This is a genomic window from Burkholderia sp. AU30198, assembly GCF_020419825.1.
In the GTDB taxonomy this organism is placed as follows: Bacteria; Pseudomonadota; Gammaproteobacteria; order Burkholderiales; family Burkholderiaceae; genus Burkholderia.
Genome location: NZ_JAIZSA010000002.1, coordinates 1 through 55,525 on the forward strand (window position 1 = coordinate 1; position 55,525 = coordinate 55,525).

A 55,525-nucleotide genomic window follows, 5' to 3' on the forward strand; every position below is an offset into this window, starting at 1 on the left:
TTCGGCTTCGGCTTCGGCTTCGGCTTCGGCTTCGGCTTCGGCTTCGGCTTCGGCTTCGGCTTCGGCTTCGGCTTCGGCTTCGGCTTCGGCTTCGGCTTCGGCTTCGGCTTCGGCTTCGGCTTCGGCTACCGGCTACCGGCTACCGGCTACCGGCTTCCGGCTTCCGGCCAGCGTCGCGTTACACAGCCATCCACCCCGGCACCCGCCCGCCAACCCGGTCGGCCGCCTGCTCGTAACCGCGCGCAAGCTGCAGCACGGCGAGATCGGCGCGCGGACGCCCGATCAATTGCATCCCCATCGGCAGCCCCGCGTCGTTGAAGCCGACCGGCACGTTGATCACCGGGCAGCCGGCCAGCGTCCACGGCACGACCGTTTCCATCCAGCGGTGGTAGGTATCCATCGCGCGGCCCGCGATCTCCTTCGGCCAGCGCTGGTCGACGTCGAACGGGAACACCTGCGCGGTCGGCGCCGCGATGAAGTCGTAGCGGTCGAAGAAGCTCAGCACGGCCTGATGCCACGCAGTGCGCTCGACGCTCGCGTCGAACACGGCCGCGCCCGGCATCGCGAGCAGCCCTTCGACCTCGTAGATCGCCTCGGGCTTCAGCAGCGCACGGCGCGCCGGGTCGCGATAGTGCGCCAGCAGCCCGCCGCCGGACAGCAGGTGCCGGTGCGTGAGCCACAGGCGCCAGATCCGTTCGGGCGCGAACGCCGGCAGCGCGGCATCGACGTCGCAGCCGATCTCGCGCAGCGTCGCCAGCCCCTGTTCGCACAGCGCGAGCACGCCGGCCTCGGTCGCGAGATAGCCGTTCCAGTCACCGACCCATGCGATGCGCTTGCCGCGCAGGTCGGTGTCGAGCGGCTGGGCGAACACGGCCGGATCCTCCGCGAGCGACAGCGGATCGTTGCGGTCGTAGCCGGCCTGGATCGAGAGCAGTTGCGCGACGTCGCCGACCGTGCGGCCCATCGGCCCTTCGATGCCGAGCTGCTGCACGAATACGTCGACGCCCGGCCAGCGCGGCACGCGGCCCTGCGACGGCCGGAAGCCGTAGATGTTGCAGAACGCGGCCGGATTGCGCAGCGAACCGCCGAAATCGCTGCCGTCCGCCACCGGCAGCATCCGCGACGCGAGCGCCGCCGCCGTGCCGCCGCTGCTGCCGCCCGCGCTCTTCGTCAGGTCGTACGGGTTGCGCGTCGCACCGTAGACCTCGTTGAACGTGTGCGAGCCGAGCCCGAACTCGGGCGTGTTGGTCTTGCCGATGAAGATCGCGCCGGCCGCGCGCATCCGCGCGACGCCCACGGAATCGGCCTGCGGCACGTTCTCGCGGAAGATCGGCGAGCCGTAGGTCGTCCGCAGCCCCTTCGTCATCGCCAGATCCTTCGGCGCCTGCGGCATCCCGTGCATCCAGCCGTGGTACTCGCCGCGCGCCAGCGCGGCATCCTTCTCCGCGGCTTCGGCGAGCAGCGCGTCGCGCTCGCGCAGCGCAACGATCGCGTTGACCGCACCGTTCACGCGCTCGACGTGATCGAGATACGCGCGCATCGTCTCGACGCACGACACGGCCTTGCTGCGGATCGCCGACGCAAGCTCGCCCGCCGACAGGCGCACGATCGGATCGACGGGAATGGAAGCGGGAGCGAGAAGCTGCGGGGCGCCGTGCGGCATGCGGAGTCTCCTGGAATCGGAATGGAATGGCGGGCCGCGTGGCGGCGCTCGCTCCCGAACCGGCCGGGATGGGCCGCGCCGCGGCCGATGCACTACTCTACGCGACGCCGGATCGGCGACCTCCGATATTTTCCGCCGCGATTCATTGCGGTTCCGACTAAATCGGGGCGGCGGGCCATGCATCGCGCACACCGCCCCGGCCGATGAAATCGTTTATGCGCATAAACTTAAATTTCTTATATTTCTATCAGGCGCGGCACGACGCGGCACGCGTAAACGACATTTTTACGCGGTCGCCCGTTCTCTTTAGATCGTCCGGCCCGGCGGCGCGCTACGCTGGAATCATCTCGTTCCCTGGACAACGTTCATGCTCAAGCTGCTGGTTCCGGTCGGCCACTCTCCCCGTTCGCTTCAGGCGGTTCGCCACGCGACGTTCCTGTATCGCGAACGATGCGCGTCGGAAATCGTGCTGATCAACGTCCAGGCACCGCTCGAATCGACGCGGCTCGAGGCCTACCACCCGCTGTCGCGGCTGCGTTCGATCGAGGAAAAGTTCGCGTCCGACGATCTGGCCATGGCCGAGCGGATCCTGCAGGAAGCCGGCGTCAAGTACAGCGTCGTGAAGAAGGTGGGCCCGGTGGCCGATACGATCGCGGCCGTGGCGGCGGAGACGGGTTGCGACGAGATCGTGGTCGTCGCGCCACGGCACGACCCGTTGCATACGCTGATGTCGGTGTTCCGCCGCAGCGTGATGAGCCGGCTGGTACGGATTTCGAATGTGCCGGTAACAGCCGTGCAATGACGGAGATAACGCGCGGCAGCGCGTCGACGGCCGTTCGCCGATGGGCCGCAGGTCAGCACCCGCGACGGACGGACGAACGAGCGGTGCGACACGTGTGCGCGTTACCGCCCACACGCGCACCGGCCGTCACGCAGCGCTTAATCGATGACCTTGCGCCAGAACACGAAATAGGCAGCTGCCGAAGACGCAACGAGCAGGATGGCCCACATCGGGGCGAGGCTGATCAGGACGGAAGAGACGTTAAGCATTTGGATTCCTCACTATTTCGATAGCGATATTCAACACGCACCTGCTTGCCGGAACCGATGCATTCCTCCGCGATCGCGTTCCGTCAAATCATGCATTCATGCTATCGCTTTGAATGGCCGCGCGACCGCCCCGTCCCGCCCGTACCCTGACATTCGTCAAACTCGCGCGAATCGCCTGCCTGTCGCGCTGAAAACCGTCGCGCACATGCCGCGCCGCCCGTCCGGTTTCGCCTGCCAGCCGCGTTGAAGCCGCGCCCTCCTTCCGCACGCAGAACACGAAAAACGGGACGGGATCACCGCCCTTCACCTGTTTCAGCAGACGTTTACCGGGGGAACCCCCAAGTGCTTCGTCAAACGGGTCCGCGTTACGCTTGAGCGACGAGGAGACGAACCATGAGACGAGCCGTACATATCGCTGTTTTCGCGCTGCTGGCGTATCTCATTGGCGATCGCGCGATCCTGCACGCGCAGGGCCGCGACACCAGTCCGCTTGCGTGCGAACAGGGCGCCGCGCAGGTGAAGGTCGACGCGCTCGGCCGCGGCTTTGGCGAAGCGGCCGCCAGCAGCCAGGGCGAAGCATTCATGTCGGGTTGCCTGGTGACGGGACGCGGCAACCAGGACGTCGCGCTGGCGAACCGCTGACGCCCGCCAGTTGACGCGCCGGACGCGCCCGGGGCACGGCGGCTGAACCGGAGCCACGTGCGCCCGCATCCATTCCCGCCTGTTTGACCGAAGTCGCGACGCATGTCACGGCCCGGACGGCGGTGCCGCCGAACGTCTGAACGTGACCGGCGGCATTGTCGCGGGGAAAACGTGTCGACGTCGGCTCGATCGGGGGATCCTTGCCGTCCGGCATGCCCCCATCGATCGACCGGCGGAATGTCCGGCCACCGCGTCGCGGCGCTGCTTCATCTACGACAACACCCCATCCAGAGATGAGCCACCCACACACCGAGCTGATCCAGCGCTTCTACACGGCGTTCCAGCAGCGCGACATCGACGCCATGCTCGCCTGCTACGCCGATGACGTCGTCTTCAGCGACCCCGCATTCGGCGAGTTGCGCGGCGACCTCGCACGCGACATGTGGCGCATGCTGGTCGCGCGGGCGCAGGACTTTTCATTGACGTTCGGCGACGTCGACGCGGACCAACAGGCCGGGCGCGCCAAATGGATCGCCCAATACCGGTTCACCGCGACCGGCCGGATGGTGGTCAACCGGATCGACGCGCGGTTCCGGTTTCGCGACGGACTCATCGTCGAGCATCGCGACAGCTTCGACCTGTGGCGCTGGGCGCGTCAGGCGCTGGGACTGAAAGGCGCGCTGCTCGGCTGGACGCCTTTCGTGCAACGCGCGATCCGCACGCAGGCGCGGAAAAATCTCGACGCGTATCGCGCCAAACGGAAATAGCACACACCGTCATGGCTTCATCGTCGCATTGATCAGGTCGTAAGCCATGTCCGGCAGCACGCCGTCCGGATTCTTGAGGCCATACTCGCGATACCAGCTCTCGTCCGCCTCCGGATGCGGGCCGACGAGCCCGACGCGCCCTTTGCCGTAGCGATAGGTCGCGGCCGCGATATCGCGGTTCGGATAGGTCGCCAGCACGACCGCGCCGGGGGCGGCCGGGAGCATCGCGCCGTCCTGGAAGTAGATCCAGCGCTTTTTCCCGCGCCATACCACCGGCGTCACCGTGTCCGCGATACCGTGGAGCGTCGAGCGTGGCCGGTCGACTTCGGTGTCGATCTCGCCGTCGACCAGCCCGAAACCCGGGTCGCCCGCCAGGTAGGCGCCCATGCAGATGCCCAGATAGCGCCCGCCGTTCGACACGTATTGGCGCACGGCCTGGATCGAATGCTTCCCGATGCTGGCCGCCGCGCCCGGGATGTCCTGTCCGCCGCCGGGCTGGACATACAGCGCGGCGCCCGCCAGGGCAGCGGGCGTGATCTTGAGCTTTTCCGCCGGCCCGACGTAGATCACGCGGAACTTGTGGTCCGATTCCCGCAGGCGCCTCGCAATCGTCTCGGGGCAACCATCGCATGCGGCCGGGCCGCGATAGACCAGTGCGACGGGACGGCTGGCGAAGCCGCGCGTTTCGTCGCCGGCCGCGGCCGCCGGCACGACCGACGACGCGACGAGCAACATCGCCATGAAAATCGATTCTCTGGATCGCATGTTCTTGATCGACGGGATTGAGGGGCTCTCGGCCGTTCAGGACGGGGCGATCGGCACGCACCGCTGCTCGCCCCGCCTTTTTGAAACCTGATTGAAAGTCGCACGAAGTAGAGCGTAGGCGCGCGAAAGCGGCATGTGTGTACCGTTTCATGCGTGCTTGTGCAGATGTGTGCGCCACCGCCCCGGCAACCGGGCTCCCCGGACTTCGTTACCGGTCGCGCCCCGCGCCGGTCGCGGCCTCAAACGGCCGCGCCTGTTCCGCATGACGGCAACCGGACCCGACGGGGGCGGCCTGACGCGAACGGACGATCCCGGATCGCAGCTGGACACCCGGCCACCCGCCGCGCATCCCGACGACGGCCGGCGCCACCCGGAACCCCTCATCCGCCCGCACGCCCAGGCAAGCCTCCGGAACACGTCCGAAAACCCTAACTCCCCCGCGCCACCGCGCTTTCCCGTGCTCCGAGCCTCAACTCTTATATAAGACATAAGACATTTGACGTTAAAGAGCATTGAGATTAGAATCCCGCTCAAAGCAGTGCCTGGAACAGCCCCGGAGTGCCGGCAAGGCCTTCCCCTCAAACGCAATATCAGCAGGTCTCCCCATGCTTGAAAACTTTCGTGCTCACGTGGCCGCCCGCGCCGCGCTCGGTATTCCTCCCCTGCCGCTGACGGCTCAGCAGACCGCCGAACTGGTGGAACTGCTGACGAACCCGCCCGCCGGCGAAGAGCAGACGCTGCTCGACCTGATCACCCATCGCGTGCCTGCCGGCGTCGACGAAGCCGCCCGCGTGAAGGCCGGCTTCCTGGCCGCCGTGGCCAAGGGCGAGACCGCCTGCCCGCTGATCTCCCGCGAACGCGCGACCGAACTGCTCGGCACGATGCTGGGCGGCTACAACATCCAGCCGCTGATCGAGCTGCTGTCCGATGAAGCCGTGGCTGCCGTCGCCGCCGACGCACTGAAGAAAACCCTGCTGATGTTCGACCAGTTCCATGACGTCAAGGAACTCGCCGACAAGGGCAACGCGCACGCGAAGGCCGTGCTGCAGAGCTGGGCCGACGCCGAATGGTTCACGAGCCGTCCGGAAGTGCCGCAAAGCCTGACCATCACCGTCTTCAAGGTGACGGGCGAAACCAACACCGACGATCTGTCGCCGGCCCCGGACGCCACCACCCGCCCGGACATCCCGATGCACGCGCTGGCGATGCTGAAGAACGCACGCCCTGGCATCACGCCGGAAGAAGACGGCAAGCGCGGCCCGGTCAAGTTCATCGAATCGCTGAAGGAAAAGGGTCACCTGGTCGCCTACGTGGGCGACGTGGTCGGCACCGGCTCCTCGCGCAAGTCGGCCACCAACTCGGTGCTGTGGTTCACGGGCGAAGACATCCCGTTCGTGCCGAACAAGCGCTTCGGCGGCGTGTGCCTCGGCAGCAAGATCGCCCCGATCTTCTACAACACGATGGAAGACGCCGGCGCACTGCCGATCGAGCTCGACGTATCGCAGATGGAAATGGGCGACGTGGTCGAACTGCGCCCGTACGAAGGCAAGGCGCTGAAGGACGGCAACGTGATCGCCGAATTCCAGGTCAAGTCCGACGTGCTGTTCGACGAAGTGCGCGCCGGCGGCCGCATTCCGCTGATCATCGGCCGCGGCCTGACCGCGAAGGCACGTGAAGCGCTGGGCCTCGCGCCGTCGACGCTGTTCCGCCTGCCGCACCAGCCGGCCGACAGCGGCAAGGGCTTCTCGCTCGCGCAGAAGATGGTCGGCCGTGCATGCGGTCTGCCGGAAGGCCAGGGCGTGCGCCCGGGCACGTACTGCGAACCGAAGATGACCTCGGTCGGCTCGCAGGACACCACGGGCCCGATGACCCGCGACGAACTGAAGGATCTGGCCTGCCTCGGCTTCTCGGCCGATCTCGTGATGCAGTCGTTCTGCCACACGGCCGCTTATCCGAAGCCGGTCGACGTGAAGACGCACCAGACGCTGCCGAACTTCATCAGCACGCGCGGCGGTATCGCGCTGCGCCCGGGCGACGGCGTGATCCACTCGTGGCTGAACCGCATGCTGCTGCCCGACACCGTCGGCACCGGCGGCGATTCGCACACCCGCTTCCCGATCGGCATCAGCTTCCCGGCAGGTTCGGGCCTGGTCGCGTTCGCAGCCGCCACCGGCACGATGCCGCTGGACATGCCGGAATCGGTGCTGGTCCGCTTCAAGGGCAAGATGCAGCCGGGCGTCACGCTGCGTGACCTCGTCAACGCGATTCCGCTGTACGCGATCAAGCAAGGCATGCTGACGGTCGCCAAGCAAGGCAAGAAGAACATCTTCTCGGGCCGTATCCTCGAAATCGAAGGCCTGCCCGACCTGAAGGTCGAGCAAGCGTTCGAACTGTCGGATGCGTCGGCCGAGCGTTCAGCAGCCGGTTGCTCGGTGCACCTGAACAAGGAACCGATCATCGAGTACCTGAACAGCAACATCACGCTGCTGAAGTGGATGATCGCGCAGGGCTACCAGGATCCGCGCAGCCTGCAGCGCCGTATCGAGGCGATGGAGCAGTGGCTGGCCGACCCGCAACTGCTGTCGCCGGATGCCGACGCCGAGTACGCGGCCGTCATCGAGATCGACCTCGCCGACATCCACGAGCCGATCGTCGCGTGCCCGAACGACCCGGACGACGTGAAGACGCTGTCGGACGTCGCAGGTGCGAAGATCGACGAAGTGTTCATCGGCTCGTGCATGACCAACATCGGTCACTTCCGTGCCGCGTCGAAGCTGCTCGAAGGCAAGCGCGACATCCCGGTCAAGCTGTGGGTCGCGCCGCCGACCAAGATGGACCAGAAGCAGCTGACCGAAGAAGGCCACTACGGCGTGTTCGGCACGGCTGGTGCGCGTACCGAAATGCCGGGCTGCTCGCTGTGCATGGGTAACCAGGCACAGGTGCGCGAAGGCGCGACGGTCATGTCGACGTCGACCCGCAACTTCCCGAACCGCCTGGGCAAGAACACGAACGTGTACCTCGGCTCGGCGGAACTGGCGGCGATCTGCTCGCGTCTGGGCAAGATCCCGACCAAGGAAGAGTACATGGCCGACATGGGCGTGCTCAGCGCGAACGGCGACCAGATCTACAAGTACATGAACTTCGACCAGATCGAAGACTTCAAGGAAGTGGCCGACACCGTGCAGCTGTAAGCACGCGGAGCGGGCTGCGGCGGGCGGTAGACGTCGCAGCACACCACGCAATGGCGTCGCAGGCTGAATGCCCGCGGCGCCATTTTTTTATCCGGCGCCGGATGGCCGTGCCGGCACGGTCAGTCGTAAAGCGCGAAAATCCGCTCGGCCACCTCGAACGGCAAGCCTTCGTCGTACCCTTCCTCGTCGAGATCGACATACTCGCGGCCGTCGGTCGGCTTCAGCATCAGCGCCGGCACCGGCCGCGCGACCGGTACATCGGGATAGTCGTTCGGGCCCGCGCCGTCGAAGTCATGCGGATCGAACCAGATCCCGTGATCGGCGTAATAGCCGTCGGCATAACGCTGCTCGACTTCGCGCACCAGCCGGAACGTGTCCAGTTGATACGACGCGTCGCCCAGGTCGCTTTCGTTCGCGTACTGCACGAACCACGCGGCGCCGAGATTCCAGTAGATCAGCAGCGCGGTGGCGCGATCGATGTTGCGGTTGTCGAGCAGCCAGCGCAGCGCGCGGCCGTTGCCGTCGTAATTGGAGCGCGCGGCGAAGCGGTGCCATTGCTCGGGCGTCGCGCCCTCGAGCCAGGTGCGCACGATATCCCACGCCTTTTGTTCGATTTCGGAATCATCCATGGATGGCGGCCTCGCGGAACGGTGAATGGCGGAACAGCGTCGAATGACCGACGATTCTAACGCCGCTTCGCGACCGTCACGCGCCCTCGCCGCCCGGCTCGCGGCGGATCACCAGTTCGTTGAAGCCGGTGTGCGGATCGGGTTCGCGCGCAAAGCGATGCGCGGGCAGCACGGCCAGCAGGATCTCGGCGGTCGTGCGCACCACGCAGCCGCTGGCCACATGGCCGCCCGACACGCGGCCGACCACATCGGAAACGGACATGTGCAGGTGCGCGCCGTCCGGCGATACCGAACCGGCCAGTGTCAGGATTTCGAGGTCGCCGCGCAGTTCGGTCGGCACGTCGGCCCCGGCAAAGCGCAACTGCGCGACGCTCAGGCTGCCGATGCCCTGGATCACGAATGCCGCATGCGCGTCGTGCTGACGCAATGCGTGCTCGATCGACGCGCGCAGGTCGTCGCCGGGGGAAAGACGCAGAGGGTGGGCTTGCATGGTCGTGATCCTGTTCGGGGCCGGGATGTCGACCAAGGGTAAGTTCGTGACGGCAATCCGGCAAGCCCGCCAGTCGCCTGCCCGGTCAGAGATCGAGCCGCAGGCACTCGAATTCGACCGCGCCGTCGCATGGCAACTCGCCCACGTCGAGCGTGAAGCCGACCACGTCGATCAACCCCTGCTCCCGATCGATGACCCACCCGCATCCGCGGTAGCCGTACGGGCTCCCGGTTTTCCCGATCCATTGCCGGCTGGCCGCACGTCTTGCGTCGTCGGCCCAATCGTCGAGACAGGCCGCCCGGACCTCGCAGTCGACTGCCGACACCGGCGTTCGCACGATGTCGTCGACGCGCGCGTCGCCTCCGAACGAGAACACCGTGATCTCGTGTTCGCCGCACCGTAACGTCACCGCCGCGCACTCGCTGTCGGTTGAATATGGCGCGACGCGCGTCACCACCACCTGCTCCATGTCGTGACTCCATGCCCCGATGCCGCCGCCGTGTCGTCGGCTGCGCGGATTGCGCTCCGTCGTCCGTCACCGACGCCGGTCCCGGGCGCAAGCATACCGCCAGCGACGCGCGCGCCCTCCGGACGAATGCGCGGCGACGCCGTGCGACAGCTTCGCGGCAACGGACCAGCGGGCCGCGCTGGCACGTTGCACAACGGGCGAGGCAGCCTTCCGCTGGCGCCGCAATACCCGCAGCGCACCATCGGGCCGGATGCAAGCATCACACGGTGAAACGCTCGCTCGCGAACTGCGCATCGGGCACGCCGGCCGTCATCGCCACGTCCCGTACCGCCTGCACGAGCGGGGGCGGTCCGCACACGTAGATGTCCGGTGGCGCGCCGCCCTGCGCGAGCGCCGCGCGCAACGCATCGACCGGCGTGCCACTCGACCCGGCCCACTCCCCGCCCGGCCGCCAGACGCACAGTTCGACGCGCAACTGCGGCAGGTCGGCTTGCAATCGCGCGAGTTCATCCAGCATGAACAGTTCGCTTTCCTGATTGACGCCGAAGAACAGCCGCGCGTCGACCATCTCCTGAAATTCAGCCATGCGCCGCAGCATCGACAGGATCGGCGCGAGCCCGGTGCCGCCCGCGACGAACCAGCGCGGCCGCAGGCTGTCCGCGAACAGCCCGAAGCCACCCATCGGCACGCGCACGGTCAGCGGATCGCCCGGCCGCGCACGCTCGCGCAGGTATGTCGACAACCAGCCGCCCGGCCGCAGCCGGATCAGGAACTCGAGACGGCCGTCCCAGTTGCTCGTGTTCGCGAGCGAATACGGGCGGCGCACACCGCTGCCCGGCACCTCGAGTTCCGCGAACTGGCCTGGCTCGAACTCCGCGGCCGAGCCGAATGCGTCGTCGGGCTCGACCTGCAGCTCGACGCGCATCGTGTCGGCCGCGATCGTCTCGAGCGCCGCGATCCGCGCGGTGCGCACCGGCACCGGATGCAGCAGCACCTTGGTGCGGTCGTACGGTGCGGCGACCCGCAGATCGCCGCGCGGCCGGGTCCGGCACAGCAGGACCGCGCCGCGCTGGCCGGCCGGCAGCACGCCGGCACTGTCGGGCGACGTCTCGTACGCACCGTCGACGACGGTCGCCTGGCATGCGCCGCAGCTTCCGCGCCGGCATTGCGACGGCAGCGTGATATCGGCCTCGGCTGCGGCCGACAGCAGATCCTGCTCGCCGTCGCAGCCGAAGCCGAAGCGCTCGCCGTCGCGTGTCGTGATCTCGATGCGATAAGTCATCGAACGATCCCGCTCAAGCGGCCTGGCGCGCCAGCGACGCGGCAAGGTCGGTACCGGCGTCGCCGATCGGCTGGATGCCGAACTGCTCGACCAGCACCGCCAGCACGCCCGGCGTCACGAAGGCCGGCAGCGTCGGCCCGAGGCGGATGTTGCGCAGACCGAGCGCGAGCAGCGTCAGCAGCACGGCCGCCGCCTTTTGCTCGAACCACGAGATCACGAGCGACAGCGGCAGGTCGTTCACGCCGCATTCGAATGCATCGGCGAGCGCCGTCGCGATCCGGATCGCCGAGTAGCTGTCGTTGCACTGCCCGACGTCGAGCAGGCGCGGAATGCCGCCGATATCGCCGAACGCGTGCCGGTTGAACCGGTACTTGTTGCAGCCGAGCGTCATCACGACCGTATCGTCGGGCGCCTGCTCCGCGAACTCGGTGTAGTAGTTGCGGCCCGGCGCCGCGCCGTCGCAGCCGCCGATCAGGAAGAAATGGCGGATCTGTCCTGCCTTGACCGCGTCGATGACCTTGTCCGCCACGCCAAGCACCGCATGCCGGCCGAAGCCTACCGTGATCGTCTCTTCCGGCGCCGTGGCCGGGAAACCGGGCAGCGCCTGCGCGGCGCGGATCAGCGTCGAGAAATCGTGATGTTCGAGATGGCGCACGCCCGGCCAGCCGACCGGCCCCGTCGTGAAGATCCGCTGCCGGTATTGCGGCATCGGCTCGATGATGCAGTTGGACGTCATCAGGATCGGCCCGGGGAAATGCGCGAAGTCGCTCTGCTGATCCTGCCATGCGCCACCGTAGTTGCCGACCAGGTGCGGAAACGCCTTCAGCACCGGATACGCATGGGCCGGCAGCATCTCGCCGTGCGTGTACACGTGGATGCCCGTGCCGGCCGTCTGCTCGAGCAGCGCGTGCAGATCGCCGAGATCGTGGCCCGACACGAGGATCGCCTTGCCCGCCACCGGCGACACGCGCACGGCCGTCGGTTGCTGCGCGCCGAAACGGCCGGTGTTCGCGCTGTCGAGCAGTTCCATCACCGTCAGGTTCAGCCGGCCGAGGTCGAGCGCCTGCGCGAGCAGCGTGTTGACGTCGTCGGGGTCGCGCGCGAGAAACGCGAGTGCCGCCTCGATCCCCTCGTAGATGTCGTCGCGCTCGTAGCCAAGCACCCGCGCATGATGCGCATACGCACACACGCCCTTCAGCCCGTACAGCACCAGCGCGCGCAGGCCGACGATGTCCGCGCCCACCTTGTCGAGCCCGTTGTCCACGCCGACGCTCGCGGCCTGTTCCAGCAGCCCGGCCAGATCGTCCGCCGGCTGCCACATCGCCGGCCCGTGCTGCGCCGGAACGACCGTGCCCGCCGCCCGCGCGCTCGCCTCACATACGGCCTTCACGCGGTCGCGCATCTGCGCCGCTTCGCGCAACAGCGCGACGAAACGGGCCGCATGGAAGTTCACGTTGGTCAGCGTCGTGAACATCGCATACAGCACGAACCGGTCGGCGTCGCGATCCGGTGTACCCATCGCACGCGCGATCGCGCCGTATTGCGCAATGCCCTTCACCGCATGGACCAGCAGATCCTGCAGGTCCGCCGTCGTTGCATCCTTGCCGCAGTTGCCTTTCGCCGATGCACAGCCGGGCCGCATGCCGGTCCGGTCGGTCTGTTCGCATTGATAGCAAAACACGGTGCTCTCCTTTCTCGATCATGGGGGCGCGGGTCGGCGCGAACGGCAGCGGAACGCAGGTTCCTGGCTGCCGGGCATCCCGCCCGCTTCAAGATGCGTGTCTTATGCATCTTTTTCATGATGTTTCGGCACGCGTTTCGCAACCGTGATGCAGATCAAGAAACCGGATGCACGCAGGTGAGGCAACTTGTCGCTACGACTGCCCGCCGGCTTCGGTCGCGGCTTCATGTGCGTTGTCGGCATCCGCGCCTTCGATGCCCCAGTCGCCGTATCGATACCAGTCGTCACCGAGCAGCTCGCTCGGGTGCTGCGTACGGCTGGAGCCGTTGCCGCAACGCATCGCGTGTGTCGGGCAGTAGTTGTCGCATCCCCAGCAGATCCGCTCCGGATGCACGGGATGCAGCGGAAATTTCTTGGCCATGATCTTGTCTTCCCGGTGTCGTTTCATCCGCTACCGTTCGACTCTAGTTCACCGCTGCACACGGGCCATGCGGCATTCGTTCGCACCGGCGACACTGCATCGGCTAGGCACGCGCACACGATTGGTCTAGTCTGCACGGTATTCCGCGGCGCGAGCCGCCAACCCGATTCCTGCCCGATGACTGTCATTCCGAACCAACGATCCCGCCTGCGCGGCGGCCTGCTTGGCCTGCTGATCGGCGACGCGCTGGGCGTGCCGTACGAATTCCACGACGCCGCGTCGATTCCGCCGCCCGCCGCAATCGACATGACGCCGCCGCCCGGCTTTGCGCGTGCCCACGACGGCGTACCGCCCGGCACCTGGAGCGACGACGGCGCGCAGGCGCTTGCGCTGCTCGACGCGCTGTCGAACGACCGCGACCTGAATCTCGACACGTTTGCCCGCAACCTGCAGGACTGGTTTCACCGCGGCGCCTTCACGCCGGACGGCCGCGTGTTCGACGTCGGCCTGCAGACGCAGCGCGCGCTCCACGCGCTGGCGGCCGGCGCGGCGCCCGCCGTTGCCGGCCCCGACGGCGAGCGTGACAACGGCAACGGCTCGCTGATGCGCTGCTTTCCGGTGGTCATGGTCGCCACATCGCGCGACGAAGCGATCCGGCTCGCGTGCAAGCAGAGCGTCGTTACGCACGGCCACGTGCGCTCGCAGCTGTGCTGTGCGCTCTATAGCCTGACGGCAATGGGCATCGTTGAAGGCCAGCCGGCGCCCGATGCGGTGCGCACGGCCGAAGACGAGTTGCTGGCGCGCTACGCGGGAACGGCCGACGAGATCGAACTGAAGATCGTGCTCGATGGCCGCTTCGATGTGCCGCAAGGATCCGGTTACGTGGTCGACAGCCTCTGGTCGTCGATCCACTGCCTGCTGTCGACGGGCAGCTACGAGGACTGCGTGAAGCGCGCGATCGCGCTCGGCAACGACACGGATACGACGGCGGCCATCGCCGGCAGCCTCGCCGGCGCGCTGTACGGCGAGTACGCGTTGCCCGATCGGTGGGTCGCGGCGCTGCGCGGGAAAGAACAGGTCGAGGGCTGGCTCGCGAAACCGTGAGCGCTCGAAGCGAATACGCGGCAAACAGCGGAAGGAGATCGGATGGGGCACTACGCGGACGCAGACTGGTACAGACAAAGCGTGGCCGACTACACCGCGCAATACGGTGCGGTTCCGCCGCCGTGGGTGATCGCAGCCGATTCGCATCCGTACAGCATGCGGTGGCGCATGGGCGGCGGGGAAACGTTCATGATGGTGTTTCAGGAATGGTGGGAACAGCACGCGTGGCAGGAGCGCGAGCGCGTGACCTACTTCCTGAAGTGGCCGCCTCCGCCGCGCTGGATTCCGTGGATGGCCGACGTGATCTGGGATCTCGAACCGTGGGAAGCGGACGGCGAATTCGACTACACGCGCTACTACGTGCAGCTCCAGCAGTTGGGATTCGGCGGGACCGCCGACGTCGACGCCGACATGGAAGACAGCCGCTGGGATTGATACAACCGGGCCATCACCGGCCCGGCCGCATCACGCGTCACGCATCACGCACGCCGGTCGCTCGCCAGCAACCCGTACAGCGCGCTGTCCGACACTTCGTCACCGACGATCCAGCGTTCGCGCAACAACCCTTCCCGCGCAAATCCGAGCCGTTCGAGCAGCCGCGCCGAGGCGGTGTTACGCGGATCGATATCGGCTTCGAGCCGGTTCAGCCGCAGCGTGCCGAACGCGTGATCGATCACGGCCGATGCCGCTTCGCGCATGTAACCGCCGCTCCAGAACTCGCGCCGCAGGCTGAAGCCGATCTCGGCGCGCCGGCATTGCTCGTTTGCATGGAACAACACGCATTCGCCGAGCGCCTCGCCGGTTTCCCGCAGCTCAAGTACGCAGATCAGGTCCTGCCCGCTCGCAGACGTCTTCACGTTGCGCGCGACGCGCTCGATCGCCTGTTCGATGTGCGTCATCGGCGAGAACGAGAAATAGCGCATCGCCTCCGCATCCGACCAGATCTCGAAGAAGGTGTGCGCATCGGCTTCGCGTAGCGGCCGCAGGACAAGGCGGGAGGTATCCAGCGTGACGGGTTCGAACAGAGGCATGGCGACAGTCGGTCGAAAACGGGATCGTGAATTAGAACACGCAAGCCGCACGCCGGCCATGTCGTGCATGCGCACGCCCCGCCCTTCAACCCGATCATGCCAAACAAAAAGGCCCGGACATCGCCCGGGCCTCGTCACTCCATCCGTTACCGCCAGCCGCGCTTACGCTTCAAGCGCTTCGAGCACCTTCCCCTTCGTCTCGATCCCGACGAAGTGCACGGTCACGGCTGCGATCAGCGGCACGATGCCGATCAGGTAGAACGCCGGTGCGAGGTTGCCGCCGATGATCGCGTGCGGCACCACCATCGGCGCGACGAACGACGCGATCTTCAACCATGCGCTGCCGAGCCCGCAGCCCGACGCGCGGATGCTCGTCGGATACTGCTCCGGCGTATAGACGTACGCGGTGATGAACCCCGACGCCATCAGCCCTAGCGACAGCGAGCAGAAGATCGAGACGACATACACCGACGACGCGTGATAGACGCCCGCGAATGCCAGCGACAGCGCGCACAGCACGAACGACCACACGATCACCGGCTTGCGGCCGAGCTTGTCGACGAGCAGCGCCGACGCCAGCGACCCGAGCACGCCCATCACCGAGCCGATCACTGCGAGGTTCAGCGCAAGCTGCAGCGGCGCGTGATAGAAGTTCTTGTAGATCGTCGGCAGCCACGTCGACAGCCCGTACTGGATGAACCCGCAGGTCGCCCACAACGTCGCCACCGCGAGCGTGCGCTTGCGATAGGCGGCGCTGAACAGGTCGCTCATCTTGCGCTTCGGATGCTGCCGCACCATCTCGTCGAACGCGGCCACCTGCGTGACCGCCGGCAGCTCGCCGCGCACCGACGCTTCAAACGCGCCGACCGCCCGCCCTGCTTCGGCCAGGCGCCCGCGCGACGCGAGCCAGCGCGGCGACTCCGGCACGATGCGCGTGAGCACGAGCGACAGGATCAGCGGCAGCCCGCCGACGAAGTACATGATTTCCCAGCCGAAACGCGGCACGAGCCACGCGCCGAGCGCCATCGACACGAGCAGGCCGATCGGGAACACGATCTCGTACAGCAGCACGAAGCGGCCGCGGCCATGCGCGCGCGTGATCTCGTTGATGTAGGTCGCGGCGACCGGCAGCTCGCCGCCCAGGCCCAGGCCTTGCAGGATCCGCAGCAGCACGAAGATCTCGAAGGTCGGCGCGAAGCCGCACGCGATGCTCGTGATGCCGATCACGGCCGAGCTCCACGCGATCGCCTTCACGCGGCCGTGCTTCTCCGCCAGCGCAGGAAACAGGAACGCGCCGATCAGCTGGCCGATCGCACCGGACGCGATCAGCAGGCCGATCTGCGTCGGCGACAGCCCCCATTTGTGAATCAGCAACGGCAGCGTCGCCGCGATCGTGATCACGTCGAAGCCGTCGAAGAACGTCGCGGTGCCGATCAGCACGCGCGCGCGGATCTGCATCGCGTTGGCCGGAAGCCGCTCGAGCCGCGCGATGATCGCGCCGGGCGTGGAGGCGGCAGCTTCCATCGTGGCGCGACCGGCCACGACGTTGTCGAAAGTGCTCATGCGGGGTGTCTCCTGTGTCTCGTCGCCCGGTCAGGCCAGTGTCTTGCTCGTGTCTGCCAGGGCTTCCGTATCCACTGCCCGGCCCTGGTTCATCCACTTGCGCGCGAGCTTCAGCTCACGTGCGTTGTTCACGGCGATGACACCTCTCACATGTCCTTCGCCCACGAAAAACAGCGTCGCGCGTCGCGCGGCAAGCTCGCCGCGCACGACGAGCTGCGCATCGGCCGGCAGGTCGCCGAGGATCTGCAGGTTCACGTCGTACTGATCGGACCAGAACCACGGAATCTCCGCGTATGGTGCACGCACGCCGAGCACGGCTTTCGCGGCCGCGATCGCCTGGTTCTGCGCGTTGGCCCACGATTCGAGCCGCACGCGCCGCTTCAGCCAGCCGTTGTGATGGTTCGCGACGTCGCCGCACGCGAAGATCGCCGGGTCGCTGGTCGCGCCGAATTCGTCGACGACGATGCCGTCGTCGATCGCCAGCCCCGCATCGCTCGCGAGCGACGCGTTCAGCGCGAGGCCGATGCCGGCCACCGCGAAATCGGCGTCGATCGTCGTGCCGTCGGCGAGCGTCGCGCGCACCTTCGATGCGTCGTCGGGCTGCGCGTCGAGCGACGCGAGCGCCGCACCGAGCCGCACGTCGACGCCGTTCGAGCGATGCAGGTCGAGCAGGAAATCCGACACGATCTGCGGCACCGAGCGGCCGCACAGCCGCGGCGCGCCTTCGACCACGACCGCTTCGACGCCGAGCTTGCGCGCGGTCGCAGCAACTTCGAGACCGATCCAGCCGCCGCCGATCACGAGCACGCGCCGGCTCGCGCGCAGCTTCTCGCCGAGCGCGGCCGCTTCGTCGAGCGTGCGCAGGTAATGCAGGTTCGGGGTCTTCACGAGCGCATCCGGCAGGCGGCGCGACGTGCCGCCAGTCGCGATCACGAGCCGGTCGTATTCGATCTCGCGGCCGCTTTCGGTTGTCACGACACGGCGTGCACGGTCGATCGATGCGGCGCGTTCCGGCTGCCATGCTTCGACGTTCAGCGCGTCGAATTCGTCGGGACGCACGACGCGCACGGTTTCGATGTCGGCGTCGCCGGCCAGCACGGCCTTCGACAGCGGCGGGCGCTCATACGGCAGATGCGGTTCGTCGGCGATCATCACGAGACGGCCCGCAAAGCCTTCCGCGCGCAGCGTCTTCAGCACCCAGCCGGCGGCCTGGCCGCCGCCGATCACGACGACCGTGCCGGGCGCTGCCTGCGCCTGTTCGTTCCCTTCGCTCATGATTTCCGCTCCGTCATGAACTTGCCTTCCGGCGCCTTCGCGTTCTTCTGGCGGCGCGTGTTGCCGTCGAGGCCGCCGTCGACGGCCCATTCGGCGAACACGGTCGGGCCCGGCTCGAATTCACGCGGTTGCCACTCGGGCGTCAGCACGTCTTCGTCCGCGTAATACTCGATCAGGCCGCCGGCCGGGTTCTGGAAGTACCAGAAGTACGCGGACGACACCGGGTGACGACCCGGGCCGAGTTGCGTTTCCCAGCCGCAGCGGTCGATGTGCATGCCGCCGCCGAACACCTCGTGGATGTCGCGCACGGTGAACGCGACGTGGTTCAGGCCGCGCTTTCCGTTCGGCAGCGCGAGCAGGAACAGGTCGTGGTGGCCGCCGTGCGGCGCGCAGCGCATGAACGCGCCGCGGCCCGGGTAACGGTCGGACGTCTCGAAACCCAGCAGCTCGTGATAGAACTTTTCCTGCGCGTCGAGGCAGTTCGTGAAGAACACCACGTGCCCGACCTCGACCGGCTCCGCACGTGCATAGATCGGGCTCGGCTGGTCGACGCGCAGCGTCTGGCCCCACACGTTCGACGGCGAGCCCGTGATGTCGAGTTCGCGCTTGCGCGTGACTTCGATGCGGATCGCCATCCCGTTCGGGTCGATGCAGCCGACTGCATCGTCCTGCGCGTAGTAACCCGGCTGGCCGGCGAGCTTCGTGCGCAGCGCGTCGAGTTCCTGTTGCGTCGCGACGCCCCACGTGACTTCACGCAGCGTCGGGCCCGCTTCGAACGCGGGCGGCAGCGCCGGATCGTCGGCCTTGACGGCCAGCACGGTGCAGCCGTTCAGCGTCTCGAAGCGTGCACGCGTGTCGTCGTGCGAGACTTCCTTCATCCCCCAGTCGGCGAAAAAGCGCCGGCAGGTCGCGAGGTCGTCGACGCCGTACGTGATCTGCTCGATTCCCAAAATGCTCATTGCGTCATTCCCCTTCGCTCAGTTCGCCCACGGCAGCGGCGCGTCGTTCAAGCCCCAGTAGAGGCTCTTCTGCTGCATGTATTCGCGGATGCCGAGACGCCCCTTCTCGCGCCCCATCCCGCTCTCCTTCCAGCCCGAGAACGGCGTGGAGATCGAGAACAGCTTGTACGTGTTGATCCACACGGTGCCCGTTTCGAGCGCGCGTGCAATACGCCATGCACGCTTGTAGTCGCGCGTCCAGATGCCGGCGGCCAGGCCGAACACGCTGTCGTTCGCCTGCGCGATCAGCGACGCTTCGTCGTCGAACGGCATCGCGACGAGCACGGGCCCGAAGATTTCTTCCTGGCAGATGCGCGCACTGTTCGGCAAGCCTTCGAGAATCGTCGGCTGATAGAAGAAGCCGTTCTCGCGCCCGTCGCCCGACGGCCGTTCGCCGCCACACAGCAGGCGGCCGCCCTCCTCGAGGCCGAGCGCCACGTAGCGCTCCACCGATTCGCGATGCTTCGCGGTGATCAGCGGCCCCATCTGCGTGTCGGGCCGCGTCGGGTCGCCCACGCGCAGCTTGCGTGCGCCCGCGACCAGGCGCTTCATGAATTCGTCGTACACCGAACGCTGAACGAACAGCCGCGAGCCCGCGATGCACGCTTCGCCCGACGAGCTGAAGATGCCGTACAGCACGCCGTTGACCGCGTGATCGAGATCGGCGTCGTCGCACACGATGGTCGGCGACTTGCCGCCGAGTTCGAGCGACACGGGCATCAGCTTCTCGGCCGCGATGCGCGCGATGCCGCGACCCACTTCGGTGCCGCCGGTGAACGACACCTTCTTCACTAGCGGATGACGCACGAGTACGTCACCGATCACCGAGCCCTTGCCCGGCAGCACGCTCAGCACGCCCTTCGGCACACCGGCCTCCTCGCAGATGCGAGCCAGCGCGAGCGACACCAGCGGCGTGACTTCCGCCGGCTTGAGCACCACCGCGTTGCCACCGGCGAGCGCCGGCGCGAGCTTCTGCGCATCGGACGCGATCGGCGAATTCCACGGCGTGATCGCCGCGATCACGCCGATCGGCTCGTACACGCTCATCGTCAGGTAGTCGCCGCGCGACGGCGTCAGTTCCTCGTCGAGTGTTTCGAGGCACGCCGCGAAATAGCGGAACGTGTTCGCGGCACTGGCCACCAGTACGCGCGTTTCGCTGATCGGCTTGCCGTTGTCGCGGCGCTGCAGGTTCGCGAGCGCCTCGTGGCGCTGCATGATCAGGTCGGCGATGCGGTACAGCACCTGCGCGCGCAGGTGCGGCTTCAGCCCGGCCCAGTCGGCGCGGCGCCAGGCGGCGTCAGCCGCCACGACGGCTTCGGCCGCGTCTTCCGCGTTCGCGGTCGACACTTCCATGTTCAGCGACTGGTCGGCCGGATAGATGCTCGCGTAAGGCGCGCCACGTCCGCGCCGCCATTCGCCGCCGATCAGGATGTTGCCGTCGGGTACGAGGCTCGTATCGAAAGGAGTCATGTCACAAGTCCCACAAATCTGTCTCTGCACGTCCGCCCTCGCCGTGGCGCGGGCGGCCATTCAATGGCCCGGTCAGATCACGCAGCGGGCCGCGCGGTTGCGCAGCGCGCGGATCGCGCTGTACGCCGTCAGCGCGGACGTCTTCGGGTTGTCGGGCAGCGGCTTGCCGCTCATTTCCAGCGACATCTCGCCGAATGCGCCGCGCGCGGTGATGCGGTGCACGTTGCGCGCGACGGCCGGATCGGCAATCAGGCGCACGTGCGTCGCGTCGAGGCCGAGGCCCGCGAGCGCGACGGTGGCCGCGACGTTCGCGTTCTTCGGATACAGGCGCGCGGCATCGCGCGCGCTGCCTTCGAAGATCACCTTTTCCTCGGTCATCGCGCGCAGGTCGCACAATTCCTCGGCGGGCGTGCCGAGCCAGCCGAGCGGCGGCTTGCGGCCCACGTACAGCACTTCGTCGAGGCCGCCCTGCTTCGCGGATGCCAGCGCGTCGATCCCGCCGATCGCGCCGGACAGCAGCGTCACCGTCGCGTCGCCTTCGTCAGCCGCCTGCGCGAGCACGTCGAGCAGCGCGAGATCGGACAGCGCGCCGATCGACGCGACCGCGCAATCGGTGCCGGCCTTCAACAGCGGCACGACGTGGTCGACGAGCGCGCTGTGGCCCGCGCATTCGAGCGCGAACTCGGGGCGGCGGGCCAGTGCGTCGACCGACGACACGACCTCCACCGCGCCGCCCAGCACGCCCTGCACCGCCGCGCGCTGGTGTTCCGGCACGATCACGTGCGCGATGCGCAGCGACGCATCGTGCTCGACCGCGTGGTACACGGCCGCGCCGATCGCACCGAAGCCGATCATCGCGACGTCGACGGGTGCGTGGTGGTTACGCATACTGGCGCTCCGACGGCTCTTCCTTCTTCACCGGCGGGCCTGCGAAGTTCGATGCGAACGAGCCGACCGACAGCATGTCGACCTCGACCATCACCGGGCCCTCCTTCGCCATCCCTTCACGCACGATCGCTTCCGCGTCGTCGAGCGACGTGATCCGGTAGTGCGTGAGGCCGAAGCTCGCGCAGAACTGCGCGAAATCGGGCTGGTGCAGCTGCACGAAGCAGCGGCGGCCACCGTAGTGCGCATCCTGGATGTTGCGGATCACGCCGTAGCACTGGTCGTTCATCAGCACGATCATCACGTTCGCGTTTTCCTGCACGGCCGTGACGAGCTCGCCGACGTTGACCATCAGGCCGCCGTCGCCGACGAGACAGACCGTCTTCGCGGCCGCATCCGCCAGCGCCGCGCCGATGCCCATCTGGATGCCCTGGCCGATGCCACCGCCGAGCGCATGCACGCCCGAGCGCGGCTCGAAGATCTTCAGCAGGCGGTTGCCCCACGTGCTGTTCGAGATCGTCACGTCGCGCACCCAGTTGTAGTCGCGGCCGACGGCGCCTTGCAGCGTGTCGACGAGCTTTTTGTACGGCCCGAGGCCCTTCGACACGTCGGCCACCGCCTGCTCGCGGGCTGCCGCGAGATCGGCGGCGAACTGCGGATCGACCGACAGGCGGCCTTCGAGCTGGTCGGCCAGCTCGGCCAGCACGCGCTTCGAATCGCCATGCACGAACAGCTCGTTGCGATAGCCGCGGTTGTCGGCGAGCGCGTCGGCATCGACGCGGAACAGCGGCTGCGGCAGCGCGAGCTTGTACTTCAGCGTCTCGTTGCCGCGCAGGCGCGAGCCGACGACGACGAGCGCATCGCAGGTCTTGTAGAACGCTTCGACGGACGCGTGCACGTTGAACGCGCCGAGCGTCGCCGGGTGATCCTCGGGCAGCACGCCGCGGCCCTGCACGCTCGTCACGACGCCGAAGCCGAGCTTCACGAGGCGTTCGACTTCCTCGCGTGCGTGGCGCGCGCCGCCGCCGAGCCACAGCAGCGGACGGCGCTTGGCCGCCAGTGCGTCGGCGAGCTTCGCGACGCGGGCGGTGTCGTGCTCGCGCACCGCGACGTGTGCCGGCGCGAGGTCTTCCGGCCATTCGATTTCAGCGGCCTGGATGTCGATCGGAATCTCGACCGATACGGGGCCCGTCGGCGCCGTCTGCGCGATGCGCACGGCTTCGCGGATCGTCGGCAGCACGGTTTCGACCGTGCGCACGCGGAACGCGGCCTTCGAGATCGAATGCAGCATCGACAGCTGGTCCGGCGCTTCGTGGATGTACGCGAGATCCTGGTCGAGATACGGCGTCTCGATCTGCCCCGTGACGTGCAGCAGCGCGGTGCCGGCCGTCAGCGCCTCGACCATCGCGCCGGCCGCGTTGCCCGCCGCCGTGCCCGTGCTCGTGAACGCGACGCCGAGGCCGCCCGACACGCGGGCCAGGCCGTCGGCCATGTTCAATGCACCCGCTTCACCGCGTGCGCCGACATACCGGATGTTGCCGCGCGAGTTGATCGCGTCGAGGATCGGCATGTTGTGGATCGAGATGACACCGAATGCGGTCTTCACGCCGCACTGCTCGAGAAAGGCGGCAATCAGCTCGCCAACCGTGGTTTTTTTAGACATGGCGTGCAAAGCCTCCAGAAACGTCGATATGGCTGCCCGTCGTGTAGGACGACAGATGCGTTGCGAGATAAAAGAGTGCCCAGGCGGCCTCGTCAGGCTTGCCGAAGCGGTTCAGCGGAATGTTCTTCGTGCGGGCGAGCGCGCCCGTCCAGTCCTCCCAGCTTTCACCGGACTGCGCCTGCGTTTCGTAACGGCGGCGCCACTGGCCCGACTCGACGATGCCGATCAGGATCGAGTTCACGCGGATGCGCTGCGGCGCGAGTTCGGTCGCGAGCGACTTCACGAGGCTCAGCACGCCCGCACGCGCCGACGACGTCGCGACCATGTGCGGCTCCGGCTGCAGCGCGAGCAGCGAGTTCACGCAGGTGATCGTCGGCGCCTGCGCGTCGCGCAGCAGCGGCAGGAACGCGCGGGTCGGGCGGATGATGCTGAAATACTTCAGTTCGAGCTCTTCGCGCCACGCGTCGTCGGTCGTGTCGGCGAAGGTCGACACGCGGCCCTGGCCGGCGTTGTTGACCAGCATGTCGGCACGGCCGAAGCGTGTCGAAACCGCTTGCGAAAATGCAGCCACATCCTGCTCGTCGAGCACGTTGCAACGTGCGGCGAGCAGTTGCGCACCCGGGTATTTTTCAACGAGCATCGCTTCGGCGCGCGCCAGGCGCTCGCCGTCGCGGCCGCAAATCGCAACCGATGCGCCCGCCTGCAGGAACCGTTCGGCGGTCGCGAGGCCGATGCCGGACGAACCGCCCGTCACCACCGCCACCTGCCCGGTCAGATCGATCTGAATCATCGGAGTCCTAAAGCCTTGAGAAACGTGTGCTCGTCATCCGAGCGGTAATTGAGCCGCCGCGACAGTTCCGCCGCCGCGCGCTGCACCTTGTCGATCAGCCCGTCGGCGATCAGTGCCGCATCGATCTCCGGGCGCGGCACCGTCACCGTGATGCACGCAACGATCTTCTGCGTCTCGTTGCGCACCGGCGCCGTGACCACCGAGATACCGCGCTCGAACGACGAATTGCTGACGCCGTAGCCGCGCAGCGCATCCTCGCGGATCACTTCATACAGCGCATCGACCGTTTCCGGCGTCGCGCTCGTCATCCGGTTCAGCGCGCCTTCCGGATACAGCGCATGCAGTTCCTTCAACGACAGGTCGCCCATCAGCACATGGCCGTGCGTCGTCGCATGCGCGGGCAGGCGGGTGCCGACGTTCACGCGGATCGAGCTGAACACCGGCGCCTGGCTTTGCGCCTTCGCGACGAACACCACATCACGGCCGTCGCGGATCACGATGTGCGTCGTGAAGCCGGTCGCGTCGCGCAGGCTCTCGATCACGGGCAGGCCCAGATCGGTCAGCTCCAGCGAGCTCAGGTATTCGAAGCCGAGCCGCAGCACGGCGATGCCGAGCTTGTAGTTGCGATCCTTGTCCGCGCGCTCGAGGAAGCCGAGCGATTCGAGCGTCTGCAGCAGACGGAACACCGTCGTGCGCGGAATGCCGAGCCGCTTCGACAACTCCGGCGCGCCGAGCACGGGCTCGCGCGGCGAGAATTCAGCGAGAATCCGCAGCCCGCGTTCGAGGCCGGGTACCACGTAGCTGGCTTCGGCCTTGCCGTTTTCGGAATCAGGTTGTTGCAGCGGTTCGTTCATGCCAGTCCCCGCTGTTGGTCGCACTGACGGCAGAACGTGTCGATCAGTGCGGAATAAACGGCCGGTGCTTCCACGTAGCCGGCATGACCTGCTTGCGGAATCACCTGCAGCCCGACGTGCGCGGCCGCGGCAATCCGCTCGCACGCGGCGGGCGGCGTGATCGCGTCGTTCGCGCCGACGGCCACGGCCGTGCGGCCGCGAAAGCCGGCGAGATCCGTTGCGAGATCGGCGTTCGCGAGCAGATGCGTGGCCTGCGCGTAGCCGGCCGGCACGATGCGCGCCATGTTCCAGCGCACCCATGCACGTGCATCCTCGTTCGCGAAACCGGACAGCATGTTGCCGCTGCGCTGCTCGGCAAGCCCGGCCGGGCCGAGTTCGGCTAGCATCGCGAGCCGCGCGTCGCGGCGCGATTCGCGTGTTTCGGCCGGTGCGCTGCCGTAGCCGCCCGCGGGCGACACCAGCAACAGGCCGGCGATCCGCACGGGCATCACGCGGGCGAGACCGCCCGCGATGATCGCGCCGAGCGAATGACCGACCAGCACGCAGCGTTCGATGCCGAGTGCCTCGAGCCACGCATTCAGCGATGCCGCGTAATCGGTGGCGGCCGGCGACGCGCCGTGCACCGGCGTCGACACGCCATAACCGGGCGCATCCCACGCGAGCACGCGCCGCGATGCGCCGAGCGTGTCGAGCTGGCGGACCCACGATGCGGCGCCCGAACCGATGCCGTGCAGCAGCACGACGGGCAGCGCACGGCCTGCATGCTGCGCGCCGGCCTCGCGATAACCGATCGTGCCCGCTGCGCCGGCCGCGCAACGCTGTTCGGGAAACTGCCCGAGCAGCGTGGCGAACGCCGCGGTGCGGTCGCGTTCACGTTTGTCGATGACACTCATTGCTTCACCCGCTCCGTCTCAGCGCTTGATCTTCGCGAGCGGCGAATCGGGCGGATACGTCGGCGTGATCGGCTTCGGCGAACCGAGCATCACGCACATCAGCGCATCTTCCTCGCCGATGTTGATTTCCGTGCGATACACGCCGGGCGGCACCGAGATCAGGTCGCGCTCGCCGAGGATCGCTTCCCACGTCTCGCCGTCACGTTCGCAGATCACCTTCATCTTGCCGCGCAGCACGAAGAAGATTTCCTCGACGTCCATGTGGATGTGGCTCGGGCCGATGTTGCCGGCCGGGATGACCATCGTCGAGAACGTGAAGCCGCCGGCCGGCACCGTGTTGACGTCCTTCGCGACACCCGTGCCGCCCGTGCCGACGTAGCGCATCTGCGCGCGGCGGTACTTCGGGTCGTAGTCGGCCTGGAACTTCAGTGCGTCCCAGTCGTAGCGACGGGTCGCGTAGCGCGCCACGCGCCCTTCCATCCAGTCGTTGAAGCTTGCGCCTTCCGGCTGGTCCCACGACTTGCGTTCGAGATCGGCGTCCGCCATCGTCCTCTCCTTCATCAGAGTGAAAACTTCAATTCAATCAATTCATCACGAAGCCGCCGTTCACCGGCAGCAATTGACCCGTCACGAAGCGCGCGCCGTCCGATAGCAGGAACAGCACCGGGCCCGTCACGTCGTCGGGCACCTGCGCGCGTGTCAGCGCGCGGCCCTGCATGTAGAACGCGTGGCGCTCGGCCGGCACGTAGGCGGTCGCCTCGACTTCGGTGAGCCCCGGCGCGATCGCGTTGACCGTCACGCCGTGCGCGCCGAACTCGCGTGCCTGCGCATGCGTCATCGCGATCACCGCGCCCTTGCTCGCGACGTATGCGAGCAGCTTCGGCGCGCCCCACAGCGCGGTGTCCGACGCGAGGTTCACGATCGCGCCGCGGCCCGACTGCGCGAGGTACGGCAGCGCCGCATTGCTGACGAGCCACACGCCACGCACGTTCACGTTCATCACGGCGTCCCACGTCGACACGTCGAGCTCGGTCGACAGCTTGCCGCCCGAGTTCGTGATCGCCGCGTTGTTGATCAGCGCATCGATACCGCCGAGCGCCGCTGCGCCCTGCGCGACGAATGCCGTGACGCTCGCCGGATCGGCGAGATCGAGTGCGAAGAAATGCGCGACGTGGCCCGCTTCCGAGAGTTGCGCGGCAAGCGCACGGCCGTCGTCGGCCAGCACGTCGCCGAATGCGACCTGCGCGCCCGCTTCGACGAGCGCCATCACGAACGCCGCGCCGAGCCCGCGCGCGCCGCCCGTGACGAGCACGCGGCGCCCCGCGAGCGACACGACCGGAGCGCGCTCAGCCATTTGCCGGCTCCGATGCGGCCTGCGCCTGCGCCGCGCGATGCGCGTCGAGCGCGGAAAGATGCTCCTGCGCACGCGTGCGCAGCATCCGGCGCACGCGCGTCATGCCGACGTCGTGCTGGTACAGGTATTCGTGATCGCGCGCATTCGGCGCGAGGCTTTCGAGGACGTAGCGGTCCTGCTCGAGCACGTCCCAGTGCAGGCCCTCGAGGCGGTTGCGGTACATGAAGCGCCACACGTCGCGCTGCCAGCCGCTGACCTTGCGGGTGCGCCAGAAATAGACCTGGCAGTTGTCGCCGTCGACCGGCGTCGCGAAGCCGATGATCCCGAAGTTGCCTCCCGGGCCGAACTTCTGCTTGTACGGAATCGCGAGGCGCATCCACAGGCAGCCCGTTTCGCCGAGCTCGACCCAGTCGAAGTTCACGTCGCGCTGGCCGATCTTCTCGAACATCAGGCCCGTTTCCGTCTTGCGCACGCGCATGTCGGCCTGCTTGTCGCCTTCGGCCATCGAGTGCGAGGTGGCATGCAGGTACGCGCCGTGCATCGGGTCCATCACGTTGTCGATCGCGTACTGGTAATTGCACTTCCAGTTCGACACGCACAGGAAGTGGCCGTACGCGTCGTCGACCAGTTCCTCGGGCAGGTTCAGCGGCGCCGGCTCGCCGTGCGCTTCGTCGCCGAACCACAGGAAGATCGCGCCGGCCTTCTCTTCGACCGGATACGACTTCACGCACTTCGTGCCTTCGAGCGGACAGTTCGACACGGCCGGCACACGGTTGACCGTGCCGCCGCCGTCGACTTCGATGCCGTGATACCAGCAGGCGATGTTGCCGCCGAGGTTCCAGCCGAGCGACAGGCGCGCGCCGCGGTGCGGGCAGCGATCTTCGAGCGCGTGGACCTTGCCGTCATGATCGCGCCACAGCACGATCTGCTCGGACAGGCGCGTGAGGCCGACAGGCGCATTCGACACCTGCCAGCTCGGCGCGACGGGATACCAGTAGTTCTTGATGCCGCGGTCGAGATAGGCACGGACCGGGTCGTGTTGTGCTGCGTGTTGTTCGGGGGACGTCATCAGTGTGCTCCGGATGCGGTTGTCGTCGGGTCGGCGATCAGCGCTCAAGCGCTCATTCCGCCAGCGCGGCCATTTCGGCGCGGAAGCGCTCGGCGGTCCACGCCGTGCCGTCCGGCGCGCGGAAGCCGATGCGGTTCAGGCCCGCGACGACGTCGTCCAGCTCGATCGCGCCGGCTTCGAACACGCGTTCGAGCGCATCGCCGAGGTCGTTTTCGTATTGGGTCGGTGCGGCCTTGCGGTTCTGCCAGACCTGGTTCTCGACCTGGCCGGGGATCTCGATCTGCCCCTTGCCCGCGACGTTGTTCGGCTGAGGCGCCACCCACGGCTTCAGGAAGGGATTGAAGTTGACGGTCGCTTCTTTCATGTCATTCCACCTTGATCTGGATTTCCTCGCCGGCGAGACGCACCGCGTACTGCTTCAGTGCGCGTCCGCCCGGACCCTTCAGGCATTCGCCCGTCTTGATGTCGAACACGGCCTCGTGCAGCGGGCATTCGACCGTGCCTTCGTCGACGAACCCCTGCGTCAGCAGCGCGTACGCATGCGGGCACACGTTCTCGAGTGCGTACACCTCGTCGCCGACGCGATAGATCCCGATCTCGACGCCGTCGGTCCGCTTGAACTCGATCGGCGTGTCTTCCGACAGCGCGCCGGCGTGTCCGGCGCAAACCCATTGTTCAGACATCTCACACCCTTCCTTCTGATCGACTCTCGGTTGGTTCCGATTTGTTCCATACCCGGAACAACAGTTTATGGATGGTGATTATAGGAGTGACTTTCCACGAGTAAAACAAAAAGGTGTACGCCCTAGGGAAAACACTGACCGTCGGGTCGGCGATCACGTACACCCATCTCATTAAATGAAATTTTTTGTTATATGACGGGTATTTACCGGGTTTACGCGGGCTTCGCGCAGCGACGCCGGGCATCGGCCGGAAACCCATCCGTCCCGAAAAAATTATTTTTGATACGGAGCTTGACGCCTCTATACTCCATTCCATCAGAGGCACATTGTTCCTTATATGGAACATAAAAATGCCCGCCCGATGGCGAAAACGCGCGACGGCCGGCCGTTCCTGCGCATGCCGCCACGGCACGTTTTCATCAGGTTGGAGATTCAGGAGATCAAATGGTCAAGCATGCGGTAGCAGCGGCGGTGATCGGATTGGGCGCCGCGTCGGGCGCGTGGGCGCAAAGCAGCGTGATGCTGTACGGCAGCATGGATGCGGGTGTCGCGTACGTGAACAACGTCGGCGGCCATGCGAAGTGGGCGATGATCCAGGGCAATACGCAGCCCGACCGGTGGGGCCTGAAAGGCAAGGAAGACCTCGGCGACGGCCTGTCGGCGATCTTCCAGCTCGAAAACGGCTTCTATACGAACAACGGCCAGTTCGCGACCGCGAACACGATCTGGAACCGCGCGGCATTCGTCGGCCTCAGCTCGGAACGCTACGGCACGCTGACGCTCGGCCGCCAGACGCCGCTGTCGTTCGACTATCTCGATCCGCTCAGCACGGCCTACCTCGCGATGAGCTGGTACGCGTTCCACCCCGGCAACATCGACGGGCTCGCCGCGACCGGCAACGTGCCGTACAACAACGCGGTAAAGTACCGCTCGCCGACCTTCGCGGGCTTCTCGGCCGCCGCGACGATGGCGCTCGGCAACACGACGAACTTCTCGACCGGCAAGTCGGTCGGCGTCGCGCTGAACTACGCGAACGGGCCGTTCAAGGCGTCGGCCGTGTACTCGAACGAGCACGACCGCGCGATCCTGATCAGCACGACCGGCATCACGTCGTTCCAGGGGCAGAACACCGCGACCGGCTATACCGCCAGCAAGGTGGAGAACATCGGCGCGGGCGCGTCCTACCAGTTTGGCGACTTCCTCGTGCATGGCCTGTACACGCGCACGAAGATGCAGTCGAACGGCTTTTCGGATACGTTCCAGAGCTACGACGCAGGCGTGAACTACCGCAGCAGCGCGTTCAACACGATCGCGGGCGGCGCGGCGACCACGACGCTGGCCGGCCGCCGCTGGACGCAGGTCGAGCTCGGCGACATCTATTCGCTGTCGAAGCGCACGCAGCTGTATGCGAACGTGCTGGTTGAACACGGTTCGGGCGGTGCGCAGGCCGCGTTCTTCACGGCAGGCGTGTCGAGCACCGCGAACCAGGTGATCGTGCTCACCGGCATCCACCACTCGTTCTGAACGAACGGTGGCAGGCGTTCAGCGCCTGAAACGACAAGAGCGGCCCGCGGGCCGCTCTTCTTCGTTCACGCATGCCATGTGCAGATGCCGTCGCACGCGTCGCGCCGACAACGGGTAGCATCACCGGACCCCGACGAACGGAGACGACCGTGGCCGTCTATTTGCTGGCGCAACTTCGCTTCACGCATCGCGACGCATACGACCGGTATCAGGCCCGCTTCATGGAGGTATTCCGCCGCTTCGACGGCCGCCTGCTCGCGGCCGACGACGCGCCGGTGGCGCTCGAAGGCAATTGGGACCGCAACAAGGTGGTGCTGATGTCGTTTGCCGACGACGCGTCGGCGCGCCGGTTCATCGAGTCGCCCGAGTACCGGGAGATTTCCGAGGATCGCCACGCGGGCGCGGATACGCTCGCGCTGCTCGTGCACGGCCTGCCCGCGTCGAGCGCGTGAGCCCGGCGGCGGCATGGCCACGCGCCGGCCCCGCAGAGCGGAACACTCAGAACATCGCGACCTTGTGGCGCGCGTGCGCGAACGTCGGGTCGCTTTCGAGCGGACGATAGTTCAGCCGCTGTGACAGGTCGACCGCCGCGCCGCATACGGCTTCGACGAGCCGTTCCTTCTCGCGGGCCTCGCCGATCTCCGAGCGCGGCACCGTCGCGGTAATCGCCGAGACGATCGAGCCCGAATGGTCGCGTACGGGTGCGGTCACAGCCGAAATGCCGCTCTCGAATGCCGCCTCGCTCACCGCGTAGCCGAGCCGCGCGTAATGGCGCACGCGTTCGTACAGTTCGTCGACGGTGCCCGGCGTGCGCTCGGTGAACTGCTCGAGCCGCTTTTCCGGATAGAGCTGGCGCAGCGCGTCGCGCGTCAGGTCGCCCATCAACACGTGGCCGTGCACGGTGGCATGTGCGGGCAGGCGCGTGCCGACGTGCACCTTCACCGAACCGAACATCGACGTATTGCTCTGCGCCTTCGCGACGAACACGACGTCGCGCTGGTCGCGGATCAGCAGGTGCGTCGACAGGCCGGTCGCGTCGCGCAGCCGTTCGAGCACCGGGGTGCCGAGATCGGTCAGTTCGAGCGAATTCAGATATTCGAAGCCGAGCCGCAGCACGCCGACGCCGAGCCGGAAATAGCGGTCGCCGTTCACGCGCTCGAGGAAACCGAGCGCTTCAAGCGTCTGCAGCAGGCGGAACGTGGTCGTGCGCGGAATGCCGATGCGCTTCGACAATTCGGGCGCGCCGAGCACGGGCTCGCGCGCGGAGAATTCGGCGAGAATCCGCAGCCCGCGTTCGAGCCCCGGCACCAGATAGGACGAACCGCCGCCGGACGATTCGTCGTCGCCGGGCGCCGCGGATTCGGGCGCGCCGCTCATCGTTGTCTTGGCCATGTGGACATGGACGGAAGGAAATCAGTCACGAAACAGGTCATGGATCGTCGTGGACGGGCGGCCATGCTACCTCAGCGCGCACGCAGGGTCGCACCCGCGCGCATCGCCGCGGCGCAGCATGCGCATCCACGGCCCCACGTATAGTCATTCACGGTCGAGAGGATAGCAGCGATGGACAGCGCGACGCCATGCGGAAATCGCCGGACGGCGGCACGCCGGCCGTGTGCGCGGCGCGCGGCCGACGCATGGCGGCCGACGGGGCCGACGCATGGCGGCCGGCGGGGCCGCCGGCGCAGGGCCTACAGGCGCGACAGGTGAACCCGGATGTTCGCGCGGTCATACGTGAAGCCGCCGGCCGCGTCCGGCTCGAGCACGCGTGCCAGGTCGACCGCATACATCCATCCGCTGCCCAGACGGCCCCCGTTGATGGCACGGATCCGGCTGCCACCGACGGCGATCGCAGCATGAAAGACCGTACCGGCCCGCGAGAAGCCGACCGCGGTTCCCGCCGGAATGCTCGCGCGCCCGTCCCATTCACCACCGGTCTCGAAGTTGAACCGGGCCCGCCAGTGCTGGCCGATCGTGTCGAGCAGCGCACCGGGCGCGATCATCGCGTCGCCGCGCAGCAGATACCGGACATAGGCCGCGGCGTCATAGCAGACGCCGCCGGACACATACTCGTTGATGTCGGCCATGCCGAACATCAGCGCCTGGGCGTGCTTCTGCCGTTCGCCGACACCGGACTGGGCGACATGCCCGCCTAACTGGCTCAGTTGCATGGGAGGCTCCTTGTGAAGAAGAAGGACGTCATCGTCCCGCCAACGCAATAACCTCATATCTTATTACGATATCCGGCCGCCTCCGCGCACGGCCCCGCGCGTCACGGCATGCGCGCCGCCGAAGCCGGCGCGGCAGCAGCCGCATCGGGGTTCGGTGCGAGCCGCAGGCGAACGCGCAACGGCTGCAGCATGTCGGGCGGCGGCGGCTCCGCCAGCGGGCCGGCCGTGAGCAGTTGCCGCAGCGTCGCATCCGCGTCGGTGTCGCCGAGCGACGCGAATTCGACCCGCCTGACGGCGCCGTTCGCGCCGATCCATGCGCGCACGACGATCGCGGGCGGCGGCGCATCGGCGCTCGCATTCAGCACGCGCGCCTCGAGATAGCGGTGCAGACGGTCGGCCGCATCGCCGTCCGCTTCGAGCCACGTCTGGAACTGCTGCCCGGCGAGCTGTCCATAGCGGATCCACGCCTGCGGCACGTCGGCCGTCTGTGCAACGGCCGCCGATACGGCACCTACGGCCAGCACCCACGCGACGACGATCGCCCGCCACCCTCCCGATACGCCCCACTGCTGTATTCGCTTCATCCCGCCTCCCGTTTCGACGATGCACGGTCGTGCTGCGTTGCGTCGTCCGCTCGTCCTGCAACCCTCAGCCGATCTCGATCGGCACATACAGCCGCGTGCCGCCACGCTGGACGAGCAGCGCGACGTTGCCGTGCGCGGCGTCGATCTCGGTCATCAACGCGCCGATGTTCGCGACCGGCGTGCCGTTGACCGACAGCACGATGTCGCCGGGCTGCAACCCCGCGCGGGCGGCCTGACCGCTCGCCTGCTCGACGACGAGCGCCTGGCTGACACCGAGCCGCTGGCGCTCCTGCTCCGTCGCCGCGCGCAGCGCGAGCCCGAACCGCGCGGGCCCTTGCTCGCCAGCCGCCGACGCCGTGCCGCTGTCAAATGCGCCCACCGTCGCGCTCACGTGCATCGCCCGGCCCGCCCGCCACACCAGCAGGTCGGTCTGCCGCCCGGCCCGCATGCCCGCAACGGTGCCGAGCAGGTCCGACGATTCGGCGACCGGCTTGCCGTCGACCGCGAGCACGACGTCGCCCGGCTGCAGGCCCGCGTGCGCGGCCGGGCCATCCGGCTCGACCACGGTGATCAGCGCGCCGTCCGGGCTCGCGAGGCCGAACGAACGCGCGAGCGCCTGGCTGACTTCCTGCACGGCCACGCCGAGCCGGCCGCGCGTGACCTTGCCGGTCCGCAGCAACTGGTCCTTCACGTCGAGCGCGATGTCGATCGGGATCGCGAACGCGAGCCCCTGATAACCGCCCGTCTTCGAGAAGATCATCGAGTTGATCGCGATCACGCGGCCGCCGAGGTCGAACAGCGGGCCGCCTGAATTGCCGGGGTTGATCGGCACGTCGGTCTGGATGAACGGGATCGCCCGCTCGCCGGGCAACGAGCGCGATTTCGCGCTGACGATGCCCTGCGTGACCGTGTTCGCGAACCCGTACGGCGACCCGATCGCCATCACCCAGTCGCCTACTTCGGTGCGCGCCGGATCGCCGGTCGCGACGACCGGCAGGTTGTGCGCGTCGATGCGGATCACCGCGACGTCGGATACCGGATCGCTGCCGATCACGCGGCCCTTGAACTGCCGCTTGTCCGTCAGCTTCACGTCGATCGCAACGGCGTCGCCGACCACGTGCCGGTTGGTCAGGATCACGCCGTCGGCACTGACGATGAAGCCGGAGCCGAGGCTCACTTCCTCGCGGTTGCCGATCACGCGCCGCGCAAGAAACGGCGCGAGCGGATGATCGGGCGCGATGCCGGGCGGCAACTGGATGCCCATCTGCGTGACTTCGCGCGTGACGCTGATGTTGACGACGGCCGGGCCGACGCGCCGCACCAGCGCGGCGAAATTCGGCAGCGCGACGGTTGGCGTTGGCGTTGGCGTTGGCGTCGATGATGCGGCACCCGGCTGCGCGGGCCGCTCGGCGGCCGTTGCCGTTGAACAAGCGCACCCGCACGCGCAGGCGAACGCCAGCCCGCCGGCCATCGCCCGCAGCATCGCCGCCCGGTTCGTGTGCTTGCCCGCCGTCATGTCGCTGCTCCTCGTCAGTTCGCGCCGGAACGCAGCCGGCTCATCGATACCTGCGCCCCACGCTCACCCGCATGCCTTACTTCGGCGGCACCGCCACCGGCGCATCGGGCCGCTGCGGCGTCACCGACCGGCCCCAGTTCGAGCCGAAACGGTTCCGCTCGGTCGACAGGTTGAACGTGCCGAGACGGTTCGACGGCTGCTTCGACAGCCGCTCCGAATCCGTTTGCGATGCCCCCGCCTGCGGGTCGGCCTTCGGCTTCAGTTGCTGGCTCAGGCAGTCGTACGACAGCGCGCGCTTGCCGTCGACTTCCGCATCGACACACACGGGCTTCGCGGCCGAGCCCGGGCTGGCCGGCGCGGGCTCGGCCGCACTCGCCGCTGCGCGCCCACCCTGCGCGTGCGCACCGGCTGCCAGCAGCAGGCAGACGATCGCCGCGATTCCGCTTCGTCGCATCTTCATGCGCGTCTCCTTCAGAAATGGCGCCATTGCGCCCTCGCGGCCGCCATCACAGGTGCGTGCCCGGCGCCGACGCGCGTGCCAGGAAACGCGCGAATGCCGCGCAATCGGCCGCTTCGACGGCAGGCTCTTGCGCATCGCCCTGTTGCGCCCAGGCGTCGCGCATATCGTCGACCGGCTGCCACGCATGCACCTGCGCGCCGGTCGGATACGGCGTGACGAGCGGTTCGCGATAGTCGACGCGAAACAGCGGCGGCGTGCCGCTGCCGGCCGTCCACAGATCGCCGACGTCGCGCACGCTCGCGTCGAACCAGAACCGCACCCAGCGCACCGTCGGCGTGCGCGTGTCGGCGCCCGGCGCATCGGTGCCCGGCGCGTCCGGCACACGCAGGAAGCCGGCCAGCACGAGCAGGACGGCCGCCAGATCGTCGTCGCGCAACATCCGGTACGACCAGAGATCCGCGACGTCGACACAGGCGACCACCGCGATAAAGCGGCCGATCGTGAGCGCGGGCCACGCCCGCCGCATCAGCGCGTAATGGCGCGCCCACTGTGCGACGAAGCGCTCGCGATGCCGGGCGGCGACCTGCACGTCGCGCGAGCCGCGAATCGTCAGTTCGTCCGGCTGATACTGGCGCGTCGTGAGCACGCACTGCGCGGAACACCGCGCGCTCCGGTGCCGCGCGTAGCCGCCCGCACCGGGCAACGGCTCCAGCGCGCCGAAGCACAGCGGGCAATGCGTGGGCCACTCGCCGGGCCGGCCCGGCCACGGGTTGGCCTTCGGCATGCGCGGGCGGTCGGCGGCCGCGGCCGGGCGGCGTCGCCCCGGCGTGCGCGCGTCGGGCACGTCGACGCGCGGTGTCGAACGGACGATTGCCATGAGCGAGCCTACCGGGCAGACGCGAGCGCTTTCTTCAGCGCGTCTTCGTTGATCGGCGCGTTCGCGGCGAGCTTGGCGAGATACGCCTGCGCGTTCTGCTGGGTGCGCTGCGCACGCAGCATCGCGCGCAATTGCTCCTTCACGTCGGCCAGCGGGCGCGGCGCGGCCGCCCGGATGTCGATCAGCTTCACGACATGAAAGCCGGCCGGCGTCTGGATCGGCGCGGAGACCTGGCCTGGCTTCAGCGCGTCGGCCGCCTGCCGGACCGCCGGCACCATCAGTTGATCGGGCACGAAACCGAGATCGCCCCCGTTCGCGGCGCTCGCCTGGTCCTGCGAGTTCGCCTTTGCAAGCGCCGCAAAATCGCCGCCGCGAGCGCGGTTCGCGAGATCGGCCGCCTGCTTGCGCGCCTTGTCCAGCGTCGCGGCATCCGCGTTCGGCGGCACCGCGATATAGATCTGCGCGACGTGCAATGCGCGCGGCGCGGTAAACGCCGCGCGGTTCTTGTCATACGCGGACTGGAGCTCCGCGTCCGACGGATAGTCGGCCGGCGGCGCATTCACCGACGCCAGATAGCTGCGTACGACGATATCGCGCTGTGCCTGCTCGACAGCCGCCTGCACCTGCGCCTGCTTGTCCCAGCCCTTCGATTTCGCCTCGGCCAGCACGGCCTTCTGCGCCAGCGTCGAACGCACGACCTGGTCCAGCGCCGCGGGATCGGCCGCGAGACGTTCGCGCCCTTCGGGGCTCACCGCCTTCAACAGCCCCGCGATATCGGCCTGCGTGACCGACGCCTGCGCGGCATTCGCGATCACGTCGTCCTGTGCGTGCGCAACGAGCGGCACGCCCAGCACGAGACTGCCTGCCACGATCGCCAGCATCTTCATCTTCGTCATCATCGTTCGACTGCCCTCTCGATTGCTCTTGAAATGCGGACGCTGCATCAGCGCGCGTCCGTCAGCGTCATGCGCAGGACGAGCGGCTGCGCCATCCCGCGTGGCGGCGCCGCGCCGACTGCCCGGCCGACGAGTGCGGCGTGCAGCGCCGCGTCGAGCTCAGGTTGCCCGGCCGCACCGCTGTCGATGCGCGTCACGTGCCCGTACCGGTCGAGCCACGCACGCACCGGCAGCACGGCACCGTCGTCGCCGGCATCGGCAAGCTCACCGGCCCAGCGCTCGAGGCCGGCGCGCAGGCGGCACACCGCAGCGTCGTCGTCGTCGAGCGTCGCCTGCAGCCACTGCGCGATGCGCCGTGCATACACGCCCCACGCGGCGGGTGCGTCGCCGGCGGCGATCGCATCCGCGTCGTGCCGCGCACGGCCGGGCAGCAGCGCTCGCAGCGCAGCACCAATCCGGCCGCCGGCACGCCAGCTCGCGACGAGCGTCACTGCGCGGCAGCCTCGAGCCCGGCGACTGCCGTTGCCGCCTCGACGGCCGACCCGGTGGCCGGATCGCCTGCCGCCACCGCACGCGCTGCCGCTTCCTGCTCGGCCATCGCAGGACGGTTGCGCAGGTGCAGCAGGAACTCCTGGACCAGGCGATCCCACAGCTCGATCGTCGAGCGCAGGTAGCGCTCCGACACGCCGCCCGCGACGACCACGTCCATCTCCAGCGCAAGAAACGGCCCGTGGCTCGCGAGACGCGCGAAGCGCTTGGTCCGGTTCCAGTCCGCGACGAGTTCGACCGGCAATTCACCCTGCACCTGCAGCACGCACGACAGCGTGTAGTCGATGAACAGCAGCGCGGCGGGCGATGCGTCGGGCCCCTGCGGCGCGAGCACGGCGGCCGGGTTGCCGAAACGCACCGCGAAGCCGATGCCCTGGCTCGCGCTCATCAGTTGCACCGCGCCGTTCTGTTCGGCCGCCGTCACGCGGTAGCCCGCGCGGCGCAGCACGTCGGCGAGACGGTCGGCGCTGATCGCTTCGATCGGCGAATCGTGTGCCGCGCGTTCGTCGCCGGCGTTCGGTTGCTTGTCTTGCATGTCTGTGTTCCCCGTATTCAACGAATCGATCGGTTCCATCCCGGCTGCTGGCCACATGCTCACTGTGGGTTCGCCGCAGCGGCCGACGCCGGTGCCGGCGTGGCGGCAACGGGCCGCGCAGCCGGGTCGTACTTGCCCGCGTACAGCGCATCGCCGTAGCGTTGCGCGATATCGTCGTACTTCACGCGGGCCGACTGCGCGAACGGCTGGCGCGACGAGAACAGCGAGCCGATCCCGACATGCTCGTATGCGTCGAGAATCTCGTGCCCCACGCGATACAGTTCGGCATTGTGTGCCTGGCAGGTTTTCAGTTGCGTGTCACGCGCCGCCACGTCCTTCTGCAGTTGCGTGTGCTGCGTATCGCGGGCGCGCGACACGGTGAGCAAGTCCTCGTAGGACGACTTGTATTTCGCGAGCGACTTCGCGTCCTGCTCGCGGCCCGCCCGCTCCTGCGCGAGCGCGCGCTTCGCTGCCGCTTCGGCGCCAGAGTCGCCGCGCGCGGCCGCCAGTTGCCCCTGCATCGCCTTCAGTTGCGCGAGCGCGTCGTCGCGCTGCTTCTCGGCCGCCACCTTGTCGCTTTGCAACTGCGCCTGGTTGTCCTGCAACTGGCGCAGCTCCTGCACGGTCGAGCGCAACTGGCTGCGCAGCTTGTCCTCGATGCTCTGCGCGTGCGCGCCGCCGGCCGCAAGCAGCAGCGTACCGGCCACGCCGGCCGCGAACATCGTGCGAGTGATCGTGTTCATCCGCGGCTCCGGTCAGAAGCGAGCATTGAGCTCGATCTGCAGCACGTCGATCGATACCGGCGGCCCGTACACTTCCTTCGAGCTCAGGTAACGGGCCGACACCCATGTATCGCGTGCGACCGCATACGCCGCGCCGAGCACGTAGCCGCGTGCGTTGGTGCCGCCGAGATGGAAGTCGGGATCGTTGAACGCGTCGAGCACGGCGTCCGGCTGCAGGTACTTGTACGCGATCGAGAAGTTCCACTGGCCCTTCTCGCGCGGCTCCGGCTCGCCGAACGTCGCCTTCGCGAGGAAGCCGTTCGGGCCGCTGCGGTAGTCGGCGCGCGTCGCATTCAGCGACGTCGAATCGTAGTTGTTGACCGGCAGCGACGCCGCCGCGAACGCCTTGTTGTCGTTGTACGCGAGGTTGCGCACGTATTCGCCGTCGAGACGCAGCTTGAAGCGATCGGCCACCACCGTGTCCCACTGTGCCTTCAGGTCGAGCAGCCGGTAGTTGTAGGCCAGGCCGAACAGCTGCGGCTGCGGCGTCATCCCCGGTGCGAGGTTCGGGTTCTGCACGATGTTGCGCAGCGCGATCAGCGTGTTGCCGCCCTGCATGAATGCCGGCGCCTCGTTGTCGGTGCTGCAGCTCGTCGCGCCGGCATAGAGCGCGCACGGCGACGACAGCGTGCCGCGCATGTTCTGGAAGTCGTAGTACGCGACCGCGCCGCGCAGCCGGTTCTTCGCATCGATCTTCCAGTCGGCGCCGAACTGCGCGCCGAACATCCACTTCGTGTCGCTGCCGGCCTTCTCGGTGCTGTTCGACGGGAAGTTCTCGCTCGTGTACTGGATCGGGAACACGCCGAGCGTGCCGAACAGCGTGACGTCCGGGTTCCACGGCAGCGCATGGCGCAGGTTCGCGGCGAGCCCGTCCATCATCAGGTCGTCGGAGAACACCAGGTCCGACTTGAAGAACGGGTTGTCGAAACGGCCGGCCGTCAGGTTCAGCCACGACGTCGGCTTGTACGCGAAGAACGCCTTGTTCAGCCAGATGTTCTTCTTCGCGAAGCCGCCGCCCGCGGTGGCCGTGGTCGACACGGGCCCGTTGTCGTTTCCGCTCGCGAGCTGGATGCCGGCGATCATCTCGTCGGACAACGTCGCCGTCACGCCGAGCCGCGCGCGGTAGCGCAGCAGGTTGTTGCGGTTCTCCCGCGTGTTCTGCGTGGGAATCTGCGTGTTGTTCGTATTCTGGTTGACGTCGAACCCGCCGCCCTGGTTGATCGCCGCGAAGTTCGTCACGCCGTTCGTGTTACGGCCGCCATAGAAGTGATACTCGTCGCGCACACGCAGGTCGCCGTCGAGCTTGATGCGCGACACCCAGTCGGGGAACGTGTTCGGCTGCGCCCAGTTCTCGGCCTTCGCCTGCGCGATCACTTCCTGCTTCACCTGGTCGCGGATCTGGTCGCGCACGAGCTGCGGCACGTACGGCACCGCGACATCGCCCGGCTGCGTCGGCGGGTTGACCACGCCGCCTGCCACGACCGGCGCGCCCGATGCGCGGGCCGACCTCGCCTGCACGGCCTCGGTGCGCGCCTCGCTGATCAGCTGGTTCGCGTTCTGCTGCGTGAGCACGCCGCGCTTCACGAGCAGGTTGATCAGGTTGATCACCACGCTCTCGGTCGGCGCGGCCTTCCCCGATGCTGCCTGCGCCTCGAGCGACTGCCCGTGCGCGGCTGACGCGCAGGCCAGCCCGAGCGTCAGCACCGCCGCGCCGACGCGCGACAGGCGCGCGGGCAGCGCGCCGTTGCGGGGCACCCCACCCCGTCCGTTCATCTTGCCAATCATCGAAGTACTCCGAACAATTTTCGTTTCTTTTCCGGCAGCATCCGTGCGACGGCGCCACCCCATGATTCTTTCGTCGTTTCGCGCACGCATCGTCATGCCGGCTTGCGCCCCTGAAGCTTGACGAGCACCGGATACGAAGTCGCGGGCGGCGGCACCTCGTCGACCCGGCCGAGCGCTTCGACCGCCGCGACGACGGCCGCATCGATCTTCGCGTCGCCGGTGGACTGCGCGACCGTCACCTTCGTGATCCGTCCCGACGTATCCATCCACAGGTTCAGGCTGCCCGCGAACCGCGCGCCGCCGGCTTCCTGCACGCCCTTGTCCTGCTCGATCGCGCGCTGCAGCACGTACACCATGTATTGCGCATAGCTCGCGTTGCCGAACTTGCCACCCCCGCCGCTGCCGAGCATGCCGGACCCGTCGCCCGCGCCGATGCCGAAGTTGTCGGCGCCCGCCTGCGCATCGGCATTCATCGTCATCTGCTTCGGCTGGTTGTCCGACGGCTTCGGCGCCTCGGACGGCTTCGGCGCGATCGTCGGCCGGTCGACCGGCGTCTTGACCTCTTCCTTCACCTTCTCGGGCGGCGGCTTCTGTTTCGGCGGCGGCGGGGGCGGCGGCAACGGAATCACCGTCGTCACCTGCGGCGCGCTCACGCGCTTCACGCCCGCCGTGTCGCCCGCGAAATGCCAGATCAGCGCGGCCACGCCGGCGAGCACCAGCGCGATCGCGACAGGCTTCACGTAGCGGCCGGGGCCCTTGTCCGGCGGGCCGCCGTTGTAGGTCATTTCCATCGCGTCAGCCGCCCTGCTTCGCCTTGCCGGTCACAAGACCGACCTGCGACAGATCGAGGCGGCGCAACAGGTCGAGCACGTCCATCACCTTCTGGTACTGCACGCCCGCGTCGCCCTTCAACACGATCGGAAACTCCGGATTGGTCGCCTTCTCGGTGCGCAGCCGGCTCTCGAGCTCGTCCATCGTCACCGGGTACGCGTCGAGGAACACCTGCCCCGAATCGGCCACCGTGATCGCCTTCGTCTTCGGCTTCGCGAGGCTCGCGGACGAGCTCGCCTTCGGCAGATCGACCTTGATGCCCTGCACCGACGCGGTCGTCATGATGATGAAGATGATCAGCAGCACGTACGCGAGGTCGAGCATCGGCGTGATGTTGATGTCGTCGTACGGCTTGTCGTCGTCCTGAACCTGCATGGTGGTCTCCTGCGTGGGTCAGTCGGCCAGCACCGCGTGATCCGGTGCGCGGTGCGCTTCGGCGAGGCGCGTGACGAATTCGTCGACGAACACCTGCATGTTCGCGGTCACGTTCTTGTTGCGGATCAGCAGGTAGTTGTAGCCAAACAGCGCGGGGATCGCGACGAACAGGCCCGTGACCGTCGCGAGCAGCGCGGCCGCGATACCCGGTGCGATCGCGTTCACGTTCACGTCGCCGGCCGCGGCGATCGCCGCGAACGTGATCATCACGCCGACCACCGTGCCGAGCAGCCCGAGGAACGGGCCGCCCGAGATCGCGATCGTCAGCAGCACCATCGACTTCGACAGCTTCTGGTTTTCGCGCACGAGCGTCGCGTCCATCGACGCGCGGATCGCCTCGATCGATTCCGACGTGATCACCGTGCGGCCGTTATCGTCCACGCGGCTGTGGATTTCATGCACGCCGGCCTTGTACAGCCGGTACAGCGACGACTGGTACAGGCGGCGGCCGTCGGCGCTCGCTTCGTCGACATGCGCGAGGCCGACCAGGTGGCGCCCGGCCACTTCGCGGAAACGCTGCACGAAATACTGGTTCGCCTTGTCGACGGTGCCGACGTAGCGCGCCTTCGTCCACATCACGACCCACGACACGAGCGCCATGCCGAGCAGGATCGTGATCACGACCCACGCGTCGACGGTCACCGACTGCACGATCACGCCGAAGTAGCCGAAGCCGAAGCCCGACTGCTTCTCGTCTGCACCGTATGCGACGAGCTTCGATTCCGAGCCCTGCGCGAGCGTGTCGACCGCGATCACGGCCGGCGAGCGCGCGATCTTCGACAGGCGCAGTTCGTCGAGCGCGCCTGCGTAACCGGCGAAGCCCACCGGTGCGCCGGTGGTGTCCGCGCCGACCGTTGCGACGCTGTTCAGCGCAGGCAGCGTCGCCGCGACCTGCGCGGCCTGCTTGCCGTTCACGTAGACGGTGAGATTCTTGCCGTCGGCCGTGACCGCGAGATACGTCCACTGGTTCGCGGCGACCGGCGATGCGGCCGGCGTGCGTACAGGTGCCGGATTATTGGCAGCGCCCTGGACTTCCGCGAACGGCACGCCGTTGTCGAGGCCGATCAGCAGCGCGTTCGCGCCGTCGCGACGGCTGTACAGCAGCGTGTTCGGCGTGAGCGCCGACGGCTTCACCCACGCGCTGAACGTGAAGCTGCCACCGGCCGGCACATTCAGCGACGGGCTCGCCGGCAACGTCAGCGACCCGTTGCCGTCGAACCGCGCACCCTTGCCGACGATGCCGTCCTCGACCGTCTGGAACGACGCGTTCTGCGCATGGTTGCCGTATGCGGTCAGGTCCTTCGGCGGTGCACCCGCCGCGCCGTTGAAGTGGTACACGAGCGTGTAGTCGGCATCGAACGTCTCGGCCGGCTTGCTGCCGTCAGGCGCCTTCTTGTTGCCGTAGTACATCCAGATCGACTCCGCGGCGCCGGCCGGCATCTTCGGGATATCGACCCAGATCAGCGCGACGCCGAGCACCGGATCGTATTGCTCGATGTGGTAGTTCAGCGGCGTCTTGTCGTCGGCAGCGACGAAACGGATGTCCGCGCCGTTGTCGGCCAGCCCGTCGAACTGGAAGTTGCCCGAGTGCAGGCGGATCAGCAGCGGCACACGGCCGGCCGATTCCGCGAGGTTCGCGCCTTTCGCGCTCGCGTCGATCGTGATCGCCTTCCGGTACGACCAGTCGTTCTGCCACCATGCGTTCGCGATGCCGGGCAGCACGCCGAGCATCACCGCCAACAGGAAAAACAAGACTCGCTTCACGATCCACTCCCCGAATGTGCGGGCGCCGCGCTCGTCGCATCGCCCCGGCACGATCAAAAAAAATCCGTCAGAAACCCAGCCTTACGTAGAAATCGAATCGCGGGCTGTACTGCCGCGTATAGACACCCGCCTTCAACGGCCAACCGGCCTCGAAATCCGCGCTCGCATACTTCATGATCTGTACCCGTGTGCCGACGCCGACACTCATCAGGTTGAAGCGCGACGTCTGCTCCGGCAGCGGGCTCAGCAGCCACAGGTGCGCCGCGTCGAAGAATGCGTGGAAGCGCCACTCGTTCACGCGGCTGCCGACCGCCCCGCCGAGCCACTTCGCGAGCGACGGGCTGCGCAATTCGACCGATGCGATCACGCCGCTGTCGGCCGTGTCCTCGGCCTGCATGTAGCCGCGCACACTGTTCATCCCGCCCGCGGCGAACTGCTCGCTCGACACGAGCGGCGAGTTCGAGATCTGCGCGTTCACGTGCGCGTTGGCCTGCATGTCGTTCGCGAAGCGCTGCGTGTGGTTGACGTCGAACTTGCCGTACACGAAATCGGGCGTCGCGTTGTAGCGCTTGTTGTCCCATGCACCCCAGTCGCTGCCGAGGCCGCGGATGTTGGTCGTCACCGACGCGGCAAACGACGTCTGCGAGTTCTTCAGGCTCAGCTGCCCGTTGTACGACAGCGTCACCGGCACGTACGTGAGCGGTGCCGTCGAGCTCGCCTGGCCCGGCATCGATACGTTTTCGTCGAAGTGCTTGCGGTCGATCTCGACGCTGACCGAGTGCGCGTAGGTATCCGTTGCCGGCAGCGAATAGATCGCGGTGAAGCCGTACGTGGTGCCCTTGCCGAGCACGTTGGTGTTCGCGACCGACGCGACGTTGCTGTCCGAATGCACGACCGTCGCGAGGAAGCTCCAGCGCGAATCCTTGATCGGCGCGAGATACGAGAACGCGTAGACACGCGCATCGTTCGGATGCTGCGGCGCGAGCACGTAGGTACCGGAGATCACGTGGCCGAGCTGCCAGAGATTCGAGTAGCTGAGGTTCGCGGTCGTGCGCAGTGTCGACGTGCCGGGGCTTTGGTCGTTGTTCAGTTCGAGCGAACCATGCAGCGGGCTGTGATCGTCGACCTTCAGGTCGACGTCGACCGTCTGCGGCAGCGCGCCCGGCTTGAGGATCGGAATCACCTGCCGGTCCGCCGAGCGGTTCAGGTCGGTAAGCTGTTGCTGCGCCTGGTTGAAATCGGGCACCTGGCCCTCGGCCAGCGCGGGCACCGCATCGCGGATGTTCTGCGGCGAGTTGTATTTCGCGCCGTCGACGCGCAAGCGGCCGACCTTCGCCTCGGTCACCTGCAGCAGGATCACGCCGTTCTTCACCTGCTGCTGCGGCAGCTCGACGACGACCGACTGGTAGCCGCGATCCTGGTACACCTTCTGCAACGCGTCACGTGCCGCGTTCACGTCGGCGAGCGTGCGGCCCGGCCCTTCGAACGGATACACGGCCTTCTCGATCTCGAGCGTCGGCAACGTCGTGTTGCCGCGCACCACGAAGGCATTCACGTCGAACGACTGCGGCGTGGCCGGTGCCGCCTTCGCAGCCGGCGCGGCTTCCTGCGCATGAACGCCCGGCGCGAGGCCCAGCCCTCCGGCCAGCACGACACCAGCCAGGCATCGGCAGTTCAGCCGCCATCGTTCACGTGACTTGCGGTCTACTCTCGGCGGCATGCGCCATTCCCCTTTGTTGTTCCGGATCGAAGCGTTGCGCACCGCGCCAGCCGTTCGCTCCGCTATCAAATGCCTGTTTCACTTTGATGACGATTTGTTCGTCATCCTTAGCATGATCTACGCAATGCATTTCCCGATTTCCGTACCCGGTGCGTTCAACCGCATCTATCGGAAAGGACGAAGCGACTCCGGAAAACCCGCAACCTTCGTCACGCATCGTCGCGATCGACTGCCTGCCGACACATCGGCACTGCTGCGCCGATCGGCAACGACCATCGTGTGCGTCGCACGAGTCGCCACTCTCACCTACCTAGACGGAACGGGTCGCGCATTGCCGCAAACTTTTTTTCGCGGGCCGTCCGACTGGCCGTCCGACTCGACGCCGGGAGCAGGACACGGCCGCCAGCGTGCGGCCTGCAAGGCGCGCGCAACGAGCGCCGGCGCGAATCGCGCGGCGCATTGCGCAGGAATGTGCGTGGCCCCCGTTTCGTGTACGTATCGTCTGCCGTGGCTGCCAAGGCTTCCGGGCACCGCGTGCTCGCGCGAGCATCGGCAAACGTGTTGCCGCCCCGAAGGCTGCGCGCGAGGCGCGTCACCCTCCCCCTGCGTGCGGCTCGACAATCCTCAGGTTTCAACCGGGAAGTTTTTGTGACATTCCGCTGAAGATATGCACGAGACGCGCACGAGACCGTTTCCGCGCACCGCATGCGCGATGCGGCGCCGCGACGAGCGTCCCGGCCGCGAGAAATCCTGCGGTTTGCGGCCGTCCGCTTCGTCCTAGCTATTGGGTAAAAACGTCAACGACCGGATCCCTCCATGTCATTCGCGACGATGTTCGTACGGTGGCTCGCCGAACGCCTGTCCGGCCATGCCGCGACCGCGGGCCGGCTGCCGCCTGCCGCCTTTGCCGCGCCGCGCCGCGCGTTGCGCTGGCGCTCGCCCTGGCTGGTCTGGCACCTGCTGTCGTGGATCGCGCTCACGTTGCTTGCGCCGCCGATCTGGACGATCGGCACGCTGCTGCTGATCGACGCGTCGAGCGACCAGCCGCTGTTCTGGATGCTCGCGATGGCGATCGTGCCGGTCGCGAACGGGGCGGCGATCGTCGCCGCGAACCAGCGCCATCACCGCACGCCGTTCACGCGGCGCTCGACGGTCGCGCTCTACCTGTTCTTCGTCGCAATGGCAGTCGGCTGTGCGCTGTTCGTGTTGCTGCTGTGGCGCTCGCATGCGATCGCATCGCTGGTCGGCCCGCTGGCGCTGACGACCAACGGTACGCACCCGGCGACGCTCGCGTTCTGGGTGGCCGGACTCACCGCGATGTTCGGCGTCACGTCATCTGCGCATGCGAGCATCGCCCATGCGTGGCTGGCGTTCGTAGACTGAGCGCCGTCACGCCGCCCTTGCAGGAGCATGCGAATGCATCGATACGGAAAGTCCGGGAGCGCGCGGCCGCGGCGCGAACGCGGCATCGCGATCGTCACGGTGCTGCTCGTCGTCGCGCTGGCGGCGACGCTCGCGGCGAGCGTGCTGTGGCGCCAGCAGGTCGCGACGCGCGACGTGGAGAACCAGCGGCTTGCGACGCAGACGATGTGGGTCGAACGCGCAGCGGTCGAATGGGCGCGTGCGACGCTGCGCGCACAGAACGCGACGTCGAACGTCACGTTCGTCGGCCAGCCGTGGTCGTCGCCGGCCGCCGACGTGCAGCTCGCCGACCTGCTGCCGCCCGACGCCGCGGCGGTCAATGCGGAGCTGTCCCGTGCATGGATCTCCGGCCATGTCGAAGATGCGCAGGCGCGCTTCAACCTGACGAACCTCGTCACGCGCATCGCACCCGGCAAGCCGTGGCAGGCCAACGGTGAAGGCGTACTCGCGTACCGGCGGCTGCTGAGCCAGCTATCGCTCGATCCCGCGCTCGCGCAGCAGACGGCCGACTACATGCTGCGTTCGCTGCGCGACACGAACGGCCCCGACGGCTGGCCGCTGCAACTCGTGTCGATCGGCGATCTCGCCCGCATTCCCGGCTACGACGCACATGCGATCGAGACGCTGGCGCCGTTCACGACGATCCTGCCGGACCTGACCACCGTCAACGCGAATACCGCTGCCGAGCCCGTGCTTGTCGCCGCGATTCCGACACTGTCGGCCAGCCAGGCCAAGCGGCTCGTCGACCGGCGCGGCACCGCGTACTTCGTCAGCACCGGCGACATCGCCGAGTACCTGCTGCCTGCGCGCGGCGGCAATCCGACGCTGCCGGACGGCTCGACGGTCGGCGTCAACAGCCTCTACTTCATCGTGCATTGCCGCGTGCATTCGGCGCGCATCAACGCACGCGTCGACACACTGATCGCGCGCTACGGCAGCGGCAATTTCACGTGGACGTCGGTGATCTGGGTTCATCGGCTGACGAGTTGAACGCGGCGCCTGGGCGCCGCTTCGTCATCGTCGGCTAGTTCAGCGACGATTCGCTCAACGCGACCGAGCGCATGCCCTGCGCCGCCGCGCAGTCGAACGACAGCCGCGTGAGGCTCGTCTCGCGCACTTCGCCGAGCAGCCGGTTCCAGTCGTCGATCGACACGAGCAGCGCGATCGGCCGGTTGTACTTGGTGACCATCACGAGCGCCTCGCCCGCGTGCCGCAGCGCCTTCGACGGATTGCTGCTGAAGTCGCGCGTCGCCATCGCGATCGTGCGCAGGCTGAACACGTTCGCGGCCGGGTCACCGCCGTCGTCATGCAGCAGGTGTTCGAGCGTCGCCGCGCGCAGCAGCGCCTGAGACTTCGCGGACAGCCGGTTGTCGCGACGCCGGCGCCGCTCGCTGCGCGGATCGACGTGCACGGCAAGCATCCGCACGATCTGGCCGAGCGTCGCCGCAGGCAACTGGTCGTAGCGTCGCCACCAGTCGGACGGCAGCGCGATCATCATCCCCGCGTAGGTCGCAGTGACGCCGTCGGCGATATGCGACGGCACGCGCTCCGCGTCGCGCTCATCCAGACCGAGCGCGCCGCTGACGACGCGCGTCATCACACTGAACGCGTTGTACGCGAGCGCCGCGATGCCGCTCGCAAGCAGCGACGCGCGAGCAGGCACGCCGCCGAACAACGCGCCACCGAGTACCGCCTCGAGCGAAAACGGCAGCGCGTCGCGCCAGCGCCGGCGTGCCAGCTGCATCACCTGGCACGCATCGAACTGCTCCGCCGGCAGGTTCGTCAGCACCGCGACCATCGCGCCCGGGTGGCCGTCGAGCCCGTGACCGCGCCACTCGATCCGCCGGAGCGCGCCGGCCGCTTCGCCATCGCCCGCGATGCCGACGGCCTGCTCGCGAACGTCGCCGCCATCGAGCGCGCCGGCATCGCGCCAGCCGCCGAGCGGCCGGCATGCGGCGCCGCCGTCGTCGCGCAGCACGAATGCACCACCGCGGCGCGGCCAGCCCGACACGATCGCGTCGACGTCGAAACGACCGTCGACGATCCACAGCTCGCCGGGCCTGACGGTTTCCAGCATCGCGCCGACGAACGCACGTTCATGCGCGCGGCCGCGCTCGACCGGCATCAAGTCGACGATCATTGCAAGCTCGGGATCGTAGACCGGCAGCACGCGCGCGCTCGTCAGGCCCAGCGCCGCATCGCGCACCGGGTCGTCGCACGCGCGGCCGCAGTCGCAACCTCCACCGCCGGGCGCGCAACTGTCGCCCGTGCCGTCCAGCACGCGCAGCCGCATCCCGCCGAGCGTGCGCCCGCGTTCGTCGGCCCGCGCTGCCGCGACGGGCAACAGCAGATCGACGCTGTCCCTGACGAGCGCCCGCCCCCAGCCGGCCCGCCATCGGCTCATGCCGTCGTGTAGCGCGGCCACCGCGGCGCCGGACGCGGACGAAGCGTTTCCGGGCACCGCGTGCGGCATCTGCGTCTGCGCGGCAATCGCCGCGATCGCATCGACCGCCAGCGCGAACAGGGTCTCGCGGATCGACTCGTCGTCGGGTTCTTCGTCCGCGTCGACAGCGGCGTCGATCCAGTCGTCGTGCAGCGCGCACTGCAGCACGAGCCGCGTCATGATCGTCATCGGGCTCTGTTCGACGAAGCGTTCCACAATCGTGCGCATCATCCAGTCACTCCACACTGTTCGGCCGGGCGCACTCGTTCGCCTGCATCGCGGCGCACGCGCACTTGACGGGCCGCCCACGACGCCGCAGCATCGTGGGCGTCCGGACCCGCGCGACGGCGCACCGCCGCGGCGGTCCGCCCGCAATCGATGCACGAGGCACCGGCATGTACGTAGATCCCCGCGTGGCCCATGGCCGCGCCCGGTTCGACCTGAGCGGCTCCCCGCGGCTCGTCGCCGACGAGCGCCGCTGGGAAATCAGCGACGTGGTCACGCGCGGCCTCGACGACTTCACGGGCGTGCGCAATCGCCGCAACCTGATGCGGCTGCTCGAACGCCAGATCGCGCCGAAGCTCGCCCGCCTCGGGCTCGAGCCGTACGTCGGCGCGCTCGGTCACGCCGAAGGGTTGTTCGTCAACTTTTCGACGATGAGCGCCGAGCACGGCCTGCGCGAATTCCAGCTTCAACTGACGGTGCCCGACCTCGTGCTGCGCAGCTTCGCGTCGAACGTAATCCGGCCGCACGCGGTCGCGCGCTGCATGCAGCGCAACGGCGTGATGTCGCTGACGGAAATCGAGCAGGAAACGCGCGTCGCGTTCGTCGCGGCGCGCGTGATGCGCTCGCTGGCGCTCGCGGAAGGCTGGCAGCAGATCGGCGTGCCGACGCCGCACGGGCTGTTCGTCGGCGCGTTGACCGACGCGCACGACGTCGCGATGAACACCTATTTCCGGCCCGGCGACAACGACCGTCCGTCGCGCTGGAGCGGCTTCTCGGCCCTCTTCTCGACGATGCCGGACTGGCGGCCGGAACAGGTCCGGCACGGCGGCGAACTGCTGCAATGGATGGTCAACCATATCGTGGCCCTGCAAGAATCCGCACCGTTCGTCGAACGCTTTCCCTTTCTGCGCGAGCCGCTGCGCGATGCCGGCGATCCGCTCGACGCCGCCTGGAACGGCGCACGCGCCGGCCTGCAGCCCGGGTCGCCATCCTGAATCCCGAGTCGTGCATCGGGGCTTGCGTGACGCGGCCGGCACGTACCCGGCCACGCCCGCCACCATGCGAGTGCGGTGATCCGGAAGCCCATTCAGGCCTCCGTTCCCCGGTCTCCGCTTTACAGCCCCTCTGTACAGCCCCCTCGCTCTCTCATATACAAGGTCGAAGCGGGCCCGCCTAACCCGCATACTTTCTTTCAGCGCACGTGTGTCACCGCGCAAATGCGCTTGCGCACCACACCAGTGCGCACGACGAGCCGCCGTATCAATGCGTGCGCGTCGGCCCGCCGGGCTCCTGGCGGCCGACCATCTCCAGCACGGCCCACATCCAGATCAGCTCGTGGACCGTGCGTGCATGCTCGTCGCTCTGCGCGCGCCAGCGTGCGAAAGCGTCGAGTTCCTGTTCCGTCGTGTCGCCGGCGCGCAACCACAGCAGCCAGCGCACGGCGCCCTCGCGGATCGCATCGGCGCGCGTATTCGCGTCGCCGGGATCCATATCCCGTTGCGATTCGTTCATGATCACGCCACCGCCCGAAGCTCCATCGACACACATCCCCCACACCGCGCATCGCTGCACGGCCGGGGCGCTTGCCACCCACGCCTCGGGTCCGACGACGTCACACCGGGCCGCCCTGACAGACGGCCCGGCGTTTGCCGGCCCTCATTGATCAAGTCGTATCGGACGGCCGTAACCCGCAGCGCGCGGACAGCCGGAAGCGACGCGAACGCATCGCGAGCGGGAGGAAGAAGGAAAAGTAAAACGCGGGAAGCCGGTCAGCTCAGCAGCACGATGTTGCCGGGCAGGCGCGTGATGTGCGCGCCATACAGGCGGCCGACCATGTCGATCACGTCGTCGAGCCGCGTGATCGGGAACTGCGCCTGCATCCGGTTTTCGCCGAGCGACGCGCTGCGCAGGATGACCTTGCCGCGCCGGTAGCGGTTGATCTCGTCGACCACATCGGCAAGCGGCACGCCGTTGAACACCAGCATCCCGCGCCGCCATGCGCTGACCGCGCCCGGATCGATTCGCGACACGGGCTGCACGCCGCGATCGTCGTAGACGACCTGATCGTCGGCCGTCAGCGTGCGCGCACCGCGCGGATGCTCGAGCGCGACCGTGCCGGACAGGCAGGTCACGCAGACCTGCGAGCCGGTGCGCCGCACGTTGAAGCGCGCGACGGTCGCCTGCATGCGGCCGCCGCCTGCCACCACGGTGACGGGCTGAATCGGCGTCACGCGGTCGGCCGGCGGCGCGGCCGCGTCGATCTCCGCCTCACCGGCGACGACTTCGACGCCGTGTGCGGCATCGCTCGCAGCCAGCACGTCGAGGCGCGTCTGCGTATTCAACTCCACCGTCACGCGCGACGACAGCGCGACGCTGCGCTGCTCGCCGGTGCCCGTGTGGTAATCGGCCGCGAGATCGCCGAGCGACGGCCACAACTGCATCGGCGGGCGCAGCGCGAGCCACGACGCGCCGGCCGCCACTGCGAAGCCGATGAACGCGCGCCGCCCGGTGCGCATCGTGCGCTCGCGCTTTGCCACGTTTGCCCAGGCAGCGGCCGCGCGTTCCTCGTGTGCAAGTTCGGTCGCCGCCGTGCGCAGCGAGCTCCAGGTATCGCGCAGCAGATCGGCAGCTTGCGGACGATCGGCGCACCAGCGCTCGAACGCATCGGCTTCGGCCTGGCTCGCGTCTCCCGAGCGCAGACGCAGCAGCCACGCACTCGCTTCATCGAGTTCGTCGTGGGCAGGTTCGGCCTGGGCTTTCGTCATCGTCTTGAAGCTCAAAATTTACGCGGGCCGCCTCGCGTGCCCGTGTACGGATCGCCGTCTTCCTGCATGCGCTGCAGGCAGTACTTCATTGCCGCACTCAGCTCGCTTTCGACGAGCCGCAGCGAAATGCCGAAATGCTCGGCGATTTCGCGGTTCAGCAGGCCGTCCACACGGGCGGCCAGCAGGATCGCGCGGCGCCGCGGCGGCAGGCCGCGCAGCACGTCCTTCAGTGTCTCGACCTTGCGACGCGCCGCGACGATGCGCTCGGGATCGGCCAGTTCGTCGGGCATCTCGAGCAGCGTCTCGACATCGTCGTCGTGCAGATGCCGGCGTTCGCGGCGATGCTGGTCGATCGCGACATTGTTCGCCATCCCGAGTATATAGGCGTCCGCGTTCGTCACCTGCGTGGAAACGTTCGCGTTCTCGAGGCGCAGCCAGGTTTCATGCAGTGCGTCGGCGGCGCCGTCCTTCGACCCGGTCACGCGCTCGAGGCGCCTGACGAGATACGCGTAGCGCGTCGCCAGCAGCTTCCTGAGCCCGGTGCGGTTGCTGTCGGTCATCGCGGCCTAGCCCCGGACGGCCGGCTGCGGCGCCGGACAGCGGAAATGCACGCCATTGCCGGCCGGCCGCAGCAGGATCGTGACCGGCTGCGGCAGGTCCGCAGGCGGCGCGTCGTCCAGCTTCATTGCACGCAACGCGCGCATCACCGCCGCGTCGCGGGCGGCCGAACCGCTCGATGCCACCATGTTGACCGCCACCACCGCCCCCCTGTTGTCGATGCGCACCTGCGCGACGAGTCGATAGCTGCCCGGCACGGCTCCCGGCTGCACGCAGAGTGCATCGATCAGATGCGCCTGCAGCAGGCCCGCGAACGCGTGCCGATCGCCGGAATCGCCGATCCCGTCGATCGGCAAGGCCGCATCCGCCGGCGTGTCGGCCGTCGCGGGCGCCTGCTCGTCGGCCGACTGCGCGACGATGATCGCTTCGTCCGGACGCGAGAATTCCGCACGCAACCCCGTTCCGGCCAGCATCCGCTCGAGCGCGTCGCGCGGCGCGAATTCGCCCTGGACCGGCGCACTCGTGCGCCCGTCGAGCAGCGGCGCCGGCGCCAGCACGATCAGCTCGGTCAGCCGCGCGAAGTCCTGCAAGGTCTTCGCGAGCGGCTGCGCGGGCAGATCGAAGCGCACGACGCTGCCGGGCTGGCGGACGATGGAACCGGTCTCCTGCGCGTGTATGCCGTGCATGCACGGCACGACGAACGCCAGCCACGCGACGAGCGCCAGGACACCGATCGGCGCCCGTGAACGTGTCATGAATCCCTGGACGGAAGTGGAGTTGCATGTTGCCGGCGAAATGCGCACCCCCGTGAGCGGTTTCGCAGCAAACGAACATCAGATTGTGAGCGGGCACTATGACAGTCAGGTGAAGCGTGCAGCGATGCGATTCAATACTTTCGCTGCGTTCATGCAATTCGCATTCAACGGGCCGTTTGCGGCTGCAGCAACGCCGAAACTGTCGTCACACCGGGCTTGCCGTCCGCGCTCGCGTGTGCGCTCACGACCCGCACGTGATGCGTGTGGCGCATGTGGTCGAGCCAGTCCATCCAGGCGGCGAACGAGATGCCCTTCGCGTCCACCTGAATGCCTTCGCCGAGCACCGCGACTTGTGCTTTCGCGATGCCTGCCTGTGCAAGCGACGCGGCAAGCGCATCCCGCAGCGCCACGCCGGCCGGCGGCCGGATTGCTGCGGCCGCACGCAGGCGTCGTGCCTCCGCGAGCTGCCCGCCGGCTTCAGCCACCTGTCGTTGCAATGCGGGCAGGTTGGCCGCAATGCGTGCGCGCCCCGTGTACGCGGGTTCCCAGATCACGTTGTAGACCAGCGCCGCGAACAACACGGTGCCGCCCGCCGCCAGCAGCGTGCGCTCGCGCGGCGAACGGCCGTCGAGCCACTGCGTCAGCGCGGCGCGGGCCGCGTGGAGCCGAGCATCCACTTTGCATCCTCCTCGTTGGCCGTCACACCTTGTGCCTGCAGGCGCTGGCGGAAACCGTCGCCGTCGACGGCGGTACCGGGACGGAAGGCGACCGCGAGCGTGCCGTCGCGATAGTCGAGCGTCGCGATCGCATCGGACGGGATCGGGCCGAGCGCACGCGACAGCGACGCCGACAGCGCCAGGTAATCGTTTGCATGCAGCTCGCCGGCCGCCGCGCGCAGGCGTTCGAGCCCGGTCCGCATTTGCAGCGGCGGGTCGAGCAGCACTTTCGTTTCAGGGAAAGCGGCTTTCACACGGGCCGTCAGCTCTGCATTCAACGCATCCTGGCGGTGGCGTAGCTGGAACCACTGCACGTTGATCGTCGTGATCGCGATGATGGCCGATGCGATCGCCAGGCCGGCAGGCACGCGCCAGCGACGCCATCCGCCCGTGGCGGCGCGTGAGGCGCTGCGGGCGAATTCGAACTGGCACAGGTCGAACTTGCAGTCGAGCGCGTTGCTTGCGAGTGCGTCCCACCGTAGTGTTCGTGCGGCCAGAGGGAATGCGGATGGTCCGGCCATGCGTGCGCGGAGGTCCGATGCGGCTGTTGCGCCGCCTTCGACATCGTCGTGACCCTCGACAACCAGCGCGTGTACCCGCACGAAATCGTGTTTCGACAACTCGGCAATCGTCGCATCCAGCGCCGACGCACGCGTTTCAAAGCCAAACCCCGATGACCCACGCTTGATGGCGAGTTCGAATCGGAGCGGGTTGCCACGCGCATCGGTATCGGTATCGGCATCGGCTTCGCTCGATGCGGATGGACACATGATCAGCACATCGGTTTCACAACGTCCGGTATCCGCTTCGCTCAATGCCGGAGGACTGGCGATCAGCACATCGGCTTCGCTGTGCATGAGCACTGCCGCTTCGCCGTCATCGTGGTCGTTCGGTATTGCAAGTGTTCGCGATGTGGGTGACCTTGCGGACTCGGGCAACACATTGCCTTGCTCGCCGCCATCCACTGGCTCACCGTACACCGTCGTCGTCATGCAGTGGATCAACGGCACCGCACGCACGCGCCGATGGCCGGCCTCGTTGAACCAGCGAATCACTTCGCCGAACCGCTCGCGATCGACGACCGCCACGGGCCGCGCTGCATTGCCGTTTGCAGCCGGGCCAACGGCGACATGACTCTGCTGAGCATCGCCGATCAGATACTCCTCCACCGCATGCGGCAGCACGCGCCGCAGTTTCTCTCCCTTTACGGGTGGCAGGTTCACGTCGACGAGCAACGTATCCCGCGCAGCGAGCACGAGCACGGTCGATCCGGCCTTCGGCCACACTTCACGATGCACGCGCCCCGCCTGCACGAATCGCCCACGGCGGTCGAACAGCGCGTACGGCATCTCCGTGGCTTCCCACCCCGCCGCATCGAACGCGCCGATCGACGGCAGCAACACGATCAGGCTCGACATCGCGCCTCCTGGACGCTTCGTGCGCCACTCATGGCCGACGCACGACGAAGTTGCCGATGCCCGTGCCGACGACGGCCACCCGCACATCGCCCGACCACAACGTAATCGTCAC

58 protein-coding genes (1 of these 58 cut by a window edge) are annotated in these 55,525 nt (G+C 67.7%); 11 read left to right on the forward strand and 47 right to left on the reverse strand.

Annotated elements, in window-relative coordinates; translation table 11 throughout:
- Positions 1-178: 178 nt before the first annotated feature.
- The gene (locus LGN19_RS05450; protein WP_226213522.1) at positions 179-1,663 is read right to left on the reverse strand and encodes an amidase; all 1,485 of its coding nucleotides are present in this window, start codon (positions 1,661-1,663) and stop codon (positions 179-181) included.
- Positions 1,664-2,030: 367 nt separating this feature from the next.
- On the opposite strand from LGN19_RS05450, the gene LGN19_RS05455 reads away from it, so the two are divergent.
- From LGN19_RS05455 to LGN19_RS05465, 3 genes are all read left to right on the forward strand, one after another.
- Entirely contained in the window at positions 2,031-2,465 is a 435-nt protein-coding gene (locus tag LGN19_RS05455; RefSeq protein WP_226213523.1) for a universal stress protein, read from the forward strand.
- A 641-nt stretch (positions 2,466-3,106) separates the two neighbouring features.
- Complete coding sequence (locus LGN19_RS05460) at positions 3,107-3,355, forward strand: hypothetical protein (protein ID WP_021161497.1); 249 nt, start codon at positions 3,107-3,109, stop codon at positions 3,353-3,355.
- Positions 3,356-3,648: 293 nt separating this feature from the next.
- Positions 3,649-4,122: a nuclear transport factor 2 family protein gene (locus LGN19_RS05465; protein ID WP_226214019.1), complete on the forward strand. Its 474-nt coding sequence runs from the start codon at positions 3,649-3,651 to the stop codon at positions 4,120-4,122.
- 9 nt (positions 4,123-4,131) lie between these two features.
- On the opposite strand, the gene LGN19_RS05470 is transcribed toward LGN19_RS05465, so the two are convergent.
- Complete coding sequence (locus LGN19_RS05470) at positions 4,132-4,863, reverse strand: BPL-N domain-containing protein (protein ID WP_226213524.1); 732 nt, start codon at positions 4,861-4,863, stop codon at positions 4,132-4,134.
- Between the two features lie 629 nt (positions 4,864-5,492).
- On the opposite strand from LGN19_RS05470, the gene acnB reads away from it, so the two are divergent.
- Positions 5,493-8,078 (forward strand): bifunctional aconitate hydratase 2/2-methylisocitrate dehydratase, encoded by a 2,586-nt coding sequence (gene acnB, locus LGN19_RS05475; RefSeq protein WP_122947431.1) that lies wholly within the window; start codon positions 5,493-5,495, stop codon positions 8,076-8,078.
- Positions 8,079-8,197: 119 nt separating this feature from the next.
- Here acnB and LGN19_RS05480 read toward each other — a convergent pair whose 3' ends face one another.
- From LGN19_RS05480 to LGN19_RS05505, 6 genes are all read right to left on the reverse strand, one after another.
- On the reverse strand, positions 8,198-8,707 hold the full coding sequence (locus tag LGN19_RS05480; RefSeq protein ID WP_226213525.1) for a DUF4274 domain-containing protein: 510 nt from the start codon (positions 8,705-8,707) through the stop codon (positions 8,198-8,200).
- 76 nt (positions 8,708-8,783) lie between these two features.
- A complete protein-coding gene (locus LGN19_RS05485; protein WP_175030750.1) occupies positions 8,784-9,197 on the reverse strand; it encodes a PPC domain-containing DNA-binding protein in 414 nt (137 codons plus the stop codon).
- An 85-nt stretch (positions 9,198-9,282) separates the two neighbouring features.
- Positions 9,283-9,666, reverse strand: coding sequence for a hypothetical protein (locus tag LGN19_RS05490; RefSeq protein ID WP_174956272.1), 384 nt, complete (start codon positions 9,664-9,666; stop codon positions 9,283-9,285).
- A gap of 259 nt (positions 9,667-9,925) precedes the next feature.
- Positions 9,926-10,948, reverse strand: a complete 1,023-nt coding sequence (locus tag LGN19_RS05495; protein ID WP_226213526.1) for an FAD-binding oxidoreductase — start codon at positions 10,946-10,948, stop codon at positions 9,926-9,928.
- Between the two features lie 13 nt (positions 10,949-10,961).
- Positions 10,962-12,629, reverse strand: coding sequence for a hydroxylamine reductase (gene hcp, locus LGN19_RS05500; protein ID WP_226213527.1), 1,668 nt, complete (start codon positions 12,627-12,629; stop codon positions 10,962-10,964).
- A 193-nt stretch (positions 12,630-12,822) separates the two neighbouring features.
- The gene (locus tag LGN19_RS05505) at positions 12,823-13,050 is read right to left on the reverse strand and encodes a DUF3079 domain-containing protein (RefSeq protein ID WP_175223349.1); all 228 of its coding nucleotides are present in this window, start codon (positions 13,048-13,050) and stop codon (positions 12,823-12,825) included.
- 177 nt (positions 13,051-13,227) lie between these two features.
- Between LGN19_RS05505 and LGN19_RS05510 the strand changes: the two genes are divergently transcribed.
- Both LGN19_RS05510 and LGN19_RS05515 read left to right on the forward strand, forming a co-directional pair.
- Positions 13,228-14,154 (forward strand): ADP-ribosylglycohydrolase family protein, encoded by a 927-nt coding sequence (locus tag LGN19_RS05510; RefSeq protein WP_226213528.1) that lies wholly within the window; start codon positions 13,228-13,230, stop codon positions 14,152-14,154.
- Between the two features lie 42 nt (positions 14,155-14,196).
- Positions 14,197-14,589: a hypothetical protein gene (locus LGN19_RS05515; RefSeq protein ID WP_226213529.1), complete on the forward strand. Its 393-nt coding sequence runs from the start codon at positions 14,197-14,199 to the stop codon at positions 14,587-14,589.
- A gap of 44 nt (positions 14,590-14,633) precedes the next feature.
- Here the strand turns inward: LGN19_RS05515 and LGN19_RS05520 are convergent, their stop codons facing one another.
- The 15 genes from LGN19_RS05520 to LGN19_RS05590 form a co-directional block, all read right to left on the reverse strand.
- A complete protein-coding gene (locus LGN19_RS05520; RefSeq protein WP_226213530.1) occupies positions 14,634-15,185 on the reverse strand; it encodes a GNAT family N-acetyltransferase in 552 nt (183 codons plus the stop codon).
- A 162-nt stretch (positions 15,186-15,347) separates the two neighbouring features.
- Positions 15,348-16,748 (reverse strand): MFS transporter, encoded by a 1,401-nt coding sequence (locus LGN19_RS05525; RefSeq protein WP_174956279.1) that lies wholly within the window; start codon positions 16,746-16,748, stop codon positions 15,348-15,350.
- A gap of 30 nt (positions 16,749-16,778) precedes the next feature.
- Complete coding sequence (locus LGN19_RS05530; protein ID WP_226213531.1) at positions 16,779-18,023, reverse strand: NAD(P)/FAD-dependent oxidoreductase; 1,245 nt, start codon at positions 18,021-18,023, stop codon at positions 16,779-16,781.
- Complete coding sequence (locus tag LGN19_RS05535) at positions 18,020-18,982, reverse strand: VOC family protein (RefSeq protein ID WP_122947443.1); 963 nt, start codon at positions 18,980-18,982, stop codon at positions 18,020-18,022. Before LGN19_RS05535 ends, LGN19_RS05530 begins: the two co-directional genes overlap by 4 nt.
- Before the next feature lie 18 nt (positions 18,983-19,000).
- The gene (locus LGN19_RS05540; RefSeq protein ID WP_174956280.1) at positions 19,001-20,491 is read right to left on the reverse strand and encodes an aldehyde dehydrogenase; all 1,491 of its coding nucleotides are present in this window, start codon (positions 20,489-20,491) and stop codon (positions 19,001-19,003) included.
- Between the two features lie 72 nt (positions 20,492-20,563).
- Positions 20,564-21,379: an aspartate dehydrogenase gene (locus tag LGN19_RS05545; RefSeq protein WP_122947445.1), complete on the reverse strand. Its 816-nt coding sequence runs from the start codon at positions 21,377-21,379 to the stop codon at positions 20,564-20,566.
- Positions 21,372-23,039: a thiamine pyrophosphate-binding protein gene (locus tag LGN19_RS05550; RefSeq protein ID WP_226213532.1), complete on the reverse strand. Its 1,668-nt coding sequence runs from the start codon at positions 23,037-23,039 to the stop codon at positions 21,372-21,374. The genes LGN19_RS05545 and LGN19_RS05550 overlap by 8 nt, the downstream gene beginning before the upstream one ends.
- A complete protein-coding gene (locus LGN19_RS05555) occupies positions 23,032-23,829 on the reverse strand; it encodes an SDR family oxidoreductase (RefSeq protein WP_226213533.1) in 798 nt (265 codons plus the stop codon). Before LGN19_RS05555 ends, LGN19_RS05550 begins: the two co-directional genes overlap by 8 nt.
- On the reverse strand, positions 23,826-24,683 hold the full coding sequence (locus LGN19_RS05560) for an IclR family transcriptional regulator (RefSeq protein ID WP_226213534.1): 858 nt from the start codon (positions 24,681-24,683) through the stop codon (positions 23,826-23,828). The genes LGN19_RS05555 and LGN19_RS05560 overlap by 4 nt, the downstream gene beginning before the upstream one ends.
- The gene (locus tag LGN19_RS05565; RefSeq protein ID WP_226213535.1) at positions 24,680-25,576 is read right to left on the reverse strand and encodes an alpha/beta fold hydrolase; all 897 of its coding nucleotides are present in this window, start codon (positions 25,574-25,576) and stop codon (positions 24,680-24,682) included. Before LGN19_RS05565 ends, LGN19_RS05560 begins: the two co-directional genes overlap by 4 nt.
- 18 nt (positions 25,577-25,594) lie before the next feature.
- Positions 25,595-26,122 (reverse strand): cupin domain-containing protein, encoded by a 528-nt coding sequence (locus LGN19_RS05570; protein WP_043177345.1) that lies wholly within the window; start codon positions 26,120-26,122, stop codon positions 25,595-25,597.
- 37 nt (positions 26,123-26,159) lie between these two features.
- On the reverse strand, positions 26,160-26,930 hold the full coding sequence (locus LGN19_RS05575; RefSeq protein ID WP_226213536.1) for an SDR family oxidoreductase: 771 nt from the start codon (positions 26,928-26,930) through the stop codon (positions 26,160-26,162).
- Entirely contained in the window at positions 26,923-27,999 is a 1,077-nt protein-coding gene (locus LGN19_RS05580; RefSeq protein ID WP_039344090.1) for an aromatic ring-hydroxylating oxygenase subunit alpha, read from the reverse strand. The genes LGN19_RS05575 and LGN19_RS05580 overlap by 8 nt, the downstream gene beginning before the upstream one ends.
- A gap of 52 nt (positions 28,000-28,051) precedes the next feature.
- Positions 28,052-28,363: a recombinase-like helix-turn-helix domain-containing protein gene (locus LGN19_RS05585; RefSeq protein ID WP_043177351.1), complete on the reverse strand. Its 312-nt coding sequence runs from the start codon at positions 28,361-28,363 to the stop codon at positions 28,052-28,054.
- A gap of 1 nt (position 28,364) precedes the next feature.
- The gene (locus LGN19_RS05590) at positions 28,365-28,682 is read right to left on the reverse strand and encodes a non-heme iron oxygenase ferredoxin subunit (protein WP_006758060.1); all 318 of its coding nucleotides are present in this window, start codon (positions 28,680-28,682) and stop codon (positions 28,365-28,367) included.
- Positions 28,683-29,126: 444 nt separating this feature from the next.
- On the opposite strand from LGN19_RS05590, the gene LGN19_RS05595 reads away from it, so the two are divergent.
- Positions 29,127-30,206, forward strand: coding sequence for a porin (locus LGN19_RS05595; protein ID WP_226213537.1), 1,080 nt, complete (start codon positions 29,127-29,129; stop codon positions 30,204-30,206).
- A 149-nt stretch (positions 30,207-30,355) separates the two neighbouring features.
- The gene (locus LGN19_RS05600) at positions 30,356-30,658 is read left to right on the forward strand and encodes a DUF1330 domain-containing protein (RefSeq protein WP_226213538.1); all 303 of its coding nucleotides are present in this window, start codon (positions 30,356-30,358) and stop codon (positions 30,656-30,658) included.
- 46 nt (positions 30,659-30,704) lie between these two features.
- On the opposite strand, the gene LGN19_RS05605 is transcribed toward LGN19_RS05600, so the two are convergent.
- From LGN19_RS05605 to LGN19_RS05680, 16 genes are all read right to left on the reverse strand, one after another.
- Entirely contained in the window at positions 30,705-31,598 is an 894-nt protein-coding gene (locus LGN19_RS05605) for an IclR family transcriptional regulator (protein WP_226213539.1), read from the reverse strand.
- 299 nt (positions 31,599-31,897) lie between these two features.
- Entirely contained in the window at positions 31,898-32,377 is a 480-nt protein-coding gene (gene tecA / locus LGN19_RS05610; protein WP_174956288.1) for a type 6 secretion system effector deamidase TecA, read from the reverse strand.
- A gap of 101 nt (positions 32,378-32,478) precedes the next feature.
- Positions 32,479-32,961 carry a YbaB/EbfC family DNA-binding protein gene (locus LGN19_RS05615; RefSeq protein WP_226213540.1) on the reverse strand — a complete coding sequence of 161 codons (483 nt, stop codon included), beginning with the start codon at positions 32,959-32,961 and terminating at the stop codon, positions 32,479-32,481.
- A 64-nt stretch (positions 32,962-33,025) separates the two neighbouring features.
- Positions 33,026-34,477, reverse strand: a complete 1,452-nt coding sequence (locus tag LGN19_RS05620; RefSeq protein ID WP_226213541.1) for a Do family serine endopeptidase — start codon at positions 34,475-34,477, stop codon at positions 33,026-33,028.
- A gap of 76 nt (positions 34,478-34,553) precedes the next feature.
- Positions 34,554-34,937 carry a hypothetical protein gene (locus LGN19_RS05625; RefSeq protein ID WP_226213542.1) on the reverse strand — a complete coding sequence of 128 codons (384 nt, stop codon included), beginning with the start codon at positions 34,935-34,937 and terminating at the stop codon, positions 34,554-34,556.
- Between the two features lie 46 nt (positions 34,938-34,983).
- A complete protein-coding gene (locus LGN19_RS05630) occupies positions 34,984-35,814 on the reverse strand; it encodes a hypothetical protein (protein WP_226213543.1) in 831 nt (276 codons plus the stop codon).
- Between the two features lie 8 nt (positions 35,815-35,822).
- Positions 35,823-36,713, reverse strand: coding sequence for a peptidylprolyl isomerase (locus tag LGN19_RS05635; RefSeq protein WP_226213544.1), 891 nt, complete (start codon positions 36,711-36,713; stop codon positions 35,823-35,825).
- A gap of 44 nt (positions 36,714-36,757) precedes the next feature.
- Positions 36,758-37,201 (reverse strand): hypothetical protein, encoded by a 444-nt coding sequence (locus tag LGN19_RS05640; protein ID WP_226213545.1) that lies wholly within the window; start codon positions 37,199-37,201, stop codon positions 36,758-36,760.
- Entirely contained in the window at positions 37,198-37,794 is a 597-nt protein-coding gene (locus LGN19_RS05645) for a YbjN domain-containing protein (RefSeq protein WP_226213546.1), read from the reverse strand. The genes LGN19_RS05640 and LGN19_RS05645 overlap by 4 nt, the downstream gene beginning before the upstream one ends.
- Positions 37,795-37,853: 59 nt before the next feature.
- Positions 37,854-38,537: a hypothetical protein gene (locus LGN19_RS05650; RefSeq protein WP_122947462.1), complete on the reverse strand. Its 684-nt coding sequence runs from the start codon at positions 38,535-38,537 to the stop codon at positions 37,854-37,856.
- A gap of 12 nt (positions 38,538-38,549) precedes the next feature.
- On the reverse strand, positions 38,550-40,361 hold the full coding sequence (locus LGN19_RS05655; protein WP_226213547.1) for a putative porin: 1,812 nt from the start codon (positions 40,359-40,361) through the stop codon (positions 38,550-38,552).
- A gap of 92 nt (positions 40,362-40,453) precedes the next feature.
- Positions 40,454-41,152, reverse strand: a complete 699-nt coding sequence (locus LGN19_RS05660) for a TonB family protein (protein WP_319000623.1) — start codon at positions 41,150-41,152, stop codon at positions 40,454-40,456.
- A 4-nt stretch (positions 41,153-41,156) separates the two neighbouring features.
- Positions 41,157-41,567, reverse strand: coding sequence for an ExbD/TolR family protein (locus tag LGN19_RS05665; protein WP_043177386.1), 411 nt, complete (start codon positions 41,565-41,567; stop codon positions 41,157-41,159).
- Positions 41,568-41,585: 18 nt separating this feature from the next.
- Complete coding sequence (locus LGN19_RS05670) at positions 41,586-43,391, reverse strand: DUF2341 domain-containing protein (protein ID WP_226213549.1); 1,806 nt, start codon at positions 43,389-43,391, stop codon at positions 41,586-41,588.
- Between the two features lie 67 nt (positions 43,392-43,458).
- Positions 43,459-45,111 (reverse strand): ShlB/FhaC/HecB family hemolysin secretion/activation protein, encoded by a 1,653-nt coding sequence (locus LGN19_RS05675; protein ID WP_226213550.1) that lies wholly within the window; start codon positions 45,109-45,111, stop codon positions 43,459-43,461.
- Complete coding sequence (locus tag LGN19_RS05680) at positions 45,080-45,328, reverse strand: hypothetical protein (RefSeq protein WP_174956300.1); 249 nt, start codon at positions 45,326-45,328, stop codon at positions 45,080-45,082. The genes LGN19_RS05675 and LGN19_RS05680 overlap by 32 nt, the downstream gene beginning before the upstream one ends.
- 599 nt (positions 45,329-45,927) lie before the next feature.
- Between LGN19_RS05680 and LGN19_RS05685 the strand changes: the two genes are divergently transcribed.
- Complete coding sequence (locus LGN19_RS05685) at positions 45,928-46,494, forward strand: hypothetical protein (protein ID WP_174956301.1); 567 nt, start codon at positions 45,928-45,930, stop codon at positions 46,492-46,494.
- Between the two features lie 33 nt (positions 46,495-46,527).
- A complete protein-coding gene (gspK, locus tag LGN19_RS05690) occupies positions 46,528-47,523 on the forward strand; it encodes a type II secretion system minor pseudopilin GspK (RefSeq protein WP_122949556.1) in 996 nt (331 codons plus the stop codon).
- 34 nt (positions 47,524-47,557) lie between these two features.
- On the opposite strand, the gene LGN19_RS05695 is transcribed toward gspK, so the two are convergent.
- On the reverse strand, positions 47,558-49,207 hold the full coding sequence (locus tag LGN19_RS05695; protein WP_226213551.1) for a type II toxin-antitoxin system Phd/YefM family antitoxin: 1,650 nt from the start codon (positions 49,205-49,207) through the stop codon (positions 47,558-47,560).
- A gap of 164 nt (positions 49,208-49,371) precedes the next feature.
- Between LGN19_RS05695 and LGN19_RS05700 the strand changes: the two genes are divergently transcribed.
- Positions 49,372-50,196 carry a hypothetical protein gene (locus LGN19_RS05700; protein WP_175016967.1) on the forward strand — a complete coding sequence of 275 codons (825 nt, stop codon included), beginning with the start codon at positions 49,372-49,374 and terminating at the stop codon, positions 50,194-50,196.
- 265 nt (positions 50,197-50,461) lie between these two features.
- On the opposite strand, the gene LGN19_RS05705 is transcribed toward LGN19_RS05700, so the two are convergent.
- The 7 genes from LGN19_RS05705 to LGN19_RS05735 all read right to left on the reverse strand — a co-directional run.
- The gene (locus LGN19_RS05705) at positions 50,462-50,713 is read right to left on the reverse strand and encodes a FecR/PupR family sigma factor regulator (protein ID WP_226213552.1); all 252 of its coding nucleotides are present in this window, start codon (positions 50,711-50,713) and stop codon (positions 50,462-50,464) included.
- 257 nt (positions 50,714-50,970) lie between these two features.
- Entirely contained in the window at positions 50,971-51,966 is a 996-nt protein-coding gene (locus LGN19_RS05710) for a FecR family protein (protein WP_122947468.1), read from the reverse strand.
- An 11-nt stretch (positions 51,967-51,977) separates the two neighbouring features.
- Positions 51,978-52,526, reverse strand: coding sequence for an RNA polymerase sigma factor (locus LGN19_RS05715; RefSeq protein ID WP_043177401.1), 549 nt, complete (start codon positions 52,524-52,526; stop codon positions 51,978-51,980).
- 6 nt (positions 52,527-52,532) lie between these two features.
- Positions 52,533-53,279, reverse strand: a complete 747-nt coding sequence (locus LGN19_RS05720) for a secretin and TonB N-terminal domain-containing protein (protein ID WP_226213553.1) — start codon at positions 53,277-53,279, stop codon at positions 52,533-52,535.
- Between the two features lie 164 nt (positions 53,280-53,443).
- Positions 53,444-53,956 carry a type II secretion system protein GspM gene (gene gspM / locus LGN19_RS05725; protein ID WP_226213554.1) on the reverse strand — a complete coding sequence of 171 codons (513 nt, stop codon included), beginning with the start codon at positions 53,954-53,956 and terminating at the stop codon, positions 53,444-53,446.
- Positions 53,920-55,500, reverse strand: coding sequence for a type II secretion system protein GspL (gene gspL, locus LGN19_RS05730; RefSeq protein WP_319000624.1), 1,581 nt, complete (start codon positions 55,498-55,500; stop codon positions 53,920-53,922). Before gspL ends, gspM begins: the two co-directional genes overlap by 37 nt.
- Positions 55,442-55,525, reverse strand: partial view of a GspH/FimT family pseudopilin gene (locus tag LGN19_RS05735; protein ID WP_226213556.1) — the 3' end only. Its footprint extends 420 nt past the window's final position; only the last 84 of its 504 coding nucleotides appear in the window; its start codon lies off the right edge, out of view — the gene reads right to left on this strand; the stop codon is at positions 55,442-55,444. Before LGN19_RS05735 ends, gspL begins: the two co-directional genes overlap by 59 nt.

Excerpts from the sequence above, each read along its gene's own strand:
- LGN19_RS05530 (WP_226213531.1), bottom strand. The coding sequence starts at position 18,023 with ATGAGCGAAGGGAACGAACAGGCGCAGGCAGCGCCCGGCACGGTCGTC.
- LGN19_RS05685 (WP_174956301.1), top strand. The coding sequence starts at position 45,928 with ATGTCATTCGCGACGATGTTCGTACGGTGGCTCGCCGAACGCCTGTCC.
- LGN19_RS05460 (WP_021161497.1), top strand. The coding sequence starts at position 3,107 with ATGAGACGAGCCGTACATATCGCTGTTTTCGCGCTGCTGGCGTATCTC.
- LGN19_RS05485 (WP_175030750.1), bottom strand. The coding sequence starts at position 9,197 with ATGCAAGCCCACCCTCTGCGTCTTTCCCCCGGCGACGACCTGCGCGCG.
- LGN19_RS05695 (WP_226213551.1), bottom strand. The coding sequence starts at position 49,207 with ATGATGCGCACGATTGTGGAACGCTTCGTCGAACAGAGCCCGATGACG.
- LGN19_RS05505 (WP_175223349.1), bottom strand. The coding sequence starts at position 13,050 with ATGGCCAAGAAATTTCCGCTGCATCCCGTGCATCCGGAGCGGATCTGC.
- LGN19_RS05550 (WP_226213532.1), bottom strand. The coding sequence starts at position 23,039 with ATGTCTAAAAAAACCACGGTTGGCGAGCTGATTGCCGCCTTTCTCGAG.
- LGN19_RS05540 (WP_174956280.1), bottom strand. The coding sequence starts at position 20,491 with ATGACTCCTTTCGATACGAGCCTCGTACCCGACGGCAACATCCTGATC.
- LGN19_RS05605 (WP_226213539.1), bottom strand. The coding sequence starts at position 31,598 with ATGGCCAAGACAACGATGAGCGGCGCGCCCGAATCCGCGGCGCCCGGC.
- LGN19_RS05535 (WP_122947443.1), bottom strand. The coding sequence starts at position 18,982 with ATGAGCATTTTGGGAATCGAGCAGATCACGTACGGCGTCGACGACCTC.
- LGN19_RS05555 (WP_226213533.1), bottom strand. The coding sequence starts at position 23,829 with ATGATTCAGATCGATCTGACCGGGCAGGTGGCGGTGGTGACGGGCGGT.
- LGN19_RS05655 (WP_226213547.1), bottom strand. The coding sequence starts at position 40,361 with ATGATTGGCAAGATGAACGGACGGGGTGGGGTGCCCCGCAACGGCGCG.
- LGN19_RS05450 (WP_226213522.1), bottom strand. The coding sequence starts at position 1,663 with ATGCCGCACGGCGCCCCGCAGCTTCTCGCTCCCGCTTCCATTCCCGTC.
- LGN19_RS05465 (WP_226214019.1), top strand. The coding sequence starts at position 3,649 with ATGAGCCACCCACACACCGAGCTGATCCAGCGCTTCTACACGGCGTTC.
- LGN19_RS05490 (WP_174956272.1), bottom strand. The coding sequence starts at position 9,666 with ATGGAGCAGGTGGTGGTGACGCGCGTCGCGCCATATTCAACCGACAGC.
- LGN19_RS05715 (WP_043177401.1), bottom strand. The coding sequence starts at position 52,526 with ATGACCGACAGCAACCGCACCGGGCTCAGGAAGCTGCTGGCGACGCGC.
- gspL (WP_319000624.1), bottom strand. The coding sequence starts at position 55,500 with ATGTGCGGGTGGCCGTCGTCGGCACGGGCATCGGCAACTTCGTCGTGC.
- LGN19_RS05635 (WP_226213544.1), bottom strand. The coding sequence starts at position 36,713 with ATGATGACGAAGATGAAGATGCTGGCGATCGTGGCAGGCAGTCTCGTG.
- LGN19_RS05645 (WP_226213546.1), bottom strand. The coding sequence starts at position 37,794 with ATGCAAGACAAGCAACCGAACGCCGGCGACGAACGCGCGGCACACGAT.
- LGN19_RS05580 (WP_039344090.1), bottom strand. The coding sequence starts at position 27,999 with ATGACGTCCCCCGAACAACACGCAGCACAACACGACCCGGTCCGTGCC.
- LGN19_RS05660 (WP_319000623.1), bottom strand. The coding sequence starts at position 41,152 with ATGGAAATGACCTACAACGGCGGCCCGCCGGACAAGGGCCCCGGCCGC.
- LGN19_RS05510 (WP_226213528.1), top strand. The coding sequence starts at position 13,228 with ATGACTGTCATTCCGAACCAACGATCCCGCCTGCGCGGCGGCCTGCTT.
- LGN19_RS05630 (WP_226213543.1), bottom strand. The coding sequence starts at position 35,814 with ATGGCAATCGTCCGTTCGACACCGCGCGTCGACGTGCCCGACGCGCGC.
- LGN19_RS05590 (WP_006758060.1), bottom strand. The coding sequence starts at position 28,682 with ATGTCTGAACAATGGGTTTGCGCCGGACACGCCGGCGCGCTGTCGGAA.
- LGN19_RS05515 (WP_226213529.1), top strand. The coding sequence starts at position 14,197 with ATGGGGCACTACGCGGACGCAGACTGGTACAGACAAAGCGTGGCCGAC.
- LGN19_RS05705 (WP_226213552.1), bottom strand. The coding sequence starts at position 50,713 with ATGAACGAATCGCAACGGGATATGGATCCCGGCGACGCGAATACGCGC.
- LGN19_RS05570 (WP_043177345.1), bottom strand. The coding sequence starts at position 26,122 with ATGGCGGACGCCGATCTCGAACGCAAGTCGTGGGACCAGCCGGAAGGC.
- LGN19_RS05585 (WP_043177351.1), bottom strand. The coding sequence starts at position 28,363 with ATGAAAGAAGCGACCGTCAACTTCAATCCCTTCCTGAAGCCGTGGGTG.
- LGN19_RS05710 (WP_122947468.1), bottom strand. The coding sequence starts at position 51,966 with ATGACGAAAGCCCAGGCCGAACCTGCCCACGACGAACTCGATGAAGCG.
- LGN19_RS05700 (WP_175016967.1), top strand. The coding sequence starts at position 49,372 with ATGTACGTAGATCCCCGCGTGGCCCATGGCCGCGCCCGGTTCGACCTG.
- LGN19_RS05595 (WP_226213537.1), top strand. The coding sequence starts at position 29,127 with ATGGTCAAGCATGCGGTAGCAGCGGCGGTGATCGGATTGGGCGCCGCG.
- LGN19_RS05720 (WP_226213553.1), bottom strand. The coding sequence starts at position 53,279 with ATGACACGTTCACGGGCGCCGATCGGTGTCCTGGCGCTCGTCGCGTGG.
- LGN19_RS05545 (WP_122947445.1), bottom strand. The coding sequence starts at position 21,379 with ATGCGTAACCACCACGCACCCGTCGACGTCGCGATGATCGGCTTCGGT.
- LGN19_RS05675 (WP_226213550.1), bottom strand. The coding sequence starts at position 45,111 with ATGCCGCCGAGAGTAGACCGCAAGTCACGTGAACGATGGCGGCTGAAC.
- LGN19_RS05455 (WP_226213523.1), top strand. The coding sequence starts at position 2,031 with ATGCTCAAGCTGCTGGTTCCGGTCGGCCACTCTCCCCGTTCGCTTCAG.
- LGN19_RS05565 (WP_226213535.1), bottom strand. The coding sequence starts at position 25,576 with ATGAGTGTCATCGACAAACGTGAACGCGACCGCACCGCGGCGTTCGCC.
- LGN19_RS05615 (WP_226213540.1), bottom strand. The coding sequence starts at position 32,961 with ATGAAGCGAATACAGCAGTGGGGCGTATCGGGAGGGTGGCGGGCGATC.
- LGN19_RS05680 (WP_174956300.1), bottom strand. The coding sequence starts at position 45,328 with ATGCGTGACGAAGGTTGCGGGTTTTCCGGAGTCGCTTCGTCCTTTCCG.
- LGN19_RS05480 (WP_226213525.1), bottom strand. The coding sequence starts at position 8,707 with ATGGATGATTCCGAAATCGAACAAAAGGCGTGGGATATCGTGCGCACC.
- tecA (WP_174956288.1), bottom strand. The coding sequence starts at position 32,377 with ATGCAACTGAGCCAGTTAGGCGGGCATGTCGCCCAGTCCGGTGTCGGC.
- LGN19_RS05625 (WP_226213542.1), bottom strand. The coding sequence starts at position 34,937 with ATGAAGATGCGACGAAGCGGAATCGCGGCGATCGTCTGCCTGCTGCTG.
- LGN19_RS05525 (WP_174956279.1), bottom strand. The coding sequence starts at position 16,748 with ATGAGCACTTTCGACAACGTCGTGGCCGGTCGCGCCACGATGGAAGCT.
- gspK (WP_122949556.1), top strand. The coding sequence starts at position 46,528 with ATGCATCGATACGGAAAGTCCGGGAGCGCGCGGCCGCGGCGCGAACGC.
- LGN19_RS05470 (WP_226213524.1), bottom strand. The coding sequence starts at position 4,863 with ATGGCGATGTTGCTCGTCGCGTCGTCGGTCGTGCCGGCGGCCGCGGCC.
- LGN19_RS05620 (WP_226213541.1), bottom strand. The coding sequence starts at position 34,477 with ATGACGGCGGGCAAGCACACGAACCGGGCGGCGATGCTGCGGGCGATG.
- LGN19_RS05495 (WP_226213526.1), bottom strand. The coding sequence starts at position 10,948 with ATGACTTATCGCATCGAGATCACGACACGCGACGGCGAGCGCTTCGGC.
- LGN19_RS05665 (WP_043177386.1), bottom strand. The coding sequence starts at position 41,567 with ATGCAGGTTCAGGACGACGACAAGCCGTACGACGACATCAACATCACG.
- acnB (WP_122947431.1), top strand. The coding sequence starts at position 5,493 with ATGCTTGAAAACTTTCGTGCTCACGTGGCCGCCCGCGCCGCGCTCGGT.
- LGN19_RS05560 (WP_226213534.1), bottom strand. The coding sequence starts at position 24,683 with ATGAACGAACCGCTGCAACAACCTGATTCCGAAAACGGCAAGGCCGAA.
- LGN19_RS05575 (WP_226213536.1), bottom strand. The coding sequence starts at position 26,930 with ATGGCTGAGCGCGCTCCGGTCGTGTCGCTCGCGGGGCGCCGCGTGCTC.
- LGN19_RS05650 (WP_122947462.1), bottom strand. The coding sequence starts at position 38,537 with ATGAACACGATCACTCGCACGATGTTCGCGGCCGGCGTGGCCGGTACG.
- LGN19_RS05520 (WP_226213530.1), bottom strand. The coding sequence starts at position 15,185 with ATGCCTCTGTTCGAACCCGTCACGCTGGATACCTCCCGCCTTGTCCTG.